General features: G+C 72.7%; 43 protein-coding genes and 1 riboswitch (2 of these 44 running past the window's edge). Of the genes, 18 read left to right on the top strand and 25 right to left on the bottom strand.

The genetic code is table 11. From position 1 onward, the window contains the following. Positions 1–246: the 3' portion of an SDR family NAD(P)-dependent oxidoreductase gene (locus ACIQWX_RS17790; RefSeq protein WP_400871633.1), read on the top strand. Its footprint begins 711 nt before the window's first position; the window shows 246 of its 957 coding nt (coding positions 712–957); the start codon falls outside the window, past its left edge; it ends in the stop codon at positions 244–246. After that, positions 243–467: a DUF6480 family protein gene (locus ACIQWX_RS17785; protein WP_086681942.1), complete on the top strand. Its 225-nt coding sequence runs from the start codon at positions 243–245 to the stop codon at positions 465–467. Before ACIQWX_RS17790 ends, ACIQWX_RS17785 begins: the two co-directional genes overlap by 4 nt. Before the next feature lie 3 nt (positions 468–470). Here ACIQWX_RS17785 and ACIQWX_RS17780 read toward each other — a convergent pair whose 3' ends face one another. The 8 genes from ACIQWX_RS17780 to ACIQWX_RS17745 form a co-directional block, all read right to left on the bottom strand. Further along, positions 471–1,532, bottom strand: coding sequence for a spore photoproduct lyase family protein (locus tag ACIQWX_RS17780; protein WP_400871630.1), 1,062 nt, complete (start codon positions 1,530–1,532; stop codon positions 471–473). A gap of 175 nt (positions 1,533–1,707) precedes the next feature. Then, positions 1,708–1,923, bottom strand: coding sequence for an MbtH family protein (locus ACIQWX_RS17775; protein WP_400871627.1), 216 nt, complete (start codon positions 1,921–1,923; stop codon positions 1,708–1,710). Positions 1,924–1,946: 23 nt separating this feature from the next. Further along, a complete protein-coding gene (locus ACIQWX_RS17770; RefSeq protein WP_400871624.1) occupies positions 1,947–5,705 on the bottom strand; it encodes an amino acid adenylation domain-containing protein in 3,759 nt (1,252 codons plus the stop codon). After that, the gene (locus tag ACIQWX_RS17765; RefSeq protein ID WP_400871621.1) at positions 5,702–12,388 is read right to left on the bottom strand and encodes an amino acid adenylation domain-containing protein; all 6,687 of its coding nucleotides are present in this window, start codon (positions 12,386–12,388) and stop codon (positions 5,702–5,704) included. The genes ACIQWX_RS17770 and ACIQWX_RS17765 overlap by 4 nt, the downstream gene beginning before the upstream one ends. Then, a complete protein-coding gene (locus ACIQWX_RS17760) occupies positions 12,385–17,379 on the bottom strand; it encodes an amino acid adenylation domain-containing protein (protein WP_400871618.1) in 4,995 nt (1,664 codons plus the stop codon). The genes ACIQWX_RS17765 and ACIQWX_RS17760 overlap by 4 nt, the downstream gene beginning before the upstream one ends. Positions 17,380–17,400: 21 nt before the next feature. Further along, positions 17,401–18,690: an MFS transporter gene (locus ACIQWX_RS17755; protein ID WP_400871616.1), complete on the bottom strand. Its 1,290-nt coding sequence runs from the start codon at positions 18,688–18,690 to the stop codon at positions 17,401–17,403. Continuing rightward, positions 18,687–19,628 (bottom strand): TauD/TfdA family dioxygenase, encoded by a 942-nt coding sequence (locus ACIQWX_RS17750; protein ID WP_400871613.1) that lies wholly within the window; start codon positions 19,626–19,628, stop codon positions 18,687–18,689. Before ACIQWX_RS17750 ends, ACIQWX_RS17755 begins: the two co-directional genes overlap by 4 nt. Further along, complete coding sequence (locus ACIQWX_RS17745) at positions 19,625–21,559, bottom strand: RiPP maturation radical SAM C-methyltransferase (RefSeq protein ID WP_400871610.1); 1,935 nt, start codon at positions 21,557–21,559, stop codon at positions 19,625–19,627. Before ACIQWX_RS17745 ends, ACIQWX_RS17750 begins: the two co-directional genes overlap by 4 nt. 299 nt (positions 21,560–21,858) lie before the next feature. Here ACIQWX_RS17745 and ACIQWX_RS17740 point away from each other — a divergent pair, with 299 nt between their 5' ends. Continuing rightward, positions 21,859–23,229 carry a hypothetical protein gene (locus tag ACIQWX_RS17740; RefSeq protein WP_400871607.1) on the top strand — a complete coding sequence of 457 codons (1,371 nt, stop codon included), beginning with the start codon at positions 21,859–21,861 and terminating at the stop codon, positions 23,227–23,229. On the opposite strand, the gene ACIQWX_RS17735 is transcribed toward ACIQWX_RS17740, so the two are convergent. From ACIQWX_RS17735 to ACIQWX_RS17725, 3 genes are all read right to left on the bottom strand, one after another. Continuing rightward, positions 23,220–24,518, bottom strand: a complete 1,299-nt coding sequence (locus ACIQWX_RS17735; protein WP_400871604.1) for a hypothetical protein — start codon at positions 24,516–24,518, stop codon at positions 23,220–23,222. The two genes, ACIQWX_RS17740 and ACIQWX_RS17735, sit on opposite strands and share 10 nt — an antisense overlap. Positions 24,519–24,874: 356 nt before the next feature. Further along, positions 24,875–27,466, bottom strand: a complete 2,592-nt coding sequence (gene lanKC / locus ACIQWX_RS17730; protein WP_400871601.1) for a class III lanthionine synthetase LanKC — start codon at positions 27,464–27,466, stop codon at positions 24,875–24,877. Between the two features lie 853 nt (positions 27,467–28,319). Next, positions 28,320–28,526 (bottom strand): hypothetical protein, encoded by a 207-nt coding sequence (locus ACIQWX_RS17725; protein ID WP_400871598.1) that lies wholly within the window; start codon positions 28,524–28,526, stop codon positions 28,320–28,322. Between ACIQWX_RS17725 and ACIQWX_RS17720 the strand changes: the two genes are divergently transcribed. Further along, complete coding sequence (locus ACIQWX_RS17720; RefSeq protein WP_400871595.1) at positions 28,525–29,148, top strand: hypothetical protein; 624 nt, start codon at positions 28,525–28,527, stop codon at positions 29,146–29,148. The two genes, ACIQWX_RS17725 and ACIQWX_RS17720, sit on opposite strands and share 2 nt — an antisense overlap. 69 nt (positions 29,149–29,217) lie before the next feature. Here ACIQWX_RS17720 and ACIQWX_RS17715 read toward each other — a convergent pair whose 3' ends face one another. Both ACIQWX_RS17715 and ACIQWX_RS17710 read right to left on the bottom strand, forming a co-directional pair. After that, positions 29,218–29,853, bottom strand: a complete 636-nt coding sequence (locus ACIQWX_RS17715; protein WP_400871593.1) for a DUF6461 domain-containing protein — start codon at positions 29,851–29,853, stop codon at positions 29,218–29,220. A 164-nt stretch (positions 29,854–30,017) separates the two neighbouring features. Further along, a complete protein-coding gene (locus ACIQWX_RS17710) occupies positions 30,018–30,518 on the bottom strand; it encodes a MarR family winged helix-turn-helix transcriptional regulator (protein ID WP_400871591.1) in 501 nt (166 codons plus the stop codon). Positions 30,519–30,600: 82 nt separating this feature from the next. On the opposite strand from ACIQWX_RS17710, the gene ACIQWX_RS17705 reads away from it, so the two are divergent. Both ACIQWX_RS17705 and ACIQWX_RS17700 read left to right on the top strand, forming a co-directional pair. Beyond that, positions 30,601–31,725: an NAD(P)/FAD-dependent oxidoreductase gene (locus tag ACIQWX_RS17705; RefSeq protein WP_400871589.1), complete on the top strand. Its 1,125-nt coding sequence runs from the start codon at positions 30,601–30,603 to the stop codon at positions 31,723–31,725. Between the two features lie 83 nt (positions 31,726–31,808). Continuing rightward, positions 31,809–32,717, top strand: coding sequence for a cyclase family protein (locus ACIQWX_RS17700; protein ID WP_400871586.1), 909 nt, complete (start codon positions 31,809–31,811; stop codon positions 32,715–32,717). Between the two features lie 21 nt (positions 32,718–32,738). Here the strand turns inward: ACIQWX_RS17700 and ACIQWX_RS17695 are convergent, their stop codons facing one another. Continuing rightward, on the bottom strand, positions 32,739–33,629 hold the full coding sequence (locus ACIQWX_RS17695; RefSeq protein WP_400871583.1) for a LysR family transcriptional regulator: 891 nt from the start codon (positions 33,627–33,629) through the stop codon (positions 32,739–32,741). 103 nt (positions 33,630–33,732) lie between these two features. Between ACIQWX_RS17695 and ACIQWX_RS17690 the strand changes: the two genes are divergently transcribed. Beyond that, positions 33,733–34,830, top strand: a complete 1,098-nt coding sequence (locus ACIQWX_RS17690; RefSeq protein ID WP_400871580.1) for an FAD-dependent monooxygenase — start codon at positions 33,733–33,735, stop codon at positions 34,828–34,830. 121 nt (positions 34,831–34,951) lie between these two features. On the opposite strand, the gene ACIQWX_RS17685 is transcribed toward ACIQWX_RS17690, so the two are convergent. Next, positions 34,952–35,785: a helix-turn-helix domain-containing protein gene (locus ACIQWX_RS17685; RefSeq protein ID WP_400871577.1), complete on the bottom strand. Its 834-nt coding sequence runs from the start codon at positions 35,783–35,785 to the stop codon at positions 34,952–34,954. A 112-nt stretch (positions 35,786–35,897) separates the two neighbouring features. On the opposite strand from ACIQWX_RS17685, the gene ACIQWX_RS17680 reads away from it, so the two are divergent. Continuing rightward, positions 35,898–36,734 (top strand): SDR family NAD(P)-dependent oxidoreductase, encoded by an 837-nt coding sequence (locus ACIQWX_RS17680; RefSeq protein WP_400871574.1) that lies wholly within the window; start codon positions 35,898–35,900, stop codon positions 36,732–36,734. A 29-nt stretch (positions 36,735–36,763) separates the two neighbouring features. On the opposite strand, the gene ACIQWX_RS17675 is transcribed toward ACIQWX_RS17680, so the two are convergent. The 3 genes from ACIQWX_RS17675 to ACIQWX_RS17665 all read right to left on the bottom strand — a co-directional run bounded on the left by ACIQWX_RS17675 (position 36,764) and on the right by ACIQWX_RS17665 (position 41,283). After that, positions 36,764–37,687: a methylenetetrahydrofolate reductase gene (locus tag ACIQWX_RS17675; protein ID WP_400871572.1), complete on the bottom strand. Its 924-nt coding sequence runs from the start codon at positions 37,685–37,687 to the stop codon at positions 36,764–36,766. Then, the gene (gene metE, locus ACIQWX_RS17670) at positions 37,684–39,978 is read right to left on the bottom strand and encodes a 5-methyltetrahydropteroyltriglutamate--homocysteine S-methyltransferase (RefSeq protein ID WP_400871569.1); all 2,295 of its coding nucleotides are present in this window, start codon (positions 39,976–39,978) and stop codon (positions 37,684–37,686) included. Before metE ends, ACIQWX_RS17675 begins: the two co-directional genes overlap by 4 nt. Before the next feature lie 113 nt (positions 39,979–40,091). After that, positions 40,092–40,328, bottom strand: a riboswitch (cobalamin riboswitch). 76 nt (positions 40,329–40,404) lie between these two features. Then, positions 40,405–41,283, bottom strand: coding sequence for an oxygenase MpaB family protein (locus ACIQWX_RS17665; protein ID WP_400871566.1), 879 nt, complete (start codon positions 41,281–41,283; stop codon positions 40,405–40,407). Between the two features lie 247 nt (positions 41,284–41,530). On the opposite strand from ACIQWX_RS17665, the gene ACIQWX_RS17660 reads away from it, so the two are divergent. The 4 genes from ACIQWX_RS17660 to ACIQWX_RS17645 all read left to right on the top strand — a co-directional run bounded on the left by ACIQWX_RS17660 (position 41,531) and on the right by ACIQWX_RS17645 (position 45,428). Further along, positions 41,531–42,931 carry a DUF2867 domain-containing protein gene (locus tag ACIQWX_RS17660; protein WP_400871563.1) on the top strand — a complete coding sequence of 467 codons (1,401 nt, stop codon included), beginning with the start codon at positions 41,531–41,533 and terminating at the stop codon, positions 42,929–42,931. A gap of 121 nt (positions 42,932–43,052) precedes the next feature. Then, complete coding sequence (locus tag ACIQWX_RS17655) at positions 43,053–43,274, top strand: hypothetical protein (protein WP_400871560.1); 222 nt, start codon at positions 43,053–43,055, stop codon at positions 43,272–43,274. After that, positions 43,261–44,544 (top strand): cupin domain-containing protein, encoded by a 1,284-nt coding sequence (locus ACIQWX_RS17650; RefSeq protein ID WP_400871557.1) that lies wholly within the window; start codon positions 43,261–43,263, stop codon positions 44,542–44,544. Before ACIQWX_RS17655 ends, ACIQWX_RS17650 begins: the two co-directional genes overlap by 14 nt. Next, positions 44,541–45,428 (top strand): sucrase ferredoxin, encoded by an 888-nt coding sequence (locus ACIQWX_RS17645; RefSeq protein ID WP_400871554.1) that lies wholly within the window; start codon positions 44,541–44,543, stop codon positions 45,426–45,428. Before ACIQWX_RS17650 ends, ACIQWX_RS17645 begins: the two co-directional genes overlap by 4 nt. Positions 45,429–45,475: 47 nt before the next feature. On the opposite strand, the gene ACIQWX_RS17640 is transcribed toward ACIQWX_RS17645, so the two are convergent. From ACIQWX_RS17640 to ACIQWX_RS17625, 4 genes are all read right to left on the bottom strand, one after another. Beyond that, the gene (locus ACIQWX_RS17640; RefSeq protein WP_400871551.1) at positions 45,476–46,084 is read right to left on the bottom strand and encodes a hypothetical protein; all 609 of its coding nucleotides are present in this window, start codon (positions 46,082–46,084) and stop codon (positions 45,476–45,478) included. An 80-nt stretch (positions 46,085–46,164) separates the two neighbouring features. Further along, positions 46,165–46,515 carry a hypothetical protein gene (locus ACIQWX_RS17635; RefSeq protein ID WP_400871549.1) on the bottom strand — a complete coding sequence of 117 codons (351 nt, stop codon included), beginning with the start codon at positions 46,513–46,515 and terminating at the stop codon, positions 46,165–46,167. A gap of 13 nt (positions 46,516–46,528) precedes the next feature. Then, positions 46,529–47,029: a TetR/AcrR family transcriptional regulator gene (locus tag ACIQWX_RS17630; protein WP_400871546.1), complete on the bottom strand. Its 501-nt coding sequence runs from the start codon at positions 47,027–47,029 to the stop codon at positions 46,529–46,531. 96 nt (positions 47,030–47,125) lie between these two features. Then, positions 47,126–47,788: a hypothetical protein gene (locus tag ACIQWX_RS17625; protein WP_400871543.1), complete on the bottom strand. Its 663-nt coding sequence runs from the start codon at positions 47,786–47,788 to the stop codon at positions 47,126–47,128. Positions 47,789–47,940: 152 nt separating this feature from the next. Here ACIQWX_RS17625 and ACIQWX_RS17620 point away from each other — a divergent pair, with 152 nt between their 5' ends. The 3 genes from ACIQWX_RS17620 (at position 47,941) to ACIQWX_RS17610 (ending at position 50,513) form a co-directional block, all read left to right on the top strand. After that, positions 47,941–49,053, top strand: a complete 1,113-nt coding sequence (locus ACIQWX_RS17620) for an FAD-dependent monooxygenase (protein ID WP_400871540.1) — start codon at positions 47,941–47,943, stop codon at positions 49,051–49,053. 10 nt (positions 49,054–49,063) lie between these two features. Then, positions 49,064–49,675, top strand: coding sequence for a TetR/AcrR family transcriptional regulator C-terminal ligand-binding domain-containing protein (locus tag ACIQWX_RS17615; RefSeq protein ID WP_400871537.1), 612 nt, complete (start codon positions 49,064–49,066; stop codon positions 49,673–49,675). Positions 49,676–49,805: 130 nt separating this feature from the next. After that, positions 49,806–50,513 (top strand): FG-GAP repeat domain-containing protein, encoded by a 708-nt coding sequence (locus tag ACIQWX_RS17610; RefSeq protein WP_400871534.1) that lies wholly within the window; start codon positions 49,806–49,808, stop codon positions 50,511–50,513. Between the two features lie 215 nt (positions 50,514–50,728). Here ACIQWX_RS17610 and ACIQWX_RS17605 read toward each other — a convergent pair whose 3' ends face one another. Both ACIQWX_RS17605 and ACIQWX_RS17600 read right to left on the bottom strand, forming a co-directional pair. After that, a complete protein-coding gene (locus tag ACIQWX_RS17605) occupies positions 50,729–51,910 on the bottom strand; it encodes a cytochrome P450 (RefSeq protein WP_400871531.1) in 1,182 nt (393 codons plus the stop codon). Positions 51,911–51,918: 8 nt separating this feature from the next. Next, positions 51,919–52,848, bottom strand: a complete 930-nt coding sequence (locus tag ACIQWX_RS17600; RefSeq protein ID WP_400871528.1) for a PDR/VanB family oxidoreductase — start codon at positions 52,846–52,848, stop codon at positions 51,919–51,921. Between the two features lie 97 nt (positions 52,849–52,945). Here ACIQWX_RS17600 and ACIQWX_RS17595 point away from each other — a divergent pair, with 97 nt between their 5' ends. Together ACIQWX_RS17595 and ACIQWX_RS17590 are read left to right on the top strand one after the other, a co-directional pair. After that, positions 52,946–53,698, top strand: coding sequence for an IclR family transcriptional regulator (locus tag ACIQWX_RS17595; protein WP_400871525.1), 753 nt, complete (start codon positions 52,946–52,948; stop codon positions 53,696–53,698). A 120-nt stretch (positions 53,699–53,818) separates the two neighbouring features. After that, a complete protein-coding gene (locus tag ACIQWX_RS17590) occupies positions 53,819–54,673 on the top strand; it encodes an SDR family oxidoreductase (protein ID WP_400871522.1) in 855 nt (284 codons plus the stop codon). Positions 54,674–55,140: 467 nt separating this feature from the next. On the opposite strand, the gene ACIQWX_RS17585 is transcribed toward ACIQWX_RS17590, so the two are convergent. Beyond that, complete coding sequence (locus tag ACIQWX_RS17585; protein WP_400871519.1) at positions 55,141–55,986, bottom strand: helix-turn-helix transcriptional regulator; 846 nt, start codon at positions 55,984–55,986, stop codon at positions 55,141–55,143. A 404-nt stretch (positions 55,987–56,390) separates the two neighbouring features. On the opposite strand from ACIQWX_RS17585, the gene pabB reads away from it, so the two are divergent. Then, on the top strand, positions 56,391–57,671 hold the 5' portion of the coding sequence (gene pabB / locus ACIQWX_RS17580; RefSeq protein WP_400871516.1) for an aminodeoxychorismate synthase component I. 813 nt of this gene lie beyond the right edge of the window; only the first 1,281 of its 2,094 coding nucleotides appear in the window; its start codon is at positions 56,391–56,393; its stop codon lies beyond the right edge, outside the window.

Here is a 57,671-nt window from a genome sequence, read left to right as displayed (position 1 = left end):
TCCGTGCCGGTCGGCCCGGGAAATCCCCTAATCATCACCGGATTCCGGCTCCTGCCCCGGCTGTACGACCACCTGGTCGGTCCGCTGCTCCGGCTGGCTGTGCTGACCCGCGTGCGGCTGCGGCCGACACCGGGCACGGTCCACCGGCCGGCACCCGCCCACGAACGCGTCCACGGCCACTGGCCGGACCCGACCGGAGAACAGGTGAAGCCGATGCCGACGGACACCCCGGCGGTGCGCTCGTGACCGCGCCCGGACCGGAGCCCGAGGAGGTGCCGGGCCTGGAGCCCGGCGGGTCGGTCACCCCGGGCGACACGCCACCCGACGCAGGGCAGACGTCCGGGCTGTCCCACCCGCAGCCGATGCCGTCGAAGAAGGGGCCCGTCCTGGCGCTCGTCGTCATCGGGATCATCGTGGCCGGGACGGCGGCCTTCTTCCTGTTGCGCGCCTTGGATTTCCTGGATTGACGCTCACGTCCAGTACAGCACCCGCGCCGCGGGAAGCCGCCGCTCCAGCGCGGAGCCGAACCACGCGCGCAGCTCCTGCATCTCCTCGCGCCGGTACACGTACTTGACGGAGCCGTACTTGCCGAACTTGCGCGAGCGCTGCTCCGGGTCCATCTCCAGCTTCGTGCGCGGGTACCACCCGGTCAGCACTTCCCGGCTGCCCGGCGTGAACCGGTGCGTGATGCACTCGACGGTCAAGTCGAGCCCCGGCACCGCGTCGAGCTCCGCGGCCGCGGCGTCGAGCAACGCGCCGTACTCCTCACGCCAGCCGGGCACCGGCATGATCGGCGCGATCGTCAGCCCGACCGGGTAGCCCGCCCGCGCCAGCCGGCCGAGCCCGGCCAGCCGGGCGGCCACCGGATCGGTACCGCCTTCGAAGCGCCCGGCCACGCCCGCGGCGTTGACCGACGCGCGGATCCGCGTCCGACCGCCGTGCGGCAGGCCGAGCAGCGGCTCGACGGCACCGAACTTCGTGGTCGCGCGCAGCTGCACCCGGTCGCCGAAGTCGTGGGTGCCCACGTGCGCGACCGCCGCGGCGAGGCTGCCGGTGACGTGCTCGATGCCGAGCGGGTCGGTGTAGCACGACGCCTCGAAGGTCGTTCCCTCGTGCGCCCGCGCGGCCGTCCCGGACGTGACACCCCCGCGACCGACGTAGGCATCCATCCCGGCGAGGATGTCGTCGAGGTCGGCGTAGACGCGGGTGACCGGTGGACCGGAGAGGGACCCGGCCAGGTAGCAGTACTGGCAATGCGCGGGACAGCCCTCGGCGAGGTCGAGCCGCCAGTCCGCGCTCGGCGGGATGGGCTGCAGCTTCCGCTTCGAGGGCGGGCTGACCACCACGGCGAGCGTCGACTTCGCCCGGACGTAGGTGGCGCGCTCGTCCTCGCCCCGCAGGCCGGTGATGCGATCGGAGCGCAGGAAGTCGATGTCGGTGACCCCGGCGGCCTCACACCGCGCCACGATCCGCGCGGCGTGCGATCGTTCGGCGGCCGAGCGGGTGACGACCACGTGCTTGGGAAGCCACAAGCGCGGGCGAGCGTGCTGTACGGAAGCCATCACTCGTGTTCAACGCAGCGTTCGGGAAACGTTATCCCGCCGCCGGGTTGATGTCGCTCACACGCCGTCGATCGGGACTGTCGGTGTCGTGGCGTTGCCCGTCCGGAAAGACTGCGCCACTGGCCCTCGTGTCAGCACTCCATCGTCAGATGCGACCTTCCATCTCGCGCACCAGGCTGCGGGGCCGCATGTCGGTCCAGTTCTGCTCGATGTGGTCGAGGCAGGCCTGCCGGGTGCCGGCTCCGTGGGCCACCACCCAGCCCGCGGGCACGTCGGCGAACGTGGGCCACAGCGAATACTGCCCTTCGTCGTTGACCAGCGCGAAGTACTCGGCGTCCGGGTCGTCGAACGGGTTGGTCATGGAACGCACCTTTCCCTCGGTTTTCACAGTCCCGGCAGGGTCTCCCGCAAAGTTCGCGCCAGCTCAGCGACGAAGGGCGCGCGCAGCAGGGAATAGTGGCCGCCGGGCAGGACGTGGACCCCTCGGAGGTCCGGGCACAGTGCCCGCCAGGCCGCGGCGGCTTCCGCCCGGACCGCGGCGTCCTGCTCCGCGGCCTGGACCAGGACCACTGGCCCGCCGTAGGGCGCCGGACGGTACTGCCTTGCCGCACGGCCATGGGCTCGGGCCAGGTCCAGCAGCCGCGCCACTTCCGCCTGGCCGGCGTCCGGTGCGGCGAACGGATCCGCTTCCGTCCCGGCGTCGGGCAGCATGGTGGGCGGGTACGTCTCCCCCAGCACCACCATGCCCGGCTGCTCGCCGATCGCGGTGAGCAGCGCGGCCACCTCGAGCGCCACCAGCCCGCCCATCGACCACCCCAGCAGCAGCAACGGCCCGTCGGGCCGGGTCCGGCGCAGCCTCGTCGCGTAGCGCCCGGCGAGGTGTTCGACGGTCTGCTCGGCGCCGTCGTCCGGCGGCGGGGCCTGGAACCCGTGGACCGCGCACGGGAGCTCCGGGCTCGCTGCCAGCTCACGGTAGCCCAGCACGCTGCCCCCGGCGGGGTGGACGCAGAACAACGGCGGGCCCGCGCCGCCGCCGGGCAGGGCGACCAGGCAGTCGTCCGGCTCGGGGTCTCCGCCGTGGCGCACCAGGTGCGCGAGTCCCCGGACCGTGGTGGCCGCCGGCGTCCCGTCCGCCGCCGGTTCGAACAGGAGCGACACCGGGAGGCTGCTGTCGAAAGCCGCGTTGACCCGCGCGATGAGCTGCACCGCGAGCAGCGAATGGCCGCCCAGGTCGAAGAAGTCTTCGTCGGCGCCGACCGGCGCCCGGTGGAGCAGCTCTTCGAACAGCGCGGCCACGGCCGCCTCGGTCGCGTCGGCCGGCGGCACGCGGGCCGCGCCGCCGGACTGGGAAACGCCGGCAGCCGGTAGCGCCCCGACGTCGGGCTTTCCGTTCCCCGTCAGAGGAATCTCCGGCAGCCAGGTGCAGTGGCGGGGCCGGCAGGCCGGTGGCAGCCGGGCGGCCAGAAACTCGAGCAGCTCGCCGGTTTCCACCGGGGAACCGGCGACGTACGCCTCGAGGTACTTCTCGTCGCCGGAGTCCGTCCGCGTCACGACCAGGGCGTCCCGGACGGCCGGGTGCTCGAGCAGGGCTGCGCGGGTCTCGGCGGGCTCCACGCGCACGCCGCCGATCTTGACCTGCTCGTCGGCCCGGCCGGCGAAGTACAGCTCGCCGGCGGGCCCGCGGAAGCCGAGGTCCCCGGTCCGGTAGAGGCGGCCGCCCGGCTCCGCCGCGAACGGATGCGCCACGAATCGCCCGGCCGTCACCGCGGGGTCGTCCAGGTACCCCCGCGCCAGCCCCTCGCCGCCCACGTAGATCTCCCCGAGCACGCCCGGCACCACCGGCTGCAGGTCCGGGCCGAGCAGGTGCATCTCGACACCGGTGATCGGGTGGCCGATCGGCACGGCGGCACCTTCGGCGAGGTCGGCGGGGATCTCCTGCGCGCAACAGCCGACGGCGGCTTCGGTGGGCCCGTACTCGTTGAAGACCCTCGTGGCCGGTGCGTGCCGCCGCCACGGGCCGAGCAGGCCCGCCGGCACCGGCTCCCCGCCGAGCACGAGGGAACGGGTCGTGCCGGCACACGTTTCGGGCGACAGCAGCGCATTCAGCACCGCCAGGTGGGACGGAGTCACCTTGACCAGGTCCAGGTCCGACCGTGCGGACAGCTCGGCCGCCAGCCCGCCGGCCTCCCGCCAGGCGGGGTCGAGGTGCACGGCGGCGCCGGTGACCAGCGGGACGAACAGCGCGGTGACCGTCAGGTCGAAGCCGATGGACGTCGGGACCGGCGCTCCGGCACCCCCCGGCGTGGCATAGGTTTCCGCGGCCCACCGCACGTAGTTGCCGATGGCCCGGTGGGTGACCATGACGCCCTTGGGCGCGCCGGTGGACCCGGACGTGAACAGGACGTAGGCCAGGTCGTCCGGCGACGGCGGCGGGATCCGCGCGACGTCGCCGGACGGGACGTCCTGCTCGTCGACGAGCAAGACCTTCACGTCGGTCCGGTCGCTCAGCGGGCCACCGCGCCGGGCCAGCAGCAGCGGGCACCTGACCCGCGCCAGCAACGCGTCCAGCCGCCGCATCGGCAGCGCCGGATCCAGCGGCACGTAGGCGCCGCCCGCTTTGAGCACGGCGAGCAACGCGACCGGCAGCTCCGCGGTGTGGTCGAGGCAGACCGCGACCGGGACCTCCGGCCCGACGCCGCGTCCGCGCAGCACCCGGGCGAGGCGGTCCGCGCGCACGTCGAGCTCCCGGTAGGTCAGCTCCGTGCCGGCTGCGCGGACGGCGACCGCATCCGGGGACCGCCCGGCCTGGGCTTCGACCAGCTCGTGCAGGCACCGTGCGACGGGAGCCGGGCCGGCGGCGCGCACCAGCTCGGCGCGGGTCGCGGCGTCCAGCGCGCTGGCGGAAGCCACGGGAACGTGTGGTCGGGCGAGGAGCCCGGCGAGCAGCGTGCGGTACTGCGTGGCGAGACATCGGACGTAGTCGCGGCCGAACCGGCGGGTGGAGTAGTGCCAGACGACCGTGGCGTCCGTGGCCGTCCCGGCGAGAACGCATTCGAGCTTGAGCTCCGCCGGTTCGTCCGCGACGTCGTCCCAGCGCACGGCGAAGCGCACCGGCCCCGCCGGGTGCGGGGGCTCGGCCCGCTTGCACTCGAAGGCGACGTCCCACCGCGGGTCCGCGGCCGCGTAGGAGCCGGTGAGGTACTTCTCGAGCTCTTCGGCGTCGGCCAGCCGCCCGGCGGCCTCGGCGGTCAGGTGCTCGAAGCTCGCCGCGGCGCCGGAGTCGACGCCGAACCACTTGGCGAACTGCCCGCAGCAGGTCCGCATCTCCTCGTAGGGCCGGGCGGGGACCGCCACCCCGACGGTGACGTGCGCCAGCCCGGTGATCCGCACCAGCAGGGTCTGCCAGGCCGCGAGCAGCACGGCCGGGGCCCCGACCCCGTGCCGCGCGGCGTAGTCGTCCACCTCGGCCGCCAGGGTGGCGGGCAGCGCGGCGGTGACCGTTTCGACCACCTCGGGCTCGTCGGCAGAACCGCCGCGGCGCAGGGGGAACCGGGCCGCGACGCCCAGCTTTTCGCCGGCCAGCAGGGCTTCGGCGTCTTCGTCCGGCTCGATGTCGTGCTGCCACTCCGCGAACTGGCTGTAGGCGAGCCGCTCGCCGGAGCGGAACGCACCGTCGTAGCTCGCGGCGAGCTCCGCGCCCAGCAACCGCAGGGACGCGCTGTCCGCCGCCAGGGCCGAGGTGGTCAGGAGCAGCTCGTGACTCCGCTCGCCCAGCCGGAACAGCACGGCGCGCGGGGTCGCGGGGACGGCCGGAGCCCGCCTCGCATCCCGCACGGCCCGCGCGATCCGCTCGGCGCGGGCGCCGCCGTCGAGGTGCCGCAGGTCTTCCACCGTCCACGAGACCGGGTCGCCGTCTCCGGCCACCTGGACCGGAATCCGCACGCCGGGCACGCGGTGGTAGGACGTGCGCAGGATCTCGTGCGCCGCGACGACGTCCTCCAGCGCGCGCACGAGCCGGTCGTGCTCCAGCGGCCCGTCGACGGCGAGCAGGACCTGCGCCCAGGCGGGCGCGCCGGTTTCGGCCCGCCGCCACAGGCGCCGCTGCTGCGCCGACAGCCGGTATCCCTCGACCTGCGAGGTCATCCCCGGTCCCCTTCCGCCCGCCGTCCGTCGAACCGGACCATGTCACCCATCGCCACCAGCAGCTTCCGCTCGCCCCGGAACGGGTTGCGGGCGTGCGCGGCGAGGATGTTGTCCACCATCAGCACGTCGCCGCGCTGCCACGGGAACACGACTTCGAGTTCTTCGTAGACCGCGCAGATCTCCGCCATCGCCGCGTCGGGGATCGGCGTGCCGTCCCCGAACCGGCACTCGCGCGGCAGGCCGTCCTCGCCGACCGCCGCGAGCAACGACGTCCGCGTGACCTCGTCGAGGCAGGCGATGTGCCAGTGCTGCGCCTGGTTGAACCACGACCACTCGCCGGTGACGGGGTGCCGGACGACGGCCGGGCGCACCGCCTCGGTGCGCAGACGATCCCCTCGCCACTCCCACCGGAACCCCTGCTCGGCGCAGCGGGCTTCCACCTCCGCGCGGTCGCCGGTGCGGAAGACGTCGCGCCAGTGCAGTCCGAGCCCGGACCCGTACTGGCGGATGTAGCACACCTGCTTGCGCGCGAACTCTTCACGCAGGGCCGGGTCGAGCCGCCGGTGGACCTCGCGGCTGTCGACGACCGGCGTCTCCCCGCCGGTTTCGGCGGGGAGGGCGCAGCAGAACCAGATCTTCGTCGGTCCCACGTCGTTGAACGAGTTCTCGTTGTGCCACAGCAGCTTCTTCTCCGGCGGGAAGAACACGGGCGTGTAGACGCCGCCACCGAGCCTCGCCCGCGGGTGCTCGCCGTTCTCCGCGAACAGCTCGTCGACGAACACCCCCGCGAACCGTTCCAGCCGCGTGGGTTCGGTGACGCCGAACCCGCGGAACAGGAGGGCGCCGTGGTCGAGCAGCGCCGACTCCAGCCGGCCGCGGCTCTCCCGTGCCCAGGCGACGAGGTCGACCTCTTCACCCGCGGGCCGCAGGACCAGCGGCAACCGGGCCCGCTCCGAAAGCGGCGCTTCGACGACCGCGTCCCGGGCGGACAGCGTGATCTTGGCCGGTGTCTTCCGCAGGGCCGTCGGCGGCCGCAGCTCGGCCCGTCGCTTGCGAGCCGGGATGGGCGCGTCCGTCCGCCGCACCAGGTCCTCGACGGCTTCGAGGTACTCGCGCCGCATGCCTTCCACCGTCTCGCCGGTGAACAGCTCGGTGTCGTACTCCCACATCCCGGTGAGCCCGTCCGGCCCGTCCTGCAGCAGCACCACGAGGTCGAACCGGCTGGTCTCGATCACCGGCGGCCGGAACTCCGCGATCTCCAGGCCGGGGACGGCCGCTTCGGCCCGCCGCGTGGTGTTCAGGACGAACTTGACCTGGAACAGCGGGCTCTGGTTGCGGCTGCGCGGTGGCCGGACCGCCTTCACGACCTCCTCGAACGGCAGGTCCTGGTGCGCGAACGCGTCCAGGGTCAGTGCCCGCGTCCGGCGCAGCAGCTCGCGCCAGGTCGGCTTCCCGTTCAGGTCGGCCCGCAGGACCACCTGGTTGACGAAGAAGCCGATGAGCGGTTCGGTCGGGGTGGCCGAGCGGTTGGCCACGTCGGTCCCCACCACCACGTCGGTGGCGCCCGCGCGCCGCGCGACCAGTGCGAACAACGGGGCCAGCAGCGCCATGAACAGCGTGCACTCCTCCGCTTTGCCCAGTGCGCGCAGCGCGTCGGCGGTGGCCGCGGGAAGCCGGAGGTCGAGCGCGCGGCCGCGGTGGGCCGGCCTGGCCGGGCGCTCCCGGTCCAGCGGCAGACCGGGCAGTTCCAGGATGCCCTCGAGGTGGGTGCGCCAGTAGTCGCGCAGGTCGTCCTGGTGGCCCTCGTCGAGCAGCCGGCGCTGCCAGACCGCGTAGTCGGCGTACTGCACGGCCAGCTCGGGCAACCGCGGCGGACGCTGCTCGATCCTGGCCGTGTAGCTCTCCGCCAGCTCGTCGCGCAGCAGCCCCACCGCCCAGCCGTCGACGCTGAGGTGGTGCACGGTCAGCAGCAGGATGTGCTCGGTCTCCGACATCCGCACCAGCGCCGCCCGCACCACGGGCGGGCGGGACAGGTCGAACGGCGCGGAGTACTGCCGCGCGGCCAGCCGCCCGGCCTCCCGCTCGCGGTCCGATCCGTCCAGTGTGGACAGGTCGACGAGCGGGATGTCCAGCGGCTCGGGCGGGAGCACCTGCTGGAAGGGCCGTCCGTCGCGGGGCACCAGCACGGTCCTGAGCACTTCGTGCCGCGCGACGACCTCGTCGACTGCCGCCCGCAGGTGTCCCGTGTCGAGAACGCCTCGCAGCCGCAGGAAGACCGGGAAGTTGTACTGCACGCTGTCCGGCTCCAGCTGGTTGAGGAACCAGAGCCGTTCCTGGGCGAAGGAGGCGGGGACCACTCCGTCCCGCGGCACCGGGACGAGCTCGGGCCGCCGCGGTCCGGCGACCTCGCCGAGCCGTTCGTCGAGGAGCCGCGCCTGCGCCTCGACCGTCGAGGCGTCGAACGGCGCCCGGATGGGGACTTCCACGCCGAACTCCTGACGCAGCCGGAAGACCAGCTGGAAGGTCAGCAGGGAGTGCCCACCGAGGTCGAAGAAGTCGTCCGCCGGGCCGATCCCCTCCCGGCGCAGCAGTTCCGCCCAGATCGCGGCCACCCGCCGCTCGGTCGGCGTCATCGGCCGGCCGGCCGCGACGGCCTCCGGCCCGCCGCCGGTGTCCCCGTCCGCCGCCAGCCGGGCGCGCACGGCCGCCCGGTCGGTCTTGCCGGTCGCGGTCAGCGGGATCGACGGCACGAAGACGTACCGCGACGGCCGCAGCGCGGCGGGGAGGTGGTCGCGGGCCAGCGCTTCCAGCTCCGGGCGGCACGCCACCGCTTCGGCGTGCCACTGCGGGTCGTTCGCGTACCGGTGCGGGAACCCGGCGTCGTCCGTGCTCTCCGCAGGCTGAGGCGGCACCGGAGCCAGGTCGAGGTCCAGGTCCGCGAGGACGTCGCTCAGCATCGCCGAAGCGGGCGCGACAGCCAGCCGGGCCCGCAGCGCCAGGTCCCGGGTCAGCCGCGGATCAGGGCCGGTGGGCTCCGGCGGGGACGCTGCGGCCGGGTCACCGCCCACCGTCAGGACGACGTCGTAGCGGTACCGGCTCAGCTCGTTGTCGTACCCGGCCGGTTTGCGCAGCACCCGCACCCCGGTGATCCGGGGCGAGCGCCGGGCCAGCTCGGCGAACAGGCGCGGGTCGAGGCAGAGCTCCTCCTCCGCCTCCACCCGGCGCCGGACCTCGGCCCGGACGCGGTCGACCGGGGTGGCCGGGTCGGCCCGGGACGCCTCGACCGAGGTGTGGAAGGTTTCCAGCAGCGTCAGGTCACGCAGGTCGCCGAGGAAGACGTGCCCGCCGTCGGCCACCGCCCCGACCGCGCTTTCGAGCACACCGGTCAGGTATTCGACCGACGGGAAGTACTGCACGACGGAGTTGAGCACCACGGTGTCGAACCGGTCCCCCGCGCGGACGGCCTCATGCGCGGGGGCGACCGCCAGTTCGGTGCCGGTGCCCGGTTCGGCGGCGAGCACGCGGCGTACGTACCCGACGGCGGCGGGCGAAAGGTCGGTCCCCCGGTACAGCTCGCAGCCCGGGGCGAGGCGGAACAGGATCATGCCGGTGCCGCAGCCGATCTCCAGCACCCGGCGCGGGCCGAGGGCGGCGATCCGGTCGACCGTGCCGTCCAGCCAGGCCCGCATCTCCGCCGGTTCGAGGGGCTCGCCGGTGTAGCTGCTGGTCCAGCCCGTCAGGTTGACCGTCGCGGCCGGTCCGGTCTCGAGCTCGCCGTACGTGTCGTCGTAGATCGAGCGCCAGTCCGCGGTCTTCTCCTCGCGCCGCCCGGCGCCCGGCGCGGTGCTCACGAAAGCGACCAGCCGGAGCTCGCCGGCCGCCTCCTCGGGCAGCACGACCGCGCGCCGCACCCGGTCGTGGCGCTCCAGCACGGCTTCGACCTCCGTGGGTTCGACCCGGTGACCGCGGATCTTGAGCTGCTCGTCGGCGCGGCCGAGGTACTCCAGCGCGCCGTCGGCGAGGTGGCGGACGACGTCCCCGGTGCGGTACACGACCGCGCCGGGCACGAAGGGGTCGGCGACGAAGCGTTCCGCCGTGCGACCGGGAGCGTTGACGTATCCCCGGCCGACTCCGCCGCCGCCGACGTAGAGCTCACCGGGCGCGCCCACCGGCACCGGCCGCAGGAACCCGTCGAGGACGTAGAGCCGCACGCCCGGCAACGGCCGTCCGATCGGGACCCGCCCGGACGGCGAGACGTCTTCGCCCAGCTCGTGGGCCGCGCAGGCCACCGCCGTCTCGGTGGGACCGTACTCGTTGACCAGCCGCCCGGCCGCGCCGCCGCGCCAGGCCCCGACGTGGTCCTCGTGCAGCGCTTCGCCGCCGATCACCAGCGTCCGCGCCCAGACCTCGTCGCGGCGGTCCGCGCCGGCGCCGTCCAGCAGCCGCAGGTGGGAGGGGGTGAGCTTGACGAACGCGAAGTCCTTGTCGGCCGCGGCGGACGCCCGCAGCGCTTCGCCGGGCACCTCGGAGTCCTCCAGCAGCACCAGTTCCCGGCCGCTCAGCAGCGGGGCGAACAGGCTCGTCACCGTGAGGTCGACGCCGAGCGACGAATGCACGGGCACGGTGCCGCCCGAGCCGGCCGGGAGGTAGGCCCCGGCCGCCCACCGCAGGTAGCCGGCGACGTTCCGGTGGGCCAGGACCGCGCCCTTGGGCAGGCCGGTCGTTCCCGAGGTGTACATGACGTACACGGCGTCTTCGGGTCCGGCCCCGGTCCGGGGCGGCTCGGCCGCCTCCGCCGCGACCGCGTCGGCGAACACCACCGCCGCGTCGCCGCCGTCCACCCGCCCGGCCAGGCCGGACCCGGTCACCAGGCAACTCGCGCCGCTGTCCCGGATCACGTGCGCCAAACGGGCGTCCGGATGCGCCGGCTCCAGCGGCACGTAGGCCGCGCCCGCCTTGAGCACCCCCAGCACCGCCACCACGGCCTCCGGGGACCGGGGAAGCAGCACCGCGACCGTGGCGCCGCGCCGCACGCCGAGCCCGCGCAGGTGGTGGGCGAGCCCGTTGGCCCGCCGGTCGAGTTCGCGGTAGGTCAGCGCGGGCCCTGCGGCGGCCGAGACGGCGGTCGCATCCGGGGTCGCTTCGGCCTGGCGGGCGAAAAGCTCGTGCAGGCAGGCGATCCCGGGCGGCACCGGCGCGGCGTGACGCCAGCGCTGCACGAGCCGGGCGCTCTCGGCGGAGTCGAGCACCGGCAGCGCACCGGCCGGCGTCGCGGGGTCCGCGGCGACGGCGTCGAGCAGGACCTGCAGCGAGCGGGCGAACCGGGCGGCGGTGCCGGCGTCGAACAGGTCCGTGGCGTAGCCGAGCCGGCAGTCCAGCCCGGCCGCGGTGCGGGTGACGTTGAGGTCGAGGTCGAACCGCGCGCCGTCGTGGCCGACGGCCAGCTCGGTCAGCTCCAGCCCGGGCATCGCCGCGACCGCCGGTGGCGTGTTGTGCAGCGTGAAGTTGACTTGGTAGAGCGGGTTGCGGCCCGGGTCGCGGTCGGGGTGCAGGCGCTGCGCGACGAGGTCCAGCGGGACGTCCTGGTGGTCGAAGGCGGCGAGGCAGGTCGCCCGCACCTGCGCGAGCAGTTCGCCGAAGCCCTGCCGCTCGCGCACGCGCGTCCGCAGCACCACCGAGTTGGCGAAGAACCCGATCAGGTCCTGGAGCCCGCGGTAGCGCCGGTTCGCCACCGGCGTGCCGACGCAGACGTCCGCCCGGCCGCTGTAGCGGGCCAGCACGACCTGGAAAGCCACCAGCAGCACCATGAACAGCGTGGCGTCCGCGCCCCGCGCGACGTCGGCCAGGCGGCCGGTCACCGACGGCGGGACGGTGAACCCGTGGACCGCGCCCCGGTGGGTCGGCACGGCCGGCCGGGGCCGGTCCACCGGCAGCGCCGGCTCGTCCGGGGCATCGGCGAGCTCACGCTGCCAGTGGTCGAGCTGCCCGCGTGCCTCGTCGGTGGCGACCCAGTCCTGCTGCCAGCGCGCGTACTCGGCGTAGGTCACGGTCAGCTCGGGCACGCGGGGCGGCGTGCCGCCGAGCCGCGCGGTGTAGTGCTCACCCAGTTCGCGGACGAAGACCGAGAGCGACCAGCCGTCGACGACGGCGTGGTGGAAGGTGAGCAGCAGCACGGATTCCCGCGCGGAGAACCGCAGCAGCCGCGGCCGCAGCAGCGGGCCGGCCGCCAGGTCGAACGGGCGGGACTGGTCGTCACGGGCGACCCGGTCGAAGGCCGCGTCCCGCTCGGGGCCGGGCAGCGCCGAGAGGTCGGTGACCGGCAGGTCCATCGGGCGGGGCGCCGAAACGTGTTGCACGACCCGGCCTTCGTCCACGGTGAGCGTCGTCCGGAGGGCTTCGTGGCGGTCCAGCACGTCGTTCAGCGCGCCGGTCAGCGCGCCGACGTCCAGGTCACCGGTGAGGCGGTAGGCGACGGGGCTGTTGTAGGCGGCGCTCTCCGGAGCCAGCCGGTGCAGGAAGACCATGCGGCGCTGGGTGAACGACGCGGGCGCCTGCCCGCGCTCGTCGGTGCCGGGCAGGCCGGTGGCCCGGCCGCTCTCCCAGATCCGCTGCCGCAGCAGCGCCCGGCGCTCCGGCGGCAGTTCCCGGACCCGGTCGGTGACGTTCTTCGGTTCGACGGTCATTTCCGTGCTTCACCCCCGTGTGCGGTGCCCGGGTCCGCGGCGAGCCCGGTCAGTTCGGCGATCAGCGTGTCCAGCTCGTCGGCGGGTCCGGACGGTGCGGCGGCCCTTGTCCCGACGACCTCCGCGAGGCCGGCGATGGTCGGGTGGTCGAACAGCGTCCGCAGCGGGAGCCCCGGGCCGAGGCCTTCGCGGATCCTCGCCATGACGACCGTGGCGAGCAGGGAGTGCCCGCCCAGCGCGAAGAAGTCGTCGTGCACGCCGAAGCCGTCGACCTCCAGCGCGCCCGCCCAGATGTCCCACAGGGCGCGTTCGTGCGGCGTGCGCGGCGCCACGGCTTCGGTGTCCAAAGTGCGCAGTCCCGCCTCCGGGCCCGGGAGCGCGCCCTCGTCGAGCTTCCCGCTGGCGGTGGTGGGCAGCCGGTCGAGCAGCACGAAGTGGTTGGGCACCAGGAAAGCCGGCAGGCGCCGGGCCAGCTCCTCGCGCAGCCGCGCCGCCGTCGGTGCGTCGCCCCGGCCGAGCACCAGGTACGCCACCAGCCGCCGGTCCTCGCCGACGTCCACTGTGGACACGGCGCAGGCGCGCACCCGGTCCGTGGCCAGGAGGGCGGCTTCGACCTCCCCGGGTTCGACGCGGTGGCCGCGCACCTTCACCTGGCGGTCGAGCCTGCCGAGGAACCGCAGCGTTCCGTCCGCGGCCCGGCGCACCTGGTCCCCCGTGGCGTACATCCGGCTCCCCGGCGGGCCGAACGGGTCGGCCACGAACCGGCGGGCGGTCGCGCCCGGCTGCCCCGCGTACCCCCGGGCCAGGCCGTGCCCGCCGACGTAGAGCTCGCCGGGGACGCCGGGCGGCACCCGGCGCAGCCGCCGGTCGAGCACGTGCAGCGTCGTGCCGCCGATGGCGCGGCCGATCGGCACGGCCGCGCCCGGCTCCGGCGGCCGCTCCATCCGGTGGCACGTGGAGAAGGTCGTGTTCTCCGTGGGCCCGTAGCCGTTGTGGAGCCAGCGCGGCCCGCCCGCCCGCAGGACCGTCGCGGTGCGCCCGGGGTCCAGCACCTCGCCGACGACGAACAGGTGGCGCACTCCGGCGAAGCCCCCGGGGTCGACGTCGACGACCTGGTTGAACAGGGTGGCGGTCAGCGACAGGACCGCGGGCCGGTGGTCGCGCACGGCCGCGAGCACCTCGTCGGGCCCGAGCGGGCGGTCGCCGGGCAGCACCACGACGCGGGCGCCGTGGGCCAGCGCGCCCCACACTTCGAAGGTGGTGATGTCGAAGGCGGGGTCCCCGAGGTGGAGCACCACGTCGCCGGCGGTGATACCGACGTAGTCCGGATCGGCCACCAGCCGGGCGACCCCGCGGTGCGGGACGCCGACCGCCTTGGGGTGCCCGGTCGAGCCCGAGGTGAACACGACGGCCGCCAGCCCGTCCGGCCGGGCGCCTTCGCCGTCGGGCGACGGGCCGGCCGGAACCGGGCCGTCGAGCGGCACCGCCGGCACGGTCACCCAGGACGGCGGCGCGCCCCGGGTCACCACCGCGGCCGGGCGCGCCGTGCGCACCATCAGCGCGAGCCGTTCGGCGGGGTAGGCCGGGTCGAGGACCAGGTACGCCGCACCCGCCTTGAGCACCCCGAGCATCGCGGTGACGAGGTCGGCGGAGCGTTCGAGCAGCAACCCCACCGGGGCGTCCGGGCGGACCCCGGCGGCGGCCAGAGTGGCGGCGAGAGCGCCCGCGCGCCGGTCCAGCTCGCGGTAGGTCCACTGCCCGCGCGGGTCGGCCAGGGCGATCCGGCCGGGGAACTCGGCGACCTGGGCGCGGACGAGGTCCACCACCGTGTCCACGGGCCGGAACGCCGCCGCGGCGGCGTTCTCGCGCTCCAGCAACGCCCGGTCCACCGGGGACAGCAACGGCACGTCCCGGAGGTCGCGGCCGGGATCGTCGAGGACCGCGGCCAGCACGGCGTGCCACTCCCCCGCCATCCGCTCGACGGTCGGGGCTTCCCACAGGTCGCTGGCGTAGCGCACTTCGCAGGACAGGCCGTCGGAGGCTTCGACGACGGTGAACAGCAGGTCGAACGGCGCCGTCGGCGTGTCCACCGGCACGGTCCGCGTGCGCAGCCCCGGCAGCTCCGGCGCCGGGTGCGGGCCGCCGAGCAGCTGGAACACGACCTGGAACACCGGGTGCCGGCTCGGATCGCGGTCGCCGCCGAGGGCCTGGACCACCTTCTCGAACGGCGCGGCCTGGTGGTCGTAGGCCTGTTTGCACGCCACCGCCGTCCGCCGGACCGCGTCGCGCAGGGTGAGCGGCGGCGCCAGGTCCACGCGGATCGCGAGCAGGTTGACGAAGAAGCCGATCAGGCCTTCGGTTTCGGGACGGCCGCGGTTCGCCGCGGCGGTGCCGACCACGACGTCCGACTGGTCGGCCCGGCGGCCCATGGCGACGAGAAAAGCCGCCAGCAGCACCATGAACAGGCTCGCGCCCTCCTCCCGGCCGAAGTCCCGCAGCCGCGCGGCGAACGCGGCGTCGAAGTCGACGTGGTGGCAAGCGCCCCGGTGGGAGGGCACCGGCGGGCGGGGGTGGTCGGCCGGGAGGTCGAGCACGGGAAGCCCGGCCAGCCGGTCCCGCCAGTAGGCGAAGTCCTCGTCGAACGCGCCTTCCTCGAGGCGTTCGCGTTGCCAGGCGGCGTAGTCGGCGTACCGCACGGGCAACGGTGGCAACGCCGGCTCGTCCCCTCGGAGGGCCGCGCGGTAGCCCGCCGCCAGCTCGGCGGTGAGGATGTCGAGCCCCTGCGCGTCCGCGGCCACGTGGTGGACGACGAGCACCAGGACGTGGCGCTCCTCGGCGGTGCGGAGCAGGTCCGCACGCAGCAGGGGCCCGGTGTCCAGCGCGAACGGCCGGGCGACCAGTTCGGCGACGGCCTCGGCCACGGTGACGCTCGGGGCTTCGGCCGAGGTCGTCCGCAGGTCGGTGGTGCCCAGCGGCACCGGCTCGGCCGGGCGCACGACCTGCCGCAGTTCGCCGCCGATGCTTTCGAGGCAGGTCCGGAGCGCCTCGTGCCGGGCGACGCAGGCGGAGATGCTCCGGCCGAGGGCGCCGACGTCGAGCGGCCCTTCGATTTCGGTGACCAGGTGCAGGTTGTAGACCGCGCCCGCCCCGGTCAGCTGGTCGACCAGCCACAGGCGTTCCTGGGCGAACGACGGCACGCCGCTCATGGCCGCCCCCGCCGGGATCGGCGCGGGCACCGCCGCCCGGCCGGGCAGCACCGGCACCCGGGCCGCCAGGAGGATCGCCGACGGCGCCTCGAAGATCGCGCTGAGCGGCAACTCGACTCCGAACCGCTCGTTGACCCGCCAAAGCAGCCGCGTCGCCGACAGCGAATGCCCGCCCAGCGCGAAGAAGTCTTCGTCCGCGCCCACCTCGGCGAAACCGAGTACGTCGGCGAAGAGCTCGCACAGCGCCTCTTCCGCCGGCGTGCGCGCCGCGGTGCGGCTGCGGGCCACGGACCCGGCGAGCAGGCGCCGCGCGTCGAGCTTCCCGCTGGGGGTCAAGGGGAATCCGGACACCACCGCGAGCACCGACGGCACCAGGTACTCCGGCAGGGACCCGCGCAGGGCACGGCGCAGCCCGGCCGGGTCGACCCCGTCGTCGGCCGCGGCGATCACGTACCCGGCCAGGTACCGGACGCCCCGCGCGTCCTCGCTGACCACGACCGCGGCCCGTGCGACTCCCGGCTGCGCGGCGAGCGCCGCTTCGACTTCGCCGAGCTCGATGCGGAAGCCGCGCACCTTGACCTGCTGGTCGGTCCGGCCGCGGAACTCGATCACGCCGTCCGCTCGCCGGCGCGCCAGGTCGCCGGTGCGGTAGAGCCGTTCGCCGGGGGTGAACGGGCTGGCGACGAACCGCTGCGCCGTGCGGGCCGGATCGCCGAGGTACCCGCGGGCCAGCTGCACGCCCGCCACGTACAGCTCGCCGTCGGCGCCCGGGGGCACCGGCCTCAGCGCGGCGTCGAGGACGTGCAGGCCGGTGTTCCACACGGGAAGGCCGATCGGGACCGGGCCCGGGTCTCCGGCCGCCGTCCAGCAGGACACGTCGACGGTGGTTTCCGTCGGCCCGTAGAGGTTGTGCAGCGGCGCGGTGAAGAGTTCCCGGAACCGGCCGGCCGTGCGGGCGGACAGCACCTCGCCGCCGGCGAAGACGTGCCTCAGCGAGGTGCACGCGGCAACGCCGGGCACCGAGAGGAACAGGTCGAGCATCGACGGGACGAACTGGATCAGCGTCACCCCGTGCCGGCGCACGAGTTCGGCGATCCGGCCGGGGTCGCGGTGCGCCCCGGGCTCGGCGAGCACCAGCGTCCCGCCGGCCAGCAGGGGTGACCACAGTTCCCACACGGACGCGTCGAAGCTGACCGGCGTCTTCTGCAGGAACCGGTCGTGGGGCCCGAAACCGAACTCTTCCTGCTTCCACCGCAGCAGGTTGAGCACCGCCGCGTGCGGGACGACGACACCCTTCGGCCGCCCGGTCGATCCCGACGTGTAGAGCACGTAGGCCGGCGACAGCGCACTGATCCGCGCGGCCGGGTCGGTGCCGGCGAACCGGGCCGGGTCCGGAGCCGTCCGGTCCAGCCGGACCACGGCCCCGGGTGCCGGAGCGGACCCGGTCGTCAAGGTGAGCGAAGGGCGGGCGTCGGCGAGCATCCCCTCGATCCGGGCGGCCGGGTACTCCGGGTCGACGGGCACGAAGGCCGCACCGCTCTTGAGCACCGCCAGCAACGCCACCACCAGCTCGAACCCGCGCGGGAGCAGCACCGCCACCCGCTGCTCCGGGCCGATCCCGCGCTCGATCAGCAGCCGGGCCAGCCGGTTGGCGCGGCGGTTCAGCTCCCCGTAGGTCAGGGCGTCCTCGCCCAGGACCACGGCGACGGCGTCCGGGGCACGCCGGACCCGGGCTTCGACGAGCCCGGCGAGCGTCGGCTCTCCCGCGGGCGGGTGGTGCGTCACGAATCCTCCCCGGCTCGGTGCTCAGCGCACATCGGTGGACGTGGCCGTCCGCGGCCCGGACGGGTCAGGCGGTGCTTCGGCCGGCTGGGGATCGCGTTGCCGGATCGGGCTGAACAGGCCGATCGCCACGACCACCAGGAACACCCCGCCGACGGCCAGCAGCGGCCCGCGGGCGCCGAAGTGGGCGACCAGCGCGGTCAGGACGACGGCGCCGACCGGCCCGAGAGCGCTGTGCAGCGTCCAGAAGGCCGCGGTCACCCGTCCGAGCAGGCGGTCGGGGGTGAGCTGCTGTCGCAGGGACATCGAACAGATCCCCGCCAGCGCCATGCCGGCGCCGTAGGCCAGCGCGGCGCCGTCGGCGACCGCGAGGGCGCCCGTCACCCCCATCAGGGCGACGGCGATGCCGCACACCACGTACGAGGTCAGCCAGCACGTCCCGAACCCCCACCGGCGACGCAGCCGGGCCGTCAGGGCGGCGCCGAGGATCGTGCCCGCCCCGGCGAAGCCCAGCAGGTACCCGACCGCGCCGTCGCCGTGGCCGAGCTCGGTGCGGACGCGGTAGATGAACACGTCGAGCAACCCCAGGCTCAGGAAGGTGATGACGGTCAGCAGCATCGTCACCGCGCGCAGCACCGGGCTGGCCCACAGGAACCTCAGCCCGGTGACGAAGCTCGTCCGCACGTCGCGCCAGGCCGGCGCCTCGCCCGGGTCCACCGCTCGGGTCCGCAGCCGGATGGACACCAGCCCGGCGACGGAGACGGCGAAGCTGACCGCGTCCAGGGCGATGGCCACGGTCGAGCCGAAGGACGCGGCCACCGCGCCGGCCAGGACGGGCCCGGCCACGTGGGCGATCGCGTCGGTGGTCTGCAGCCGGCTGTTCGCCTCGACGATCCGGTCGCGGTCCACCAGGTTGGGCACCGCGGCGACGTACCCGACCTGGAACAGCATGCTGAACACCGACGCGCACGCCATGACCGCGTACAGCAGCCACACCTGCGGTTCGATCGCCCAGCACACCGGGATGGCGCCGTAGAGCACCGCGCGGGCGACGTCGCACCAGATCATCAGCCGGCGCCGGTCGATCCGGTCGACGACCATCCCCGCGAACAGCCCGGTGGCGATCGCGCCGGCCCCGGCGACGCCGGTGAGCAGGCCCATCTGCGCCACGGACCCGGTTGCCTGCAGCACCAGCAGGGGCAAGGCGACCAGCGCGAAGGCGTCGCCGAACGCCGAGGTCGTCTGGACCGCCCAGAAGACGGCGAAGTTCCGGTCGCGCCACAACGGGCGGACGCGCAGGTTCGGAGTGCTCATCGGTGCGCGGGTTCCCGCGAAGGCTCGGCCATGGCGACGGCGATCCGGCGCGGGCCGGTGAACGGCTCACGACCGTGCGCGGCCAGCATGTTGTCGACGACCAGCACGTCGTCGCGGTGGTAGTCGAAGCGGACGGCGGCGGACCGGTAGCACGAGCGCAGGTGCTCGGTGACCGCGTCCGGGATCGGGGCGCCGTCGCCGTAGTAGGTGTTGCTGGGTAAACCGTCCTCGCCGTACATCTCGAGCAGGCCGAGCCGCACGGGTTCGGGCAGGGTCGTGACGTGGAAGACGGTCGCGTGGTTGAACCACACGAGAACCCCCGTGACGGGGTGGCGGTGCACCGCGTCACGAACCGCCTCGGTGCGCAGGCGGTCGTCGTCGCGCCACCGGGCCCGGATGCCGTTTTCGGCGCAGTAACGCGAAACCTCGTCCCTGCTTTCGGAGCCGAACGCCTCGCGCCAGGACAGGCCGACCTCGTCGCTGTAGTTGCGCACCACCATCCAGCGGCGCCGAGCGAACTCCTCGCGCACGTCCGGGTCGATCGCCTCGAGGATCCGGCGCGTGTCGGCCAGCGGCGTCGCACCCCGCGTGTGCGGCGGTTCGACGCAGTGGAAGTACAGCACCCGCGGCCACACCGCCTGGTAGGAGTTCTCGTTGTGCAGGAAGATCTCCTGGTCCGGCGGGTAGTCGGTCGAGGTGTACACGTGGCCCTTGATCACGGTGCGCGGGGACGACCGCTCGGAGTAGGCGAGCGCGGGACCGGACAGCGTGCGCACGACGGATTCGAGGCCGTCGACGCCGCCCACGGAGAACCCGCGCAGCAGTACCGCTCCGTGTTCCACGAGCGCTTCGCGCAGTTTCGCGCGCTCCGCGCGGACGCGGTCCACGAGCTCCTCCCCGCTGCCCTCGACGACCAGCGGCAGCGCCGGGGCCGTCACCGGCGGTCTTCCCGGGCGCCGGTGAGCACCGGCAGCAGGCGCCGGTCCCCCGGCTCGGCGGCGGGTGGTTCCGGCGCGGCCTGGTCACCGCCTTCGGTCAGCACCAGGCTCAGCAACCGCCCGTTCTCCTCGAACAGCAGCCCCCGCGACTTCAGCAGGGCGATCCGGCCGGCGAGGTCGGCCTCGCCGCCCGGCCAGGCGGGGGCGAGCTGGTCCGGACGCGCCGGGGAGGCCAGCCGTCGCAGCAGCTCGGCGGTCTGCTCGTCCACGGGGTGCTCGACCGGCACCCCCGACCGCGAGTCGCGCACGACCGGCCCGGCGGGACCCCCGCCGATCAGGCGCAGCTCCGGGCGGGGGCCGTCGCCCGCCCAGGCCGCGCGCCAGGCCGCGACCAGCTCGCGCAGCCGCTCGTGCCAGGTCAGCGCGTTCTGCATGTACCGCCCGAGGTTGTGGTCGGCGAAGAAGTACGCGAGCTCGTCCAGCGCGTCGGCGTCGAAGGGGTAGGTCAGGCCGTAGAAGTCCATCGGGTGCAGGTCGAGCCCGAACTCCGCACGCCGCTTGAAGTACGGGCTGAACCGGTCGAACCGGACCATGAAGACCCCCACCGGCGGCGGCAGGTGCGTCAGCAGGGGCAGGTCGTGGGTGTACCGCTCGTACACGGACTCCTCCTCGCGGGGGAAGCCGATGAGCAGGTTCCAGTCCGGGTCGATGCCGAACTCGTCGCAGTTCTTCAGGAACTGGAGGTTGTGGAAGGCCGTGGTGCCCTTGGCCATCAGCTTCAGCGTGGAGCTCGCCAGTGCCTCGATGCCCGGCTGCACGACGGTGACCCCCGCCGCCGACATCCGGCCGAGGTCCTGGCGGCTCAAGGGCAGCTTCACCTCGTAGTAGATCGAACCGCCCTCGGGTGGTTCGAGGTGCGGGAAGACTTCCTTCGGGTAGCTGCGGGGCATCACGTTGTCCGTGCAGAACAACGAGGTGTACTCCGGCGCGAACCCGAACAGCCAGTTGAACTGCTCGATCGCCAGCTTCGGGTCCATGTTGCGGTAGACCATGCTCTGGCCGTTCAGCCCGCAGAAGGTGCAGTGCGACCGCTGGCCCCACCAGCAGCCGCGGGAGGTTTCGAAGAACAGCATCGGTTTGCTCGTCCCGGTTTCCCGCAGCCCGGGGTGCGCCTCGAGCGCGGCGAGGAAGCTCCCGTACTCCGGCAGCAGCAGGTCGTCGATGTCGTGGTCGCTGCCGATCGCCCCGCGGAAGCGGCCGTCGTGGCAGTTGCGGCGCGTCACCACGCCCGGAATCGCGTCGGCCCGCTCGGGGGCACCGTCGAGGACGTGCTCCAGGAAGCCGGGGAACGTGTCGAGAGCGGGCCCGGAAAAGACGTAGTCGACGACGTCGACGTGTTCGGCGATCACCGCGCCCATCGGCGCTTCGCAGTTCGCTCCGCCGAAGGCGATCAGCACCTCGGGCCGCCGCCGCTTGAGCAGCCTGGCGAGCGCGATGCTCGGCACGTGCTGGGCGAACATGGAACTGAACCCGACGAGGTCCGCTTCGGCGAGCCGGTAGCGGTCGATCAGCCGCTCGCAGAGCGCGGGCAGGCTCGCCCGCAACGCGAGGATGCGTCGCCGGAACTCCGCCCAGTGCTCGCCGCGGTAGAAGCGGCGGAAGTACTCCTCGGTGTTGTCCGGCGCGTCCGGGAAGGCGATCTGCCGGAACAGCCAGTCCCCGAGCCCGGTGTCCACGTGGTCGTGCGTGACGGAGATCGACTCGTAGGTCGTCGCGCCGAAGTGCTCGGCGATGTCCTGGTTCAGATAACAGACCTTCCCTTCGACCCGACCGTCGAAATCCCGGCCGAGCAGCGCGGCCAGTTGACTGAGCGCGAAGGACGGCCGGTTCCAGTCGGCGAAAGGCATGTTGACGAAAGCCACCCGAAGCATCAATCACTCCCCGTTGGTGCCACCCCGAAGCAGATACGGCGGATTGTTTCCGCGTCGCACTCGGCCCATGCGAATTACGGGCATGCCGAATCAATCGCCACGCGTACGGGCGAATTGACGGCAAGCCGATGAACCCCCGGGCGCCGCCCGGTCCCCCCGGTTCGCGGCGCCTGATTCTGCGAGCATAGCAGCCGAGCCGCGATCTGGGTACTCGTTGACCCGACCCGAATGATTCTCGTTGCCCCGCAACACAACCTGTTCACGGCGGCGACGGAACCCGCTTGCACCCTCGCCGAGGGATGCGAATTCGTGAAATTGCCGAAGAAACTTCTCCGCACGAACCTGGGATTGTTCCCGCACGCCCGTCAGGCGACGACTTCACCGGGGGACAGGCATCATCGCAGTCGGCGCGACTGGGCGAGCACTGCCCGCCGAACGTCGCAGCTCCCGTGCGCCAGCTGGAGCACTGGCCCTCCCTCCGCCGGCACCCACAGGCCGACGAGAGGCAACTTCGTAGTACTACAGTGTTTCCCGCAGCTTCAGGACAGTTCGATCGCAGGGGTGAATTGGTGTCCACTTTCCGCTGGCTTGATCGTTACACCGGTTTTTGCGTGAGCGTGGTGGCCGAGTCCGACGCCGAACGAGTTCTGGCCGCGTTCGGTGGTGCGCCGGACGCGGCGGTCCGTGGCGGGCCCCGGGACGCTCAGGCTTTCTACGCGGAAGAGTCCGGCTTTCTCCCGGTGGTGCGCATCGTCGAGCGTGGTGGCTGGTCGGTGGCCGTCGAGCTGTTCAGCGCCGAGGGTGTGCGAAGTCCGGTGGTGCGTCGTCTGGCCGGGCTGGGGCGGGTGGTGTCGTTCAGCCTGGGCGAGGGTGGCTACCGGATCGTCCCCGAAACAGCGGTTCCGGATCCGGCACCGGACGATCCGGGGCGGGCGGCGGTCGAGTTCGTGGAGAGCGCGACCGGGGTCGTCCTGGACGACGTGGTGCTGAAGTCGCCCGGGTTGGTGGGACGGGTCCTGCCCGTGCTACCCGAGCCGGAGGTGCTGCCTTCGCCCGCGCGCTCGGAGGTCGACGCGCGGGTCGTGGCCTCGGTGAGCGGGTCCGCGGAACCGGCCACGCTGCCGGTCGTAACCGATCACGTAGGCGCCTTCCTGGCGGAGGCCGGCGTCGCCGAGGGCGTTTTGGCGGAGGCGGTGTCGCGGTACGGCAACGGCCAGGACGTCGAGCTCGACGACGATTCCGCCGTCGGTGTGGCGTTGCGGGAGCTGCTGGCCGAAGCGTGCCTGATCACCGGCAGCGGCCCGGCGGCGGCCGGGGGCAGCCGCCACGACGTCGAGGAGCTCCGGCAACGGGTCGCCGCGGGCTGGGCGGTCGCCGCGTTGCTGCGTGCGGGGCCGTCGGCCGCGGTCGGGCAGATGCTGCACCGGCGCCGTGGAGCGGGCTGGCGTGAGCGACTGGCCGGTGACCTGGAACGGGTTTCCGCTGCCGGCCCGGATGCGCTCGCGGCGGAAACGGCCGCGGTCGAAGCGAGGCGGTCCCGGTCGACGCGGGTGCCCGCGAACCTCTTCAAGACCCGCCCGGAAGGGGCGGGTCGCCGGGCGCAGGCCGCTGGTGAAGCGCGGCCCGCGCCCGGCCGGTTCGTTCGCCGAGACGACGAGGATCAGTTGTAGACGCCCACCCAGTACTTGTCGTTGTCGAGCAGGCGGGCGCTGTTGGTCAGCGCGCCGAGGTCGGATCCGACGAGGCTGTTCTCGTCGAGCGGGACGTGGGCGCGCAGGCATCGTTCCTGACCGGTGTAGCGGATGCCTTCGAAGTACCACGTGCCGTCGGTGTCGTCGAACCAAGGCACGATCTCGGCGCAGTCCTTGCCGGTCAGGCCGAGCTGGCCGCCGCTTTGCCTGCTGCGGGCGAAGGCGTATTCGTCGCAGCTGTCGTCACGGACGTCCGGCCGTTTCACCCAGGTGCCGTCCTCGCAGATCTTCCGCCGGTTGGCCTCCGCGGCGGATTCGTTGGCGAGGCGGGTCAGCTCGACCGCGCTTCCCCACCCGTCGGGCAGGCTCTGTGCGACGGCGATGCCGATCGCGGCCGCCTGGTGGCGGCTGACGGTGACCTCGAGCTCCGGCGTGAACTCGGGGATGACACAGCCGTCGAAGCCGGAGACGAGGTCGTCACACCGGAAGAGGCTCGACGGAGTCGACCAGTTCGCCGTCGGGTCGACCGGGACGGTGTTCGGCGGCGGCTGCACCGTGAAGCTGTAGCTGGTGTTGAACAGGTCAGCGCTGTCGACCGGGTCGTCGCCGTAGCTGAAGAACGCGTCCTCGGTCTCGCCCTTCGTGAACTTCTCGAGCGTGAAGCCGTCGCCGTCGAGGGCGGAACACGGTGCCGAGCAGGTCGCGGAGAAGCTGGCGATCGGGACGGCCAGTTCTCCGGAGGAGGCGACGAGCGTGACGGCGGCGTCGTCGCTGATCTCGGTGTTGGTGTTCGACAGCGTGATCTCGTGGGAGACGTCGAACGTGGCGGTGCCGAGGATGGCGCCCGTGGGGATCTGGGTGACGGTGTAGACCAGGGTGATGCCGTGGACGCAGGTCTCGGATCGGGTGATCCACCAGGTCTGCGACTCTTCACCGCTGCACCACGCCGCCGCGGCCTTCTTGTCTCCGGTCGTGGCCGGTGTGGTCGCGGGCGCGGTGGAATCGATGCACAGCACCGATTGTGCGCCAGAGGCGGCGTAGCGGGCCATGTCGGCCTTGACGCCGGCACAGGTCGGTGCGGCCGCGGTCGGCGCCACGGGCGCGAGAGCCCGCGCCGGCTGCGGCTTGGCGTCGCGCAGCCCGCCGACGACTTGAGCGAGGCTGAACTTCTGCGGCGGCGACGCCTGGGCGACGCCCGCCGTCATCGACAGGGACAGGGTGACCGCGGTCGCTGTGGCCAAGAACGCGGCTGTTCTTCGCAATCGCACGTGATCGCTCCTCGTGTAGAGCTGTTTCGCATTGGCGTGGCGCGCGGCGCGTGGGCGGTACACGACTTGCGGCGTCGTGACCGGCCGAGACGGCCGTCCCGCCCACGCGCCACGGGCTCGGATGCGCCGCTCGTGGTCGCGGCGATGGGGCGGGCGGGTCAGCACCAGCCGCACGTGAAAGTGGTGTCGCAGCAGATCAGCAAGCTGGAGAACGTCTGATCCATGGGCTGCTCGTTGGTTTCGAACGCCAGGTCCTGCAGGTCGTAGAGGTTCATCGTCGGGTCACCTCCTCACCGGGTCTGGTGTGCGGCCCGCGCTCGATCGGCGCGGGATGCTTCCGAGCGCACCGCGCAGGGTCACCAGGGGGTCGCGGGTGCCAGGAGCGGCAGGGAGACCGGCTGGTCGTGCCAGGCGCTGCCGAGTGCGAGCAGGATCCCGGCGTTGCCCGTGGCCAGATCCATGGACATGCGGTAGAGGTAGTCGCCGGCGAAGGCGATCTCGCCGCGGAAGTCCAGCGCGTGCCAGCCGAGCAACCGGATCTGCCGGCGGAGAACATCGCCGGCGGGTGGGGTGTCGCCGCCCCGCTGGCCGAGCAATGCGATCACGCCGGCGCGGCCGGTGAACAGCCCGCTGTGGGAGTGGTACGGCCCGGCGACGGTCCGCTCGACGAGTTCGAGCGCCAGCGCCATGATCTCGTGGTGCCGGTGCCGCAGGTAGCGGCGTAGCACGAAGCCGATCCCGGTGATCCCTTCGGCGAGGTACATCCGGGTTCGCTGTCCGTTGCGGAGGATGACTCCGCCGTCGGCGTAGGTGATGTTCTGCTTGAGATCCCGGTCGATGCACTTCGCGGCGAGGTCGAGGTAGGCGTGGTCACCGGTGTGCTCGAACATGCGGATGAACAGCAGGGCCGGGCCGGCGGCACCGCGCATCAGCCCGGTGACCGGCCTCGGGCCGGAGGTCTTCGGCGGGGTCAGGTCGTCGTGGTCGATCCAGTCCGCGACCGCTTGGGCCGCGTTCAGCGCGGCGTCTTTGACACCGGAGTCACCGGTTTCCGCGGCGATGTGCGCGCAGTGCAGGCCCACGCCGGCGCGGCCGGACAGCAGGTTCCAGCTCAGGTCGCCGGTGGCAGTCGCAAGGCATCGGTCGAGCACCTTGGTCGCGGTGTCCGTGGCGCCGAACTGCTCGAGGAGGTAGGCGACGCCGTGCAAGCCGTCGTAGAAACCCAAGCTGGAGCGCGGATCCGCGCGCTCGGCCTCCTCGACGAGCCACTGCAGGTGATCGGGATGCGGGGTGCCCCCGGTGGCGGCGACGGCGTAGAGGACTCCGGCCGCACCGTGAGCCAGCGACAGCTTGCCCGCCGGCTCGCCGAAGAGCGCGATGTCGCCGGGGAAGAGCCGGTCGTCCCGCCCGGGGGTGGCGGAGGCGGTGATGGCGGCGGTCAACGAGCGCCTCAGCTCCGGCCACGATTCCCGCGATGCCTCCCACCTCGGCGTCGGCTTTCGCTTCGCGGAGCCCGTTGCGCGCTCGGGTCCGACGATCGTGTCGACGGCGTCTTCGACGAAACCCTTCGGTGTCGGGAAGCGGCGACGGATCTCCTCGGCGAACTCGACCGCCTTCGTGACGTCCTGATGCAGCAACGGGGTGATCGGCAAGAACAGGGACAGCCGCAGGCAGGCCAATGAGTAACGGTCCACCTCGGTACCGTGCAACGGTCGCCGCGGCGAGAATCCCGGGTTGCCGAGACTGGGCCGCCGAGCGGCGTCGGCGAGCTGCGCGATCTCGAAGTCGATCAGCGACACGTCGTCGTGGTCGATCATGATGTTGAACGGGTGCAGGTCGCACAGGACGACCCCACGGGCGTGCACCGCGGCGGCCAAGTCCTCCACGCGCCCGCACACCCGCACCGCCCAACCGGTGAACTCGGCCGCCTCGGCATGGTCGGCACTGTTGCGCAGCAACGGGTTCCGCCGCTTGAACGCCGTGCTCAGCGGCTCGCCGTCGACGAACTCCTCGACCAGGAAATGGTGGTCGGCGAGCACGAAGTAGTCCAGCAGCGCCGGAATGCCCGGGATGCCGGTCAGCCGCTCGATGACGTCACGCTCGTTCCGCAGCCGCGCGACAGCGTCGCGGCCGTCCGGCGCGAGCCCGGCGTGGGGACGGGCTTCCTTGAGGACGACCTTGCTGCCGGTCCGGGTGTCGGTGGCGAGGTAGACGCCGCCGCCGTTCGAGAAGTGCAGCGCCTTCTCCGGCCGGTACGGCAGACCGTCGAAGGTCACTGCGTTGCGCTGCGCCAGTGCCTCGGCGAGGAATTCGGGCACCGACACCCACTCGGGCACCCGGAACGACGCTCCGCGGTGGTCGGCCACGAGTTCGCCGGACGGCGTTTCGATGGCGAGCTCACGAGTTCCGTCGAGCGCGGTGCGGTAGCGCTCGGCGAAGCCGCCGTAGCGGACGTACAGCGGGCCTTGGCGCCAACGCAAGTCGCTGAGGATGTAGGGGCCTTCCTCACCGCGAAGGCGTTCGTCGAGTTCGTGCAGGACATCCTTGAACCGCGTCTCGTCGCGCGGGTAGATCGTGACGAGCTTGCCGCTGGAACCGCGTCCGGCGTACTTCATGTTCCGCATCAGCAGCACCGCCGGGCCGGCGAGGTACTTGAACGGCAGATCGCGTGCGGTGCAGTACGCCCACACCTTGTCCAGCACGGCATCGGCGTTGTCCATGCGCGCGGAGACGTGCACTTTCCAGCCCTGGTGCGGCAAGCGCGCACCCGCCGGGCCGAGCACCACCCAGTCTCCCGACTCCGTCTGCCGCCAGCCCTGCGGCGGCCGCCGATCGGCGATTCCGAAGCCCACACCGGTGTTCAGCCGGAGTCTCTCCGCGGGGATACGCCTCGGCGTGTCGTAGAAATCCGGGTCAGCTGCGCAAAACGAGTCATACCGCGTGTCCACAGAAGTACTCCCCCTCGGTCGGAACACCGGCCTGCGCCCGAAGATGCACCCCGCGACCCGAAGGCCGTCCGGCCCGAATTCGCCGTGCCTCGATGTGGGACCGGCGTTCAGAACGCATGGCGGTGCCCGCGGCAGCGGCGATTACCGCTGGGCGTTCCTGGTTGTTCCCCCTTGTCGCGTGCCGCCATCTCCCCCGGCGAGCACCGCAATCCGTGATTCCAGGTATAGCAGCGTCCAAAAATCCGGTCAAGCGACTCCGAAGCCGTCGGTTGTCCCGTTCCGGCGCGCTGATAACGCTTCCTCACCCGATTGGCCGTTGTGAGGCCGTTTGCCGGTCCGGTAGGCATGATCCCCGGGCGGGATTGGGTTCGGCCGGCTCCGCGACGCCGCTCTCCCGCAAAACGCGATTGCCGATTCCACGCGCACGACTGCGCGCCTGAAATGTGACGTCAAACTACTCATTCGCACATCTTCGTCGCCTCTACACCATTGCGGAATCACGTCCGAACCGCCCTGAAGACCTCCGAATACACAACGGAAGAGGAAGGCACCATGAGATTCCGAAGAACGGTTGCGACAGCAGCATCGATCGTCGCCTCGGCGTTCACGCTGACGTCTCCCGCGGAAGCGACCGAGCGCGGGTTCTACGGAACGTTCAGCCTGGACGGGGCGCCGCAGACGACCGCCGACACCGGGTCGGGGCCGGGATTGGCGACCGTGCGGGCGTCCTGCGACTCCGCACCCGATGCGCAGTGGCAGCTGGCCCGGTTCACCACCTGCTGGCACGCCGGCCTCACCTACACCGCCCGTGACATCCGCACCGGCCGCCCGGTCGGCAGCGCCAGGTTCACCATCACCAGGAAACCGAGCTCAACCCGAACGGCACCGGCTGGACCGAGAACGCCTCACTGCTGTTCGTCCCCAACTCCGCACAGGGCGTGGTGACGACCATGCTCGCGTCCTGGACCGCCTCGTGCAGCTCGCGGTGCACCACCACCAAGTCCACGCCGTTCCCGGCCGGCAGCCCCATCGCCGCCGGCCAGACCCTTTCCGGCACCATGACCTACAGCAACGCCCAAGCCAAGGGCGCGGTCGACAACTTCCAGACGAGCTACACCCTGCAGCTCGTCTCCCCCGGCTCGATCATCGACACCCCCGTCAACTACGGCGCACCCCCGCTGCGCTGCGACAACCAGGTGGGCAGCACCGCCGGCTGCGTGGTCAGCGTCTACACCCCCACCTTCAACGTCGACAGCTTCGAGTTCCCCGCCGCGGCCGCGGGCGTCCGATGGGCGCAGGACAACCTGCCCACGCACCCGGGGAAACAGGGCGCCGGCACGCCGCTCAAGCGGCTGGCCGACACCGCGAAACAGCGCGCGAACCGAACGCTGATCTGCGAGACCGGATGGACGCCACTGACGAGCGTACCCACCGACAGCTGTGACGAGTTCCCCTTCGCTGCCACCACCCAGGGCGGCAGCATGAGCGGGCCGGACTGCGCGGAGATCGTCCCGCCCGACGTCGGGCCGGTGACCGTGCTCAAGCCCGCCGCCGGCGCCACGACGTGCGCGCGAGCCCACGTACCGTTGCGCCAGAACACCGACGTCGGCGGCGACCTCGGCCAGTTCGTCCAGGGTCAACGCGTCCTCGACGCCGACACCTACTGGGTCACCACCCTCTGACCACCCTCGCCGGTCGCCGCGCGCACGGCCCGCACAGGGCAGCGGCGACCGGCGCACCTCGGCACGGAGTCAGCCACGCCGACGCCGCAGGATCACCCCCGCCGGCCACCGACCCGAAATCACCAGATCGCTCGTCAGCCGAACACCGCTCACCCGTTCCACCAACCGGAGTGCGGCTACCCCGAGGTCGCCGTCGCCGGTCACACCGTCCGGGTCGATGCCGGCAGCGCGCATGTCGGCCACCAGCCGATCGGGCTCGGTTCCCGAACGGCGCGCCGGGATCGCCGGCTCGAACTCCGTCACCAGGACACCGTCGACCGCGTGGGAGAACCTCTCCATCCCGCTGCCCGAATGGTAGAAGCACACCGCCTCGCCGCCTCGTGAGATCGACTGCAGCCATTCCCCGTCGGCACCCTTGAGCGACTGCAGCTCGATCAGGATCGACCAATCACCGCTCGACGCGACCCGAACGCCGGCTCCGCCCCGGTGATGAGCCTCCGACTGAGCTTGCCCCGCATCCCAGCGAGCGTCGGCAACGGTGGTCGCGCCGGCTGCCGCCAGCAGGTCCTCCGCGGAAACCCGGCGGACACAGGTCAGGCACCACATCACCATCGCCGGGTCGAGAACCCATCCGAGGTCGGCGTCGAAGTCCCCTTCGGCTGTCATGAACCCGACCATAGCGAGATCAGCCACGTAGCAGCGCATCCCGGGCCGCGACGATGCCGGACACGGCCGGGCACCCGTTGCCCGAACCGGGCGCGGCCGACGTCAGCGTCGCGCCGAAGTGCAGGTTGCCTGCCCCTTCTTCGGCCGGGTGTTCCCGCGCCTCGTCGGCGGCCTCCTTTGTGGACTTTCCCCGGCAAGGGCTCTCAATCGGCCGTCTCTGGCGTGGTGCCGCTGGTGGACGTTGCCTCGGTGGACTCGATGCGGTCGACCGTCTGGCGGCTCCACTCGTGGATGGCCGCGGCCTGGTCGGGGGTCAGCGCCTCGAAGAAGTAGCGGCGGATGTTGTCCGCGTGGCCCAGGATGGCGGCGCGAGCGGCGCTGCGGCCCTTGGCAGTCAGGTTGATCCCGGTGCGGCGGCCGCTGGACTCGTTGGCGGTCCGCTTCACCAGCTCGCGGTTCTCCATCCGGGTCAGCTGGTGCGCGACGCGGCTCTTCTCCCAGTCGAGCGACTCGGCCAGCTCGCCGACGCGCATCTCGCCGCCGGGGGCCTGGTGCAGAGTCACGAGCACGCTGAACTCGGCTTTGGAGATGCCGTGTTCGCGCTGCAGGTCGCGGTCCAGTTCGCGGTTGAGGAGGCGGTGCGCCTGCATCCAGGTGTGCCAGAGCTCCCACTGCTCCGGCTCCAGCGTGCGTGGTCCGACCATGACCGGATCATAGCGACAGCGAAGTTGACAAGACAACTTACCGAGCTACAGTTGTCACGTCAACTCGACTGAGAGGTGGAGCATGGAACGTACGGTCGTGGTCGTCGGCGGAGGGTACGGCGGCACGCTGGTGGCCAAAGAACTTGATGCCGACGCGAACGTGGTCCTCATCGATCCCCGGGAGGGTTTCGTCAACGCGGCCGCGTCGCTGCGGGCGCTCACCCGGCCGGACTGGGCACCCCACGCGTTCTTCCCGTTCGGAACGCTGCTCGAGCGGGGACGGGTGATGCGCGACCGGGTGGTCTCGGTGGATCCGAAGAGCGTGACGCTCGCATCGGATCAGCGGGTCGAGGCCGACTACCTGGTGCTGGCCACCGGTTCCGGCTACCCGTACCCGGCCAAGCCGAACCCGGAGGCCAACGACATCGCCCAGCAGCTGGACGATCTCCGCGAGACCCACAGGGAACTGTCCGGCGCCGGTCGCGTGCTCATCCTCGGCGCCGGCCCGGTCGGCCTGGAACTCGCCGGCGAGATCAAGGACGTCTGGCCGGACAAGGGCGTGATCATCGTCGACCGGGCCGACCGGCTGCTTCCCGGGTTCCTGCCCGAGGTACGCGACGGCCTGCACCACCAGCTCGACGAGCGCGGCATCGAACTGCGGCTGGGCACCGGCCTGACCACGCTGCCGCCGGTACCGGCCGGCCAGGCCGCCCCCTTTGCCGTCACCACCGGCTTTGGCGAGGAAATCGTGGCCGACATCTGGTTCCGCGCGTTCGGCGTCCGGATCGACACCGGCTACCTGGCGGACGGACACCTGACACCGCTGACCGAACGGGGAATGATCCCGGTCGCCGAGCACCTGAACGTCCAGGGCTACGACCACGTCTACGCCATCGGCGACGTAGCCGACCTCCCCGACCCCAAGATGGCGTCCTACGCGATGGAGCACGCCGCGATCGTGGCGAAGAACATCAAGGCACAGCTCGCCGGCGACCGGCCGGACGCCGTCCACACCCCCACGCCCGACCGGCGAATCCTGCTCCCGCTGGGAACACGAGCGGGAGTCGGCCAGCTCCCGACTCCCGACGGCCCCTCCGCGGCAACCGTGGCGACAGTCCACGAACGCAAGGGCGCCGACCTGTTCACCGCACGATTCGCCGCCCGCTTCGGCCGACCTGACCACACGCCGTCGTGGATTGGACCATAGCGCAGGTCATGCCGAATTCACTGATCGGACGTGTTCCGCTCCGATCACCGTCCTAACCGGACCTCGCGGTAGGTTTCCCCGCCATGACCACAGCACCGAAAACCCCTCTGACCGCCACGGCCGACGGGCCGGACCTGCCGTCCAACTGGGACCGCTGGGGCGCGGACGACGAACTGGGCACGCTCAACCTGATCACCGATGAGGCCCGGGCCCGCGGCGCCGCCCAGGCGCGTACCGGACGAACGGTCTCGCTGGCCCAGCCGATCCACCCGACGCCGCTCGTCAGCGGGCCCTTCGCCCCGGCCGTCCGCGAACTCTCCCCCGTCCAGCAACTGATGCAGTACTGCGGAAACGCCCCCGCGTCGGCGGACGTCATGCTGGTGACCAACCACCACGCGCGCTCGACCCACCTCGACGCCTTGAGCCACCAGTTCCGGGACGGCTGGGTCTACCCGGGGCGCCCGGTCGCGGAGTGCGTCACCCCGGCCGGCGTGCGGCACGCTTCCACCGGGGCCTTCGCCGCCGGGATCACCACGCGGGGTGTCCTGTTCGACCTCGCCCACGACGGCCCCCTGCCCCCGGGACACCCGGTCACCTCGCAGGACTTCGAGGCCGCCGAAGCACGCCAGGACGTACGGCTGGAGCCGGGAGACGCCCTGGTGGTGCGCTTCGGCTGGGTCCACGACATCGATCCCGAACGGCCGTTGCCGGGCATCAGCCTGGACGCGGTGCGGTGGATGCACGAGCGCGGGGTGTCCCTTTACGCCGGCGACCTCGCCGACGCCCATCCCCCACTCGATCCCGCCGTCCCCGGGCCGATGCACCGCATCGCCCTGCCCCTGCTGGGCATGCCCCTGATCGACGCCGTGGCGCTGGACGAACTGGCCGCCGTCTGCGCGGAGCTGAACCGCTACACCTTCCTGCTCACGGTGGCGCCCCCGCGCATCCACGGGTTGACCGGCGTCCCGGTCAACCCGCTGGCGATCTTCTGACGGCGGGACGAACCGGGTGCCTCACGCGAGCACGTGGGCGAAGGCGTCGGTGATCAGGGCGCGGAACCAGCGGTGCGCGGCGTCCTGGTCGTGGCGCGCGTGCCACGCGAGGACCGCCGGGACGGGCGACGGGAGGCCGGGCATGGGGTAGCTGCGCAGCACCGGGGGGAGCACCTGTCCGGTGAGCCGCCCGGGGACGACGGCGATCAGGGGGTGGGCGGCCAGGATCGGCAACGCCAAGGCAACCGTGGGCACGGTGAACGTGACGCTCCTGGTCAGGCCGCGCGCCTCCAGCAGTTCGTCGACGCGGTTGTGACGGCGGCCGCGCCGGGAGATCACGACGTGCGGGAGGGCCGCGAACGCGGCCCAGCCCGACGGGTCGTGGGGCAGGTCCCGGCGGCCGATGACGGCCAATTCGTCGGTCAGCACCGTGGTCGAGCGGATCTCCGTCCGCGGTGGCGCCTCGTCGGTGATCTGGAGGTCGATCCGGCCCTGGCGCAGCTCGTCGGTCGTGGTGTGGGTTTCGCCGATGACGCGAAGGCACACCCCGGGCGCCACCCCGGGCAGGATGGTGGCGAGGCGCGGCAGGAGCGCTGCGGCGACGACGTCGTTGCACTGGATGGTGAAGGTGCGCTCCAGCGTGGTCGGGTCCACTTCGGACACCGGGGTCAGCACCGACCGGGCCTGGGTGACGAGGTCGTGCACCTGGTCGCGGACCGCCTCGGCGTACGGCGTGGGCAGCATGACCCGTCCGGAGCGGACGAGGATCTGGTCACCGGTCGCCCGCCTGATCCGGCCGAGCGTGCGGCTCATGGCCGGCTGCGTGAGGTGGAGGCGGTCGGCCGCCGCGCTGACGCTGCGCTCGTCGAGCAGCGCGTCCAAGGCCACCAGCAAGTTCAAGTCGAAATGCACGGCGGTAATGGTAGGCAGGCCGACTATGCATTTGATGTCAGGCGCGACGGCTCGTTGACTGGTGGTGCGGCGCCACCGCACCGCACGACGGAGGGAATGGACGATGCGAACCGTCATTGTCGGAGCAGGACTGGTCGGACTCACCACCGCGGCTTCGCTGGCCCTGCTCGGGCACGACGTCATCGTGCTGGAACACGCTTCGGAGGTCCGCGCCGCCGGGGCGGGCATCGGTCTCTGGGAGAACGCGTTGCGGGAGTTCGACCACATCGGTGTCGGAGACGTCGTCCGAGGCCTGGGCGAGAAGATCGACACCTGGTTCTTCGACCCGGCCGGCCGCCCGATCAGGAGCGCCCGCTACCAGGACGCCGACCACCGGTTCCTGCTCGTGCCGCGGCCGGCCCTGAACACCCTGCTCGCCGACACCGTGGGCCGGGACCGGATCCGACTGGGAACCCACGTCACCGGCTTCACCGAGCACGACACGCACGTCGCGGTGCGCCTCGCGAACGGCGAAGAACTGCGCGCGGACCTGCTGATCGGCGCCGACGGGGTGTACTCCGGCGTGCGGGCCTCCCTGCTACCCGGCAGCGAAGCGGTCGAACACGGCGGCCACTACGCCTGGCGGGCACTCGTCCCGTCCGGGGGCGAGCGGCCGGAAGGCACCGTACTCACCATCGGCGCCGCCCGGACCCGCGGCGGGTACGCCCCGGTCGCCGAAGGCCGGACGATGTGGATGATCAACCAGTTCGACGCCGGCGAACTGGTCGGCAGCAAGCGGGACCGGGCGCTGCTGCGCGCCCGGCACCTGGCCGAAGGGGGCTGGCACGACGACCTGCTGGCGATGATCGCCAGGACGCCCGAGGACGCGATCCTGGAGAACCGGATCATGCTCGTGCCCGAACTGCCCACCTGGACCGGCGCCCGGGTCGCCCTCGTCGGGGACGCCGCCCACGGCCTCTCCCCGCACATCGCCGCCGGCGGCACGCTGGGCATCGAGGACGCCGGGGTGCTGCGCACCGAACTGGCGGCCGCGCCCGACACGGCCACGGCTCTCGCCCGCTACGAGCGCAGCCGCCGAGCCCGCTTCGACGAAGTCCGCGAGCACTCCACGGCCGTGGAACTCGCCGACGGAGCCGCCGAGTTCGCCGAGCGCTACGCGGCTTTCAGCCACTGGATGCTCACCACCGCACCCGCGACCTGAGCCCGAAGCGAGGCCCGCAGATCGCCGACGACGAGCCGGGTGGTCCGCCGGCACCACGCCAAGTCGAGACGCAGCCGCGTGGCGCGGGCGGTGGCCACGTCGTGGTCCTCGCGGCACCGGGTCACGGGCGCGGTCTGCTGGTGAGGCCGAGCAGGGTGAGCCGCTCGGCGGTCGCGGTGCCGGCGACCGCGGAGAACAGCGCGAGGACCTGGGTGCGGTCCTCGTCGACCAGCGACTGGCAGTCCAGCTCCAGCAAGCCCACCTCGGGGTGCAGGATCCGTTTGCGGCGGCACCGCATCACGGCGACGTCGTGCAGCTCCCACAACCCGGCGAACTCGGGGCTGCCGGCGCGCAGCTGGTCGACCAGGGCGCGGGCGGGGTCGTCGTCACGGCGGGCGACGGCCGCCCGCAGGTCGGCGACCAGGGCCCGCGACTCGCCCGCGTGGTCGGCGACCGGGAACCCGCCGCGCGCGCCCGGGTCGGTGAACCAGCGGTAGATGACGCTCGCCTCGGGGCCGGTGCGGCCGGTGAGGTCACCGAACACCGCGCGGGCGAGGTGGTTCTGGGCCAGCGTGTCGCCGAGGTCGGTCATCACCTGGGCGGGCACGTCGTGCAGCCGGTCGAGGACGGCCAGCAGGGCCGGGGCGACGTGCCGGTCGCCGCGGCGGCGGTCCGGCACGTTCAGCCCGCACAGCCGGTAGAGGTGGTCGCGTTCGTCCAGGCTCAGCCGCAGCGCGCGGGTCACGGCGCGCAGCACCGACTCCGACGGCGTCGCCGTGGCCCGCTCCTGCTCGAGGCGGGTGTAGTAGTCGGTCGAGATGCCGGCGAGCCCGGCCACCTCCTCCCGGCGCAGCCCCGGGGTGCGCCGCCGCCCGGCCACGACCAGGCCGACGTCGGCGGGGCTGAGCGCCGCACGCCGGACGCGGAGGAACCGAGCGAGCTGCCGAGTGTCCACAACGAACAGTCTGCGCCACCGGCACCGCGCCAGGCAGGGAGAACTTCACTCTGCCTACCGCGCGCCCCACCGCCGAAGCTGGGTTCCACCGACTCACGAACGGAGAAATCGCATGTCTTCCGCCCGCACCTGGTTCGTCACCGGCGCCTCCCGAGGGCTCGGCGCGCTCTGGACCGAAGCGGTCCTCGACCGCGGCGACCAGGTCGTCGCCACCGCCCGCGACGTCGCGGTCCTCGAACCGCTCGCCGGCCGTCACGGCGGCCGGCTGCTGCCGCTGGCACTCGACGTCACCGACCGGGCTGCCGTCGACGCCGCGGTGCACGCCGCCGAGCAGCGCTTCGGCGGCGTCGACGTCCTGGTCAACAACGCCGGGCACATGCTCGTCGGCGCGGTCGAAGAGGTCGGCGCCGAGCAGGCCCTGGCGCAGATGGACGTCAACTACTTCGGTGCGCTGTGGACCACCCGGGCCGTGCTGCCCGGGATGCGTGAGCGCCGCTCCGGCCGGATCCTGCAGGTCTCCTCGATCGGCGGGCTCGTCGCCTACCCGGCGCTGGGCATCTACCAGGCCACCAAATGGGCCCTGGAAGCGATGAGCCAGTCCCTGGCCGCCGAGGTCGAGGCGTACGGCATCCACGTCACGCTGATCGAGCCGATCATGTTCCCCACCGGACTGGCCGAGGCCTCTCCGCAGTCCCAGCCGAACCCGGCCTACGCCCACGCCCGGGAGGCCCTGTTCGCCGGGTCGGGCAGTGGTTTCGCCCCGGGCGACCCGGCCGCGACTTCGGCGGCACTGCTGGCGGTGGCCGACGCCCCGAACCCGCCGCTGCGGGTGCTGTTCGGCACCGGCGGCCTCGACGCGCTGCGCACGGAGTTCGCCGGCCGGCTCGCCGGGCTGGAGCAGTGGGACCACCTCTCCCGCCTCGCCCAGGGCAGCACGACCGGGAAGTGACCGCCCGGCCACGCGCGGCTTCGAGGGCATCACGAAAACACCGGCAGTTCCGCGACGACTTCCTTGGTGGCCCTGGCGAAGTTGAACGTGATGAAGTGCAGACCCGGGACACCTTCGGCGAGAAGTCGCTGGGCGAGCAGGATCGCCTGCTCGATGCCCAGGCTCCGGACGGCCGCGGGATCGTCCGCGACCGCGTCGAACCGCTCCGCCAGGTGGGCCGGGAACGGCGCCCCGGACAGCTGCTCCGAGCGGGCGATGGTCTTCATCGTCGTCACCGGCATCAGCGCGGGGATGATCGGCGTGGCACAGCCCGCCGCCGCGACGCGGTCGCGCAGCCGGAGGTAGTCGTCGGCGTCGAAGACCATCTGGGTGATGGCGTAGTCCGCGCCTGCTCGGCACTTCGCCACGAAGTGGGCGGTGTCCGCCTCCGGCGAAGCCGAACGCGGGTGCCCGAACGGGAACGCGGCCACGCCCACGCAGAAGTCGCCGTGCTCACGCAGCAGGGTCACCAGCTCGCTCGCGTACTCGAGGCCCTCCGGGTGGCGGACCCACTCGCCGCCGATGTCCCCGGGCGGGTCGCCGCGCAGCGCCAGCACGTCGACCACCCCGGCGTCGGCCAGCGCCCCGACGAACGACCGCAGGTCCCGGACCGAGTGGTCGACCGCGGTGAGGTGGACGACCGGCAGCATCGTGGTCTCCCGGGCGATCCGGGCCGCGACCGCGATGGTGTTGTCCCGGGTCGATCCGCCGGCTCCGTAGGTGACGGACACGAATCCCGGGTGCAGGGATTCGAGCTTGCGGACGTTCTGCCAGATCCGGCCGGCGTCGTCGGCCGGACGCGGTGGCATGAACTCCAGCGAGAGCACCGGCGTGCCGGCGGCGAGACGGTCCCGGACCGTGCGGGGGACCGCGGCGGGCGGGGCGACCGCCCGCCGCGGTGAAGTGCTCGTCACGCCCGCGCCCTCAGCTGCCCGGTGGCCTCGACCAGGTTGGCCAGGGTGGCCCGCACCTCCGGGTAGCCACGGGTCTTCAGGCCGCAGTCCGGGTTGACCCACAGCCGCTCGGCCGGGAACGCGGCGACCGCGGTGCGCAGGTGCCCCACGATCTCCTCGACCGACGGCACCCGCGGCGAGTGGATGTCCCAGACGCCCGGCCCGGCCTCGTTCGGGTACCCGGCCCGGGCCAGGTCGGCGACGATCGCCATCGCCGACCGCGCCGCCTCCAGGCTGATCACGTCGGCGTCCATGTCGACGATCGCCCGCAGCACGTCGCCGAACTCGGCGTAGCACATGTGCGTGTGGATCTGGGTGTCGTCCCGCACGCCCGCGGTGGCCAGCCGGAACGACGCGACCGCCCAGTCCAGGTACGCCGCGCGGTCCGCGGCGCGCAACGGCAGGGTCTCCCGCAGCGCGGGCTCGTCGACCTGGATGACCGAGATCCCGGCGGCTTCGAGGTCGGCGACCTCGTCGCGCAGGGCCAACGCGACCTGGCGGGCGGTGTCACCCTCGGGCTGGTCGTCGCGCACGAACGACCACGCGAGCATCGTGACCGGCCCGGTCAGCATGCCCTTCACCGGCTTTTCGGTCTGGCTCTGGGCGTAGGTGGCCCACTCGACGGTCATCGGCTCGGGCCGGGCGACGTCGCCGACGATCAGCGGCGGACGCACGTACCGCGTGCCGTAGGACTGGACCCAGCCGTGCTCGGTGGCCAGGAACCCGGTCAGCCGCTCGCCGAAGTACTGGACCATGTCGTTGCGCTCGGGTTCGCCGTGCACCAGCACGTCCAGGCCGAGCCGCTCCTGCTCGGCGATCACCGCGCGGACCTCGGCGCGCATCGCCTCGCGGTAGGCGTCCTGGTCGAGCTTGCCCGCCCGCAGCGCCGCGCGGGCCTTGCGCAGGTCCGCGGTCTGCGGGAACGAGCCGATCGTGGTGGTCGGCAGCTCCGGCAGGTGCAGGCGCTCCTGCTGGGCCTGACGGCGCTTGCCGTACGGGCTGACGCGGTGCAAGTCGGCGTCGGTGACCGCGGCGACGCGGTCACGGACGGCGGGCACCTGCACGATCGGCGAGGCCGCCCGCGAGGCCAGGCGGTCGGCGTTGGTCCGCAGGACGCCGGCGATGGCGGTGCGGTCCTCGGTCAGGCCGCGGCGCAGCGTGACGATCTCGCCGAGCTTCTGCCGGGCGAAGGACAGCCACCCGGCGATCTCGGGGTCCAGATCGGTCTCGAGGGTGACGTCGTAGGGCACGTGCAGGAGCGAACAGGACGCGGCGACGTCGACCGAGCCGGCCAGGCCGAGCAGCGTGGCCAGGGTGGACAGCGCGGCGGTGAGGTCGGCGGCCCAGACGTTGCGGCCGTTGACGACGCCCGCGACCAGCCGCTTGTCCAGGATTCCGCCGGCACGCGCGAGGTCGTCGAGGTTGGCCGCGGCGTTGTTCGTGAAGTCCAGCGCCAGGCCCTCGACCGGCGACGACGCCAGCACCGGGAGCGCGTCGCCGAGCCGGTCGAAGTAGGACGCGAGGAGGATCTTCGGCCGCGCGGTTCCGGCGGCGAGGGTGGCGTAGGTGTCGGCGACCTCGGCCAGGACCTCGGCGGGCTGGTCGGTGACGAGCGCGGGCTCGTCGAGCTGAACCCACTCGGCGCCGGCCTCGTGCAGCTGCCGCAACAGATCGACGTAGAGCGGGACGACCCGGTCGAGCAGGTCCAGCGGCCGGAAGCCCTCGGTGCCGGTCGGGTCCTTGGCCAGCAGCAGGAAGGTCACCGGGCCGACGAGCACCGGCCGGGTCGTCACGCCCAGCTCGAGAGCCTCGGCGAACTCCTCGACGGGCTTGCTCGCGTCCAGGGTGAAGCGGGTGCCGGGCCCCAGCTCGGGCACGAGGTAGTGGTAGTTGGTGTCGAACCACTTCGTCATCTCCAGCGGCGGCGCGTCCGCGGTGCCGCGGGCCATGGCGAAGTAGCGGTCCAGCTTGCTCTCGGCCGCGCGGTGCCGCTCGGGGATCGCGCCGAGCAGGACCGCGGTGTCCAGCACGTGGTCGTAGAACGAGAAGCAGTTGCTCGGGATCTCGTCGATTCCGGCGTCGCGCAGTTCGGCCAGATTCCGCAGCCGCAGGTCGCGAGCGGTGGCGCGCAGGGCGTCGGCGTCGATCCGGCCCTTCCAGTAGGCCTCGACGGCCTTCTTGAGCTCCCGGTCGGCGCCCTGTCGCGGATAGCCGTACACGGTGGCGCGGCTGGTCGGGGTGGTACTGGTCACGGGGCTCTCCTTCGCGAGTCCGCGTGGACCTGCGGGAGCGCACGGCAAACCGCGACCGTTCCCGGTCGTGATCCGGCGTGACCTGCCCGCGAGGTCGCAGCCAGCACCCCACGGTCGTGGGGTGCGCAGCCGGCAGGTCTTCGGACTCGCGGGCGTTCCGGCGCGTGCGCCGGGTTCCTACCGGCCGTCGCTTCCCAAGCCGGGTGGCTCAGTGCTCGTCCCTCGAAGGGACTGACGGCGTTCGTTCCCACTCACCGCTGCGGGGCAGTCCCGGATTTCCACCGGGTTCCCTCTTGCCTCGGTCACCGCCACGGGCACGCGGAGACCGAACCAGCTGCACCTCGGACTGTAGCGGCTCCCGCCCGGGATTCGGCCGGTCCAGCCGGTGATCCGGGTCGCGAAGTCCTCTCCCGTCGAGGACGACGCTCACCCGGCGGCGGACGGCTCCGGTGCGGCCATCACCCAGCGCACCGCGTGCACGAGGCTCTTCCCGGCGATGCGCACGACCGTGGCCTCCGCGACCGGCAGGTGGGGCAGCCGCAGCTCCGGCCGCGCCCAGCCGGGCAGCATCGCCACCGCCGACGCCGCCAACGCGGCGTACGGAAGCCTCGCCGGCCACGGGATCGGCGGGGTGACCAGCAGGAAGCGGGCGGCCAGCCGGGCGTCGCGGGTGCCGCGCAGCTCCGGTCGGTACGCCGCCAGTTCGTCCTCGAGTGCGGCGACCGTCACCGGCGGGTCCGGCACGCCGAGCGCGCGGGCGATGACGGCGGTCTCGGCGACGTAGCGATCTCTGCCCGCGTCGTCGAGCGGGTGGGCGCCGTACCGCTGGTGGGCGCGCAGAAAGCTGTCGACCTCGGCGATGTGGACCCACGCGAGCAGGTGCGGGTCGTCCGCGCGGTAGGGCCGCCCGTCCGCGGCGACCCCGCGGACCCGCCGGTGCACGGCGCGCACGGCCGAAACCGCGCGGCCGGCGTCGTCGGCCGTGCCGAACGTCGTCGTGGCGAGGAAGGTGCTGGTCCGCTGCAGCCTGCCCCACGGATCGCCGCGGTAACCGGAGTGCGCGGCCACCGCCGCCATCGCCAGCGGGTGCAACGACTGCAGCAGCAACGCGCGCAGGCCGCCGACGAACATGGCGGTGTCGCCGTGCACCCGCTGGATCGCGCTTCCCGGAGCGAACCACCGCGGCCCCGGCGCACCGTGGATCCGCGCCCGGTTACGGGGGCCGTCAGGACCCGCGATCCGGGCGAAGAGCGCGTCGCGAGCCCGTTCCCGGATCGCGGTCACGACGGGCGGTGGTGCAGCCATGAGGTCCTCCGCTCCGCGAGCTCGTCCGATTCACCGTCGATGCAAAACGCCTGCGTCCCGGAAGGGCCACCAACGCGGCCGCCGGCTCCACAACAGGCACTGTACCTGCGAATTCCGGTGGCCCGACGGGATGTTTTCCCGATCCCGGCCGGCCGCCCGCACACTTCCGTGACCGGCTTACCCGGCAGCAGTGGCGGCGCGGGCCTAGATTCGCATCGTCCGTGCATCAGTGATCGGGAGACTTCGCATGACCGACAACGCCTCGCGTGCGGCCGGGACCGCGACGACCCCTCCGCCGCGGTGCACGGTGCTGGGAGCGACCGGGTTCGTCGGCCGGGCCCTGGTCGCCGACCTCGTCGCCGCCGGACACCCCGTGCGCGCTCTGTCCCGCACCGCGGCGCACCACTTCCTCGACGGCGTCGAGGTGACGCTCGGGGACGCGGCCGATCCCCGGGCGCTCGCGACCGCGGTCGCCGGCGCGGACGTGGTCGTCCACCTCGTGCACTCGCTGGCGCGAGCCGACTTCGCCGAGCACGACCGCGTCATCGCCGAACGCCTCGCCGCCGTGGCCGCCGCGGCCGGGGTCCGGCAGATCGTCTACCTCGGCGGGCCGCGGCCGGTGACCGCGACGTCGCCGCACCTGGCATCCCGGTCCGAAGTGGCCGGCATCCTGCTCGGCGGCAGCGTCCCGGCGATCGCCTTGCAGGCCCCGATGATCCTCGGCCGGGGGTCGGCCGGGGTCGAGCTGCTGTCCCGGACCGCCCGGCTGCCGATCCGGCCGCGACCGCGGTGGACCGCCCGGCGCAGCCGACCGGTGGCCCTCGCCGACGTCCGGCACTACCTGCGCGCCGCTGTCGATCTCGCACCGCTGAGAGGCCGCTTCGACGTCAGCGGGCCGGAGGCGATCAGCTACCACGACCTGGTGCGCCGGTGTGCTCGCGTGCTGCGCCGTCCCGCCGCTCTCGCGCTGCCCGCACCGGTGTGGTCGCACGAGGCCGCCGCCCGGATCGCCGGGATGACGTCACCGGTTCCCACCGCCGTCGCGGCCGGGCTGTTCGCTTCCCTCGAGCACGACCTGCTGCCGGCTGACGCCCCGGCGGAGACCGTCCTGCCACCGCCGGCCGCCGGGGCGACCAGTCTCGACAACGCCCTGCGGGCGGCCCTCGGTGCTCCGCTCCCGACGACTCCGCGAGGGCGGTCGTACCGGGAAGAGAACACCGAAAGCTCGGCGGCCACCCCCGAGCGGCTGTGGCGGGCGATCACCGGGCTGGGCGGCGACGGTGGCCGGTTCCCGCCCGCACCCGCCTGGGCGCTGCGCGGCCTGCTCGACCAGGCGCTCGGTGGCGCCGGGCTGTACCGCGGGCGCCCGGAACGACCGGGAACGGGGGACGTCATCGACTTCTGGACGGTCCGCCGCCGCGACGACGCGCGGCGTGAACTCGTGCTGACCGCCGACATGCGCCTGCCCGGCGACGCCGAGCTCACCTTGCGCGCGGAACCGGCCGGTTCCGGGAGCCTGCTGCGGCAGCGGGTGCGCTTCACCCCGGCCGGCCGGCTGGGCGACGCCTACTGGCACCTCCAGAAACCGGCGCACGACCTGGTGTTCGGCCGGCTCGCCCGGTCGATCGCGCGTGCTGCCGAGGAGTGACGCCGGCCGGTCACCCACCTGGTTCGCGTCCAGTTCGGACGCTCGTGCATGACCGTCGGCCCGCCGGGGTAACCCGGCGATCACCCCGGCGTCCGGCCGGGACGACCCGAAGGAACCCGACATGAGCTTGAACGACGACGACATCTCCACGACTTCCGGCGGCGGACCGGAGGGCCCGGCCGACTCCGGCGCCGGCCAGGGCACCCCGGGCCAGCACGACGGCGGAGCCGACGGCGGCGCGGACAGCGGCGCCGAAGGGCCGGCCGACTCCGGTGCCGGCGAAGGCACGCCCGGCCAGCACGACGGCGGAGCCGACGGCGGCGCGGACAGTGGCGCACGCTGATCTCGGTGAGCCCACCGCCGGCACCGGGGCCCCCGGGTTCCCGGTGCCGGCGGGCGCTCGCCACCAGGCCACGCTGCAGCGGCTCGTCGGCCCGGACGTCGACGGCTTCGCCGCGCGGCACTGGGGCCGCGAGCCCCTCCTCCGCGCCGGCGCGGACGGCTTCCCGGACCTGCTCGACCTCGACGGCGTCGACGAACTGCTCTCGCGCCGCGGCCTGCGCACCCCCTTCTTGCGCCTCGCCCGCGACGGCGCGGTGCTCGGCTCCGACGCGTTCACCGGTGGCGGCGGCGTCGGCGCGGAGATCGGCGACCAGATCCGCGACGACAAGATCGCCGCCCTCTTCGGCGACGGCAGCACGATCGTGCTGCAGGGCCTGCACCGCACCTGGCCGGCGATCGCGGACCTCGCGGTGTCCCTCACCGACGAGCTCGGCCACCCCGTCCAGGCCAACGCCTACATCACTCCCCCGTCCTCCCAAGGGTTTTCCGCGCACTACGACGTGCACGACGTGTTCGTGCTGCAACTGGCCGGCCGCAAGCACTGGAAGGTGCACGCCCCCGTCCACGAAGCTCCCCTGCGCAGCCAGCCGTGGGCCGAGCGCGCCGACGCCGTCGCCGCTCGCGCGCGTGACGACGCCCCGGTGCTCGACCGGGTGCTCGACCCCGGCGACGTCCTGTACCTCCCGCGCGGCTGGCTGCACTCGGCCACCGCGCTCGGCGACGTCTCCGCCCACCTGACCATCGGCGTCCACGTCGTCACCCGGTACGCCCTGGTCGAGGCGCTCGCCGCGCTCGTCGCCTCCGACGAGCGGCTGCGCACGTCGCTGCCGCTGGGAGTCGACGTCGCCGAGCCCGCCGACCTCGCCGCCGACCTCGACGCGGTGCGGACGACGCTGGCCGAGGCGCTGACCCGCGTTTCGGCCGAGGACGTCGCCCGCCACGTCCGCGCCCGGGTGTGGCCGGGCGGGCGTCCCGAACCCGTCGGCCCGATCGCCGCCGCGCGGTTCGCCCACGAACTCACCCCCGGCGACACCGTGCGCCGCCGGCACGGCCTGCGCCATCGCCTCCAGGACACCGGCGACGGGCGGGTCGCACTGGACCTGGCCGACCGCCGGATCACGCTCCCGGCGACCACGGCCGCGGCGCTGCGCGCGGTCCTCGACGGGCGGCCCCGGCGCGTCGGCTCCCTCCCGGAGCTGTCCGAAGCGGACCAGCTCGTCCTCGTCCGGCGGCTGCTGCGGGAAGGTGTGCTCGTAGCTTGCTCCCCATGACCCCCGCACCGCTCACGGGCCGGCCGCGCTGCGCGGACCTCGCCGACGCCGCGGGCGACGCCCGTGAAGGCACGGCGCCGCCGGCGGAGCAGTGGCTGCTGATCGAGCGAGCGGGTCCGTGGGAACGCAGTGCCCTCGCCGCGTTCGGCACCGACGTGCTGACCGCGCTTTCCGGCTGGGCGCGCGAAACCCGCGGCCGGATCGTGCTGATCCGCCGTCCGGGACGCCGTACCCCGGACGGGGACCGCCCGCGCCGGTGGTTCCGCGTCGACGCCCGGCCCGGCCGCGAGGAGGTCCGGACCGGTGAGTACCGCAGCGACGCCGGGCTCGCGGCCGTCCCGAGTCTCGCCGGCCACCGGTCGGACCGGCCGGTGGCGCTGGTCTGCACGCACGGCAAGCACGACGCCTGCTGCGCGATCCGCGGCCGCCCGCTCGCGACGGCGCTGGCCGCGGCCGACCCGGAGGGAACCTGGGAGTGCAGCCACATCGGCGGGTGCCGGTTCGCCCCGGCCCTCGTGCTCCTCCCCCACGGGCTCACGTACGGCGGCGTCGGACCGGCCGAGGCGCTCGACATCGTGCGGGGCTACGCACGGGGGACGCTCGCCCCGGACACCCTGCGCGGGCGGTCATCCCTCTCTCCCGTCGTCCAAGCGGCACAACACCACGCGCGCGCCGCGACCGGTATGACGGGCATCGACGACCTCCAACCGGTGGCCTGCGTCGCGGAAGACGAAGGCGCCTGGCGCGTAACGCTGACGCGGCCCGATTGCACGGTCCTGCTCCGGGAACGGCTCGTGACGGTCGACCGGCCGCTGACGTGTGCCGCCCGGCCGTCGGGCCGCGTCCGGGTTTTCGACCCGGTGGAAGTGGTCCACCCGGCTTGACGGGTGACCGCCGGGCGCCGGGCTCGACAAGGACGCCTTCGTTCCCGCTACCTGCGATACAGGCTCACGCCGCCGTGCGGACCGGTGACGGACAGCCTGGCGCCGGCCGCGGACACCACCAACGAAATCGGCCGGCGGACCTCCGCCGGCCTGTCCCGCGTTCGCAGGTGTGCAAGGACGTCGAGCTGCTCCTGCGTCAGCCGCCCGCCGGTGGCGACGCAGCTCCGCACCATCGACGTCACCTCGTGGTCCGCGAAGCCCGGGGCCAGGTCCCGCTCCCAGAGCTTCAGCGCGTGCAACGCCGCCCGGCGCGACACATCCGGGGTCGACGCGTACCAGTGCCCGCCCATCCTGGCCACCGGCGGCTCGCCAGGCGGAGGCAGGCGATGACCGAGCCGCTTCTGCCGCACGCGCAAGCCGACGTAGGAATCCACCTCGGCACGCCACACCGCCCGGCTGGCCTCCACCGCCTCCAACGCCCGCAGCAGAGCCGATGGGTGCCGCTGGTACGGACCGGCCAGCTCACCGAGAAAGCTCAACGTCGCCCGATAACCGATCGGGTGGTACAGGCGCACACACGAACACAACGCCGCGACCCGCTGACCGTGCGCCAGCCGCCCATCACGCACCCTGCGTGCCCGCTCGGTGAACCCCACCAGCCGACACTACCGGTCCAGGGCCGTCCGGACGTCCGTCCGCTCAGCCGCGCCCGCATCGCCGAATATCGGCTTCCTTTTCAGCGCAAGGCGTTCTCGACCAGCGTGACGGTGTCGCGCGGGTTGTCGACCTGGAGGACCAGGCGGGCGTAGCGCTCGTCGGCGAGTTCGATCACGACGGCCTTCGACGCATCCTTGACGTCCCAGAAGACCTTCTCGCCCTCGAGGTGGAACGTGCCCGCCGTGATCACGCCGGGCACGTGCGCACCGGGCGCGCGGAGCCCCTTGGGATCGGCGGCGATGCCGGGGTCCGCGGTCGCGCCGCGGACGTTGGCCAGCGGGATGGTCAGGCTGCTCTTGAGGGCCCAGAGCTTGTCGAGACCCTCGATCACGACAACGAGGTCGTTGCCGTCGATGTGCACCAGTGCCATGTCGGTTTCCTTGTCAGTCGAGCGGATCGAAGCGGTGGGTCAGCGCGGTGCCGACACCGTCGGGGTTGCCGCGCAGGACGATGCCCAGGGCGGCCGCGGTGAGGGCGGCGGCCAGGTCGCCGGGGATACCGAGCGCGTCGGCGATCGCCTGGTCGATCGTGGCCAGCGCCGCGGCGACCTCGGCGGCCACCTCCTCGTCGGCCGGCGCCCGCTCGACCACCGCGAGCAGCAGCAGGCCGAGGTCGGCCGACGTGACGAGCCGCAGCGCGGTCGCGGCATCCGGTGCCGCGGCGAGCGCTTCGGTCAGCGGGCGGACGTCGTCGGCGAGGTGACGGCGCAGAGCGGCCAGGTAGAGGCCGCGCTTGCTGCCGAACGTCTTGTACAGGCTGTTGCGGTGCACGCCGAGGTGGGTGACGAGGTCGTCGACGGACACCCCGTCGTACGCGCGGCCGCCGAACAACCCCACGGCGGCGCGCACCACCTCGTCCTCGTCGAACGCCCTTCGTCTACCCATGCCAGGACCCTAGCGATTTGAGGAACGATCAGTCAAGAACGACCGTTCCTCAAAGTGGCGGAGCGACCGGCACTGACAGCTCCCGGAGCGGCGACGTCAGCGCTCGCCTTCGACGTGCAGGGCCGCCTGCTCGGGTCCCGCCGCCGGAGCCGGACCCGCGTCCGCGGCGACTTCGTCGGGCTCGGTGTCGGCCGGCGGGCCGTCGCCGTCGACCGGCCGCAGCTGAGTCGGCTCGCGGGACGATGCAACGGCGTCCGGGTCGTCCCGTTCCCAAGCGGGCGAATCGAGGCCGCCGGCTTCCGGGTCCCGGTCCAGCTCGAGCCCTTCCTGCTGTTCCGAGCCGGCCGGCCCCGGACCGGCGGCGTCCACTTCGGACCTTCCCGGCAGTTCCCGGATCTCCGCCGCCATCGAGCCGCCGGGCACGTCGGCGGAAATCCCGGTGCTTTCGGCGTACTCCCGATCGGTCGCGTCCTCTTCGGACGGTCCGGCGTCGAGGACGACCTCCGCGGCCGGGTCCGGGCGCTCCTCGGCCAGCCGCTCCCCCAGCGGCCGCGGGTGCGCCTCCTCCCACGGCGTCATGCCGTACTTCGTGACACCCGACCAGTGCTCGGGCGGGTCCATGCCCTGCTCGAGCGGATCGACGCGCAGCCGGTCCTCGTCGAGGTCTTCGGCCGCGTTCAGGGCGGCCGGATCGGTCTCCACGGCGTCCGGCGCGCCGGTGTCCTGCGGCGGGTCGTAGGGCTGGCTGGGCTCGGTCACGGGACCACCTTCCATCGTCCGGGGTCCCAGGCTTCCCCGTGCCGGAGGAGCGAAACTCACCGCCGACGGCAGGTGGCCGCCGTCGACGCCACTAAAGCAACATTCTGTGGCTATAGTGATGGGGTCTGGACGAAGACCCGGCGGGAGGCATGATGAAGATCCTGGTCAGCGGCGCAGGAGCGGCGGGGTTGTGCGCGGGCATCGACCTCGCACGAGCCGGGCACGCGGTGGAGATCGTGGAGCGGGCGAACCACCTGCGTGTCAACGGCTCACCCATCGACGTGCGCGGCGACGCGCTCGAGACCGCCCGCCGGATGGGCATCCTGGACGCGGTGCTCGAACACCGGATCACGATGACCGAGCGGACGACGTTCGTCGACCGGACCGGCGCGGCCGTCGCCCGTCTGGTCACGCAGGAGATCAACGACGGCCCCGACGACGTCGAGCTCCCCCGCGAAGACCTCATGACCATCCTGCGGCAGGCGCTGCCCGACCAGGTCGACTTGCGCTTCGAAGAGTCCATCGCGGCGCTGGCCGACGACGGGAGCCAGGTCGCGGTCACCTTCGCCTCCGGCCGCGAGGCCACCTACGACGTCGTCGTCGGCGCCGACGGGGTGCACTCCGCGGTGCGCCGGCTGGTGTTCGGCCCGGAGGAGCAGTTCACCGAGCACCTCGGGGTGTACGTCGCGATCGGCGACGCGTCCGGCCAGGCGACTCCCGGCGAGCGCACCACGGAGGTCCTCAACCTGCCGGGACGCCTCGCCGGCGTGGCCCGCTACCGCGACCGCGCTTTGGCACTCTTCGAATTCCGCGCCGGCCCGATCCGCTACGACCACCACGACCGGGCCGCGCAGAAGCGCATCCTGACCGAGGCCTTCGCCGGCATCGAGGACTGGAAGGTCCCCGCGCTGATCAAAACGGCTCAGGACGACCCCGAGCTCTACTTCGACGCGATCGCCCAGATCCACCTGCCGACCTGGCACCGCGGCCGGGTCGTGCTGATCGGGGACGCCGCGCACTGCGCGACCCCGATGGCCGGACGCGGCACCTCGCTGGCCCTGCTCGGGGCGTGGACGCTCACCGAGGAGCTCGGGCTCCACGGCGACGACCTGGGTGCGGCGTTCAGCGCTTACGAGCGCCGCCAGCGCCCCTACGCGCAGGCGGCTCAGGACTTCGCGCGCGGCGGAGCCGACCTCGTGGTCCCCGGCACCTGGGAGGCCATCGAGGCGCGCAACGCCCGGCTGCGTGCGGCGCAGCCGTTGTAGGCTGCCGTCCGTGGCCGAAGAGGGACCCGTGCGGGAACCGGCCCGCCGTCCGGGCGGGCGCACCGCCCGGGTGCGGCGCCGGGTTCTCGAGGCCGCCGCCGAGCTGATCGCCCGCGACGGGATCGGCGGACTGCGCTACGACCAGGTCGCCGAGCTGGCCGAGGTCAACAAGACCAGCGTGTACCGCAACTGGCCCGATCGCACCAGGCTGGTCGCCGACGCGCTCGCCACCTTCGGCGCCGACGCCGCACCCCTGCACGACACCGGCGACATCGACGCCGACCTCGTCGACTACCTCGAAGCCCTCGCCGCCGCCACCGCGAGTGCGCGAGGCCGGGCGATGCTGGCCGCGGTGACGTCGGCGCGGGAGGACCCCGAGCTGCGGGCCGTCGTCGACGAGGTCTACGACCGGCGGCTGGCGACCCTGCGAGAGCGCCTCCGCACCGCGGTCGAGCGCGGCGAGCTGCCCGCGACCGACCACTCCTTCCTGGGCGAACTGCTCACCGGACCGGTCCAGCTGTTCGTCAGCCGCGGTTCCCGTCCGTTCACCCGAGCCGACGCACACCAGGTGAGCGCGATCGTGCTCGCCGGCGTGCGAGCCACCGCGGTGAAGCACCTCTGACGGTCTCACGCCACGCTGGGCGAGGTGGAGCAGGCTCGTGCGCCGTTCACGGACGCGGGCCCACCAGAGGTTGCGTTCGTGTGGCACATCACACTCCCGCTGCACGCGGGGCGGACGTACCCGTCTTCCCGTGGAGAGCACATCCGGCGAAGACATCGCCGATGGCTGGAGGGAGTTCTTCATGTACCGCAAGGGAATCGTCCGCGCGATCACGCTGACCGGCCTCGCCGCCGCGCTGGGTCTGGCCGGTGCCGCACCGGCGCTGGCCGCGCCCGCCGGCGAACCGATCTTCACGTCCGCGGACCTGAACGGCGACGGGACGCGCGACACCGTGGTCTCGCGACCGGCGATCAACGGCAAGCAGGTGGTTTCGGCGACCGTGGACGGCCGGCGCACGTCGATCCTCCTGCCCGCCGACCCCTGGTTCGGCATCCTGGCGCCGCGGGTGGCCGACCTCGACGGCGACGGCCGGGCGGAGCTGCTCGTCGCGACGACGTTGGGCGCCAACACGGCGTTCTTCGCCGTGCTGGACTTCGACGGCCGGAACCTGACCCAGGTCGCCGGCGCGGACGGCAAGCCGTTCGAGGTCGCGGAAGGAGGCGGGATCGCCGCGCACGTCGGTTACCTGTGCATGGCCCCCGGTGGCAACCGGTTGTTCGTGACGGTGGTTTCCTCGGCGGACGACATCAGCGCTCCGGCCGGCGAAATCACCTACACGGGCACGCGCACGATCTACCGCCTGCACGCCGGCGCGCTGACGGTACTGGAGCAGGACGCGATCACGAGCCGCCCGCTGGCGGATCCGGTGACCATGGTCGACGCGGCGAGCTGCGTCTGAGGCCCGTTCTTCCGGGTCTGCCCCACCACGTCAGGACAGTTCCGCCAGGAAGTCCCGCAAGTCGGTGATCCGGGGGTGGCTCGGCGGCAGCCGGCTCTCGTGGTGGGCGAGGCAACCTGCGGGGGTTCGCTCGACCGGGAGACCGGCGCTCGGATCACCGCCCTGCTGCGCAAAGGCGCTTGACCTACGCGACACGCCGTTCAGGGCTGCCGGGTTCACCGGTCCGTACCGAGGCGCACGCGCACCGGAAGGGATTCCCACGCCCGCAGGGTGTTGTTGTGGTGGCGTCTCGGAGGGCCGTCCAGTTCGAGCGATGCGACTCGGCGCAGCAGGGCGGCGAGCAGGGCTTCGGATTCGAGGCGGGCGACGTGCTGGCCCACGCACTGGTGCAGCCCCATGCCGAAGCCGACGTGGCCGGACGGGTCGCGCGACAGGTCGAACGCGTCGGGCCGGTCCCACCGGCGGGGGTCGCGGTTGGCCGCGGCGAGGAACATCAGGACCTTGCTCCCCGCGGGAACGCGGACGTCACCGATGCGCACCTCGGTGGTCGTCGTGCGGAAGAACGTCTGCACCGGGGACTCCCAGCGCACCGCCTCGTCGAACGCCACCCGCGCCAGACCCGGATCCTTCCGCAAGCGCTGCCACTGCTCGGGGTGCGTGGCGAACGCGTACAACACCGCCGACAGCGCGTGCACGGTGGTGTCGACGCCGGCGGTCAACAGGGACCGGACGATCAGCGGTGCCTGCTCGGGCGTGATGTCGCCGCGGTCGCTCGCCGCCCAGATGTCGGCGCCGAAACCCGTCGGGGCGAGCACTTCGCGGCGGCACTGCTCGCCGACCCACTCCGACAGCTCCGCCACGCGGGGCTTGCCGCGGGCGACGAGGTCGTTGTCCGGACCGAAAGCGTTGAACGCGTGGTCGCCGTAAGGCAGCAGGTTCTCGCGGCCGGCGGCGGGAAGCCCGACCGCGTCGGGGAACACCCGCAGCGGGAACGCGTGGGAGAGCGCGGTCGCGGCGTCGAACCGCGGGCCGGCGGAGAGGACTTCGTCGACGAGCACCTCGGCGTCCGCCTGCCACCGCTCGCGCAGGTGCCGCAGCGCGCGGGGGCCGAGGACCTTGCTCAAGACCCGGCGGGGTGCGTCGTGGCGGGGCGGGTCGGCCTCGAGCAGCAGGCTCGGCGGCCGCCACGGCTTTTCGGTGCGGAAGTTCGTCAAGCCCACGCCGGCCGCGGACTGGAACCGCTGCCAGTCGGTGAGCGCGGCGTGCACCTGCTCGTAGCGGGCGACGGCGTAGACGTCGTACCGCGGCAAGTGCACCACCGGCCCGGCGTCGCGGAGTTCGGCGTGCAGCGGGAGCGGGTCTTCCAGGACGGCGTGGCTGAACGGGTCGAGGGTCATGGGTGGCCTCACAGGTCCAGGACGAGCCGGTCGGACAGGGATCGGGACACGCAGACGAACATGCAGTCGGACGCGGTGCGTTCGTGGTCTTCGAGGATCGCGTCGCGGTGTTCCGGACGGCCGGCGAGGACGGTGGTCTCGCAGGTGCCGCACGTGCCCTGGCGGCAGGAGGACAAGACTTCGACCCCCGCACCGGCGAGCGCGTCGAGTACGCTCTCCGACGGCGGCACGGTGACGCACCGTCCACTTCGGACCAGTTCGACCTCGAACGGCGTGGTGCGAGCCGGTTCTCCGGCGCCGGCGACGAACCGTTCGGTGCGCAAGGTGTGCGGCGGCCACGGCGCGCAGACCCGCTCGACCGCGTCCAGCAGCGGGCCCGGACCGCAGGCGTAGACCTTCACGTCCGGCCGTGGATCGCCGAAGAACCCTTCGAGGTCGAGCAGGCCGTACTCGTCTTGGGGGCGGACGACGACCCGGTCGCCGTAGGGCTCCAGTTCGGGGAGGAAGGCCATCGATTCCCGGTGCCGTCCGCCGTAGAGCAACGTCCACTTCGCGCCGAGCAGTTCGGCTTGGCGCATCATCGGCAGCAGCGGCGTGATGCCGATGCCGCCGGCGACGAACAGGTACTCCGGCGACGGCACCAGCGGGAAGTTGTTGCGCGGCCCGCCCACGCCGACCTCGTCGCCGACCCGCAGGTCGTCGTGCACGTACGCCGACCCGCCGCGGCCGCCGGGTTCGCGCAGGACCCCGATCCGGTAGCGGCCGGGGTCCCAGCGGTCGCCGCACAGCGAGTACTGCCGGGTCAGCCCGTTCGGCAGGACGAGGTCGAGGTGCGCACCGGGCGTCCAGTCCGGCACCCGGCCGTCACCGGCCAGTTCGAGCGTCACCACGCCGTCGGCCACGACGGTCTTGCGGGCGACCCGCAGGGAAGCATTCATCGTCGAACCTCCTCCGGCGACCTTCGCCGAGCCGTTGCCCGGATGCGAAACGAACTCTCAATGGACGAGAGAACCCGGCGCGGCGATACTCGGGTCCATGGCCCGGGCACCCACCGGCGAGTCGTCCATCGCCCGCGCGGCGCGGATCATCGCGGCGTTCACCGCCGACGAGACCTCGCTGACCGTCAGCGAGATCGCGCGGCGCACTGAGCTGCACATCGCCACCGCGTCGCGGCTCATCGCCGAGCTGACCACCCACGGGCTGCTGGCCCGCGGACCCGGCCGCGAGGTCCGCGTCGGGGTCCGGCTGTGGGAGCTCGCGGCGCGCGCTTCTCCGACGACGTCGCTGCGGGACGCGGCGATGCCGTACCTGGAGGACCTGCACGCGGTCGTCGGCCACCACGCCCAGCTCGGCGTCCTCGACGGCGACGACGTCCTGTTCGTCGAACGGCTCTCCGCCCGCGACGCGGTGATCAACTACTCGCAGATCGCCGGACGGCTGCCGGTGCACCTCTCCTCGAGCGGGCACGTGCTGCTGGCCTACGCACCGGACGACGTCCGCGAGCGCGTGCTGCGGCGCCCGATGCGCGCGTACACCGCAGCGTCGATCACCACTTCTGGCCGGCTCGAACACGCCTGGGCGGCCGTGCGGAAGCAGGGCTACGCGCTGCTGCCGGGGCACGTCCACGAGGACGCGACCGGCATCGCCGTCCCGGTGCGCGGCGCGCTGAACGAGGTCGTCGCGGCGCTGTCGATCATCGTGCCCAACGACGAGCGCGCCTCCTCCGGCATTCCCGCCCTGCTCGCGGCGGCGCGCGGGGTGACGCGAACCTTGTCGGGCCGCCGCTGACCCGGCGCGGGACCCCGCTAATCGCCGAGGTCCTGATCCAGCACATTTCCGCCGTCCGTGCCGGCTGTCGTGCGCTACTCTTCACGAGTAATCACATGACGGCACAAGAAAGGCATTCTCGTGATTCTGATCACAGGCGCGGGCGGTAACGTGGGATCCGCTCTCGTCACCGAACTGATCGCCGCGGGTGTTCCGTTTCGCGCCGCGTACCATTCGCCGGAAGCGGCTCGCAAAGCGACCGCCGACGGCATCGACGCGGTCACCGTCGAGCTGGCCGACCCGGACAGCGTTGCCGCCGCTTTGCCCGGCGTGTCAAGGGTTTTCCTGCTCGGCGCGATGGGTCCGGAGCAGACCCGGCAGGAGTCGAACGTCGTCCGGGCCGCCGTGGCCGCCGGGGTCGAACACATCGTGAAGCAATCGCTGTGGCGGGCTGACGAAGAATTGACGCCGATCGCCCGCCTGCACCGCCCGGTGGAACGCATGCTGGAAGAATCCCCGGTCGACTGGACCTTCCTGCGCGCGAATTTCTACATGCAGACCTTCTCCCGGAACTGGGCCGAAAGCATCCGTTCGGCGAATTCGTTCGCCAGTCCGCTCATCCGCGGGCCGATCGCTTTCGTCGACGTCCGCGACGTGGCCCGCGTCGCCGTGCGCGCGCTCACCGAAGACGGCCACGCCGGCCAGGCCTACGCCCTCACCGGTCCGGAAGCGCTGACCTACGAGGAGACGGCGGCGGTGCTGTCGGACGTCCTCGGGCGGCCGATCACCTACACCGGTCTGTCCAACGAACAGGCGCTCACCCTGCTCCCCCAGTTCGGCGTGCCGGCTTTCGAGGCCGAAGCCCTCGTCGGGGTGTGCAACTTCTACCTCGACGGCGGCGCCGAGACCGTGACACCGACGGTCGAGACGCTCACCGGACGACCGCCCGCCGGTTTCCGCGAGTTCGTCGTCGACCACCGCGAACTCTTCGGCTGACAGCTTCCGGGGTGGCCGCGCCGCCGTGGCCACCCCGGCCGGGTCGACCCGCGATGAAGCCGAACAATGTACGCACGAAACAACCGCGGACGACTGCGGTGAACACCGGCACGATGATTCTCCTCGCCGGGACGAGATGACGGCCGGCCGACCGTTCCGCAAATCCCCGACGGCGATCAGCCGGCTATCGACAATAGCAGCTTTCGAGACGGTCCGACGTCGCGTATTCGAGGTTGCCTGAACGTACGGGGCAGTTTGCACTTTCGCCCCTGAATTCGAGGCGAATTCCACGCGGGTCCGCACTCACGGCGCGACCGGAAAGCACGCCCGGGCCGAATCCGCACGCAGTCTCCGGAGCATTGCCGAGCGGGACGAGATCACCTCCGAGTGTTCGATTACCGAACGATTGTTGTCTCTTGTGACAAGAGTATCGGGGTGCGGCCGCCCCGGCAAGGCGGTGGCCGGGCTCAGCCGACGTACATCTCCGCGGCCTCCTCTTCGAGGAGCGCGGGCAGCTTCGCCGCCGTCGACTCGTCCGCGGGCATGCAGGTGAACAGGCGGATTTCGGGCGAGTCCAGCGCGGCCATGCGCACGTAGTCCACGGTCAGCAAGCCCAGGCGCGGGTGGTCGAACTCCCACCTGGTGGACCCGAACCCGCCGACGTCGTGGCTGTCCCACATCCCGCGGAAGACCTCGCTGGTCGCGCACAGCTCGTTGCTGAGCTGGTCGAACCGCGGGTCGCCGACGTACTTGCCCGCGTCCACGCGGAACTGCCCGAGCAGGCTCGCCGCCTGCACACGCCAGTTCACCAGGAGCCGGCGCAGGGACGTGTCGGCGAACATCATCCGGATGATGTTGCGCTCGGGCGCCGGCAGCCGCTCCGGGTCGCCGATCAGGCCGACTTCGGCGTCGTTCCAGGCCAGCAGGTCCCAGCTCGGGCTGACCAGGTAGGCCGGGTGCGGGTTCAGGACCTCGAGCAGCCGGCGCAGGCTGGCGCTGGGTGACGTCGTTTGCTGGCTCAGCGGCAGCGGGGTCGCGGCCAGGGCGAACAGGTGCTGACGCTCGACGTCGTCGAGCTTGAGGCCGGTGGCGAGGCTGTCGAGGACCTGGCGGCTGACGGTGATGTTGCGGGCCTGCTCGAGCCAGGTGTACCAGGTCACGCTCACGCCCGTGAGCTGCGAAACCTCCTCTCTCCGAAGTCCCGGTGTGCGCCGCCGCCCGCCGCTCGGGATGCCGACGTCCGCCGGCTTGAGGCGGTTGCGGCGGGCCCGCAAGAAGGCCGCGAGCTCCTGTCGGTGCGCCTGGTCTGCCATCGCTCCCCCTCGACTGAAAACCATGAGTTCGTGTCCGTTTTACGCCTGATAACCGCGTCGCCTAATAGCCGCGAAGCCATGAGGTTAACTGTTGCCGTACGTCGGATGGATTCACTGCCTCTGCTGCCCCGTTGATTCGTGTGACGAAAGCGGACGATGTGGCTCACTAACATGGTGCTGCGACAACCAGCATAACTTCTTCCATATTCCGCTGCGTTCTCTCCTGTAAGAATGCTCGGGTAGGCGCAGCAAGTTGGTTCCAATGGCGGGACTGGCCCCACCTCGGATCCGGCCTCGGGCGACCTCTCACCCACGTCGCCACCCCCGAACCGGCGAGCGCGCCTCCCAGCCGGCAACCACCGCCACGCCGCGCGGACAGTGCCGATCGGACACGGGAGCCCTGATTGCGAACGTTGCTTCTGGACAACCACGACTCGTACACCTTCAACCTGTTCCAGCTGATCGCCGAGGTCAACGGCACCGAGCCGACGGTCGTCCTCAACGACGACCCGGCGCTGGCGAGCCTGCGGCTGGCGGACTTCGACAACATCGTCATCTCGCCCGGCCCCGGCCGGCCGCAGAACCCGCGGGACGTCGGGCTCGTCGTCGACCTCCTGCGCCGCACCACGTTGCCCGTCCTCGGCGTGTGCCTAGGGCACCAGATCATCGCCCACGTGGCGGGCGCCGACGTCGACGCGGCGCCCGAGCCGCGGCACGGCCACCTGGCCAAGATCACCCACGACGGCGACGACCTGTTCGCCGGCATCCCGCCCGAGTTCGTCGCCGTCCGCTACCACTCGCTGTGCGTGGCCGAGCCCCTGCCGCCGGAACTGGTCGTCACCGCCACCGCCGACGACGGTGTCGTGATGGCGATGCGGCACCGGACCCAGCCGAGCTGGGGCGTGCAGTTCCACCCCGAGTCGATCGCCTCCGGCTTCGGACGCGAACTCGTCCGCAACTTCGCCGAGCTGACCCGACGGCACCGCACGACGACCACCCCGGCCGGCACCGAAGCCGCCCGGGCCGCGGTCGAACCGGACGGCGCTCCGGTGGCGGACCTGCGCCTCCTGAGCACGGTCGTCCCGACCGAAGCCGACGCGGAAGCGATCTTCGGCGCGCTGTTCGCGGACTCGCCGAACTGCTTCTGGCTCGACAGCAGCCGGGTGGAGCCCGGGCTCTCCCGGTTCTCCTTCCTCGGCGACACCTCGGGCCCGCTCAGCGAAGTCCTGACCTACCGGCTCGGCTCCGGCGCGGTCAAGGTGCGCGACGCCGACGGCGTCCGGGTCGCCGCCGGCACCATCTTCGACGTCCTGGAAGACCGCCTGCGGCACCGCCGGCTGCCCGAGACCAACCTGCCGTTCGACCTGACGGGCGGTTACGTCGGCTACTTCGGTTACGAGCTGAAGGCCGAATGCGGCGGCAACGTCCGGCACACGGCGCCGACCCCGGACGCCGCCTGGATCTTCGCCGACCGGCTCGTGGCGATCGACCACGAGGAAGGCATCACCTACGTCGTGGCCGTGCACGACCGGGCGGGCCGCGACGACGCGGTGGCCTGGCTGGACCGGACCGCGGCCCGCCTGATCGACCTGCCTGCCGCCGCCGCGGCCGAGCCGGCCGAGGTGGTCACCGGGGAGACCGAAGCCGCCGACCACCTCGTCCGCGGGCAGGACCGGTACGAAGCG

Source organism: Amycolatopsis sp. NPDC098790 (assembly GCF_044759945.1).
Taxonomy (GTDB): Bacteria; Actinomycetota; Actinomycetes; order Mycobacteriales; family Pseudonocardiaceae; genus Amycolatopsis.
Note: the sequence above shows the minus strand (reverse complement) of the source record. Positions and strands in the feature narration are given on the sequence as shown.

What these genes read in the sequence shown, in the direction of transcription:
- ACIQWX_RS17775 (WP_400871627.1), bottom strand. Translation starts at nt 1,923, where the DNA reads ATGACCAACCCGTTCGACGACCCGGACGCCGAGTACTTCGCGCTGGTC.
- ACIQWX_RS17770 (WP_400871624.1), bottom strand. Translation starts at nt 5,705, where the DNA reads ATGACCTCGCAGGTCGAGGGATACCGGCTGTCGGCGCAGCAGCGGCGC.
- ACIQWX_RS17765 (WP_400871621.1), bottom strand. Translation starts at nt 12,388, where the DNA reads ATGACCGTCGAACCGAAGAACGTCACCGACCGGGTCCGGGAACTGCCG.
- ACIQWX_RS17755 (WP_400871616.1), bottom strand. Translation starts at nt 18,690, where the DNA reads ATGAGCACTCCGAACCTGCGCGTCCGCCCGTTGTGGCGCGACCGGAAC.
- ACIQWX_RS17745 (WP_400871610.1), bottom strand. Translation starts at nt 21,559, where the DNA reads ATGCTTCGGGTGGCTTTCGTCAACATGCCTTTCGCCGACTGGAACCGG.
- ACIQWX_RS17740 (WP_400871607.1), top strand. Translation starts at nt 21,859, where the DNA reads ATGCGAATTCGTGAAATTGCCGAAGAAACTTCTCCGCACGAACCTGGG.
- ACIQWX_RS17720 (WP_400871595.1), top strand. Translation starts at nt 28,525, where the DNA reads ATGACCTACAGCAACGCCCAAGCCAAGGGCGCGGTCGACAACTTCCAG.
- ACIQWX_RS17725 (WP_400871598.1), bottom strand. Translation starts at nt 28,526, where the DNA reads ATGGTGCCGGAAAGGGTCTGGCCGGCGGCGATGGGGCTGCCGGCCGGG.
- ACIQWX_RS17715 (WP_400871593.1), bottom strand. Translation starts at nt 29,853, where the DNA reads ATGCGCTGCTACGTGGCTGATCTCGCTATGGTCGGGTTCATGACAGCC.
- ACIQWX_RS17710 (WP_400871591.1), bottom strand. Translation starts at nt 30,518, where the DNA reads ATGGTCGGACCACGCACGCTGGAGCCGGAGCAGTGGGAGCTCTGGCAC.
- ACIQWX_RS17705 (WP_400871589.1), top strand. Translation starts at nt 30,601, where the DNA reads ATGGAACGTACGGTCGTGGTCGTCGGCGGAGGGTACGGCGGCACGCTG.
- ACIQWX_RS17700 (WP_400871586.1), top strand. Translation starts at nt 31,809, where the DNA reads ATGACCACAGCACCGAAAACCCCTCTGACCGCCACGGCCGACGGGCCG.
- ACIQWX_RS17690 (WP_400871580.1), top strand. Translation starts at nt 33,733, where the DNA reads ATGCGAACCGTCATTGTCGGAGCAGGACTGGTCGGACTCACCACCGCG.
- ACIQWX_RS17680 (WP_400871574.1), top strand. Translation starts at nt 35,898, where the DNA reads ATGTCTTCCGCCCGCACCTGGTTCGTCACCGGCGCCTCCCGAGGGCTC.
- ACIQWX_RS17665 (WP_400871566.1), bottom strand. Translation starts at nt 41,283, where the DNA reads ATGGCTGCACCACCGCCCGTCGTGACCGCGATCCGGGAACGGGCTCGC.
- ACIQWX_RS17660 (WP_400871563.1), top strand. Translation starts at nt 41,531, where the DNA reads ATGACCGACAACGCCTCGCGTGCGGCCGGGACCGCGACGACCCCTCCG.
- ACIQWX_RS17655 (WP_400871560.1), top strand. Translation starts at nt 43,053, where the DNA reads ATGAGCTTGAACGACGACGACATCTCCACGACTTCCGGCGGCGGACCG.
- ACIQWX_RS17645 (WP_400871554.1), top strand. Translation starts at nt 44,541, where the DNA reads ATGACCCCCGCACCGCTCACGGGCCGGCCGCGCTGCGCGGACCTCGCC.
- ACIQWX_RS17635 (WP_400871549.1), bottom strand. Translation starts at nt 46,515, where the DNA reads ATGGCACTGGTGCACATCGACGGCAACGACCTCGTTGTCGTGATCGAG.
- ACIQWX_RS17630 (WP_400871546.1), bottom strand. Translation starts at nt 47,029, where the DNA reads ATGGGTAGACGAAGGGCGTTCGACGAGGACGAGGTGGTGCGCGCCGCC.
- ACIQWX_RS17620 (WP_400871540.1), top strand. Translation starts at nt 47,941, where the DNA reads ATGAAGATCCTGGTCAGCGGCGCAGGAGCGGCGGGGTTGTGCGCGGGC.
- ACIQWX_RS17605 (WP_400871531.1), bottom strand. Translation starts at nt 51,910, where the DNA reads ATGACCCTCGACCCGTTCAGCCACGCCGTCCTGGAAGACCCGCTCCCG.
- ACIQWX_RS17600 (WP_400871528.1), bottom strand. Translation starts at nt 52,848, where the DNA reads ATGAATGCTTCCCTGCGGGTCGCCCGCAAGACCGTCGTGGCCGACGGC.
- ACIQWX_RS17595 (WP_400871525.1), top strand. Translation starts at nt 52,946, where the DNA reads ATGGCCCGGGCACCCACCGGCGAGTCGTCCATCGCCCGCGCGGCGCGG.
- ACIQWX_RS17585 (WP_400871519.1), bottom strand. Translation starts at nt 55,986, where the DNA reads ATGGCAGACCAGGCGCACCGACAGGAGCTCGCGGCCTTCTTGCGGGCC.